Raw genomic sequence first — 56,399 nt, forward strand, 5'->3', positions numbered from 1 at the left:
CCCCTGTCGGCGCGCGGCTTGTTCGGTAAACGCCAAGTTGGCCGGATTGGAATCGCAGGCGCTGACCTCATATCCATGCATGGCGAAGAACAATGCGTGACGACCGAGTGTGCACCCGAAATCCAGCACGCGTCTTACGCTTCTTGACCGCAGCATCGGTATAGACTCCCGGACATCCGGTTCCGGGGTCACCCAATGAATCGTGGTCGGGAACTCCGGCCAGTAGGTATCCGGGTCTCCGCTGCGGGTCAGCAAATCGTATTCAACGCTCATATAGCAACTCGGTGAATGGGTGGTCTGGCGTAAACCGGTAAGGAAGGTTACCCGCAAATTGTGTCAGATCTTCGATGGCGCGCTTCTCTGCTTTCGGGTCGTTAGGCTCTAAGCTGCAATGCTGGCTTTTTTGATATCCTGGCCGGATGACAGAACATCACGAAATTTCCTACCAGGTCAGCTTCTCCAACCCCGGTACGCATGTGTTCGAAGTGTGCTGCACCATTCCCGATCCGGACCCGGACGGGCAGTGTTTTTCCTTGCCGGCGTGGATTCCCGGCAGCTACTTGATCCGGGATTTCGCCCGCCATGTGGTGGATATCCATGCCAAAGGCAGTTCGGGGCAGCACGTTGAGATTGTTAAGATCGACAAACAGACTTGGCAGGCTGAGCCGGTGAGCGGCTCATTGACCGTCTTGGCCGAAATCTTCGCGTTTGATCCGTCGGTGCGCGGTGCGCATCTCGACCACACCCACGCTTTTTTTAATGGCACTTCGCTGTTCCTTCGCGTGCATGGCCGCGACCGACGTGCTTGTCGAGTTCGGCTTTGTGCGCCTGAGAACATTACTGGAAACGGTTGGCATGTCGCCACGGCGATGGCCCCGGAGACCACCGATGCTCAGGGGTTCGGTTGGTATCGGGCCGAGAATTATGAAGCGTTGATTGATCATCCGGTGGAAATCGCTCCTCAGACGGTGGTTGAGTTCAGCGCCTGCGGTGTTCCGCATCGCATGGCCATTCGCGGCCGACACCAAGCGGATACAGAACGGTTGGCGGGTGATCTGAAGCGAATCTGCGAGCATCACATCCGGTTCTTCGGTGAACCGGCGCCTATCGAAAACTATGTCTTCTTGTTGAACGCGGTGGGCAAAGGGTACGGGGGATTGGAACACCGTGCTTCTACTGCGTTGATTAGCCGCCGAGATGCCTTACCCACGCCGGCACAAAACGGCGTCTCTGAGGACTACCGGGAGTTTTTGGCGCTCTGCAGCCATGAGTATTTTCATACTTGGAACGTGAAGCGCATCCGTCCCGAGGTATTCAATCCGCCGGATCTGCACCGTGAGGTTCATACTCGCCTGTTGTGGGTGTTCGAAGGGATGACGTCCTACTACGACGAGCTCTCATTAGTGCGCTGCGGCTTGATTAACCGCGAGAGTTACTTGGAAATGTTGGCCCGGACCATCACCCGCGTCCATCGTACCTCCGGGCGGCTTCGGCAGTCGGTGGCGGAGTCCAGTTTCGATGCCTGGACCAAATTCTATAAGCAGGATGAGAATTCACCGAACGCGATTGTCAGCTACTACAGCAAAGGTGCTCTGGTGGCCTTGTTGCTTGATTTGGAGCTTCGTCGCAACGCCATCTCACCGATGAGTCTGGATACCGTGATGCGTGCGCTATGGCAACGTTACGGGCTCACTGGGCGGGGTGTTCCGGAAAACGGCATCGAAGATCTACTCCGCGATTTGGGCGCACCGGATCTCGACGATTTTTTTGCCCGTTATGTGTATGGAACCGCTGAATTGCCCTTGGCGGAAGCGCTGGCCCATGTCGGAGTTACGCTGGAGTGGACGGTACCTAAGAACGAAAAGGACGTCGGCGGATATGGTGCGCCCAAATCCAATGGCGCAGGATCCCGAGCCGAATGGGGAATGCGCACCGAGGCCACGGAAGGCGGGTTGCGTCTTCGGCATGTGGATCGCGGCGGTGCGGCGGAGCAAGCGGGTTTGGCGCCGGGCGATGTGGTGATCGCCGTTGACGGCCTGCGTATCGATTCCGCCGGTCTGGAGCGACTGATGGCACGGACGGGGCCTGAGACGACGTTGCGCGTACACGCATTCCGTGGCGACGAGTTGTTCGACTGTGATGTTGTTACTCAGCCGCCACGAGCCACCAGCTGTTGGTTGCGCTGTGTGCCGGATGCGGGGCCTGATGTCCAAAGTGCCCGAGACGCTTGGCTGGCGGGACGAGATCCCAGTCGGTAACGGCGCCCTCCGAGACTTTTGATTATTCTCAAGCCGATGTCGTTATCGTTGGCTCGTGCGGTCTGTCTCTATGACTAACTGCGTTATCATGTGCCAGCTTGTTAGATAAGGTGACCGGACTGCTATGGTTCTCGAGATTTTTGCCAAACTGTTATTGAGCTATCTGCTCGGCTCGGTGATGGGCGGTATCGTGCTTGGCTGGTTTCGGGGGATTGATCTCCGAGAGCACGGCAGCAAAAACGTCGGTGCCACCAATGCGCTGCGCGTGCTGGGAAAGCCCTACGGTGTGGGCGTTTTACTCATCGATGGCGGCAAAGGTGTGTTGGCGGTGACATGTATCGCTGCCCTCGTCCTACCCGGCATCGATGCCGTCACGGAGCCCTCGCTTATGCGGGTGCTGTGTGCCGTTGCGGTGGTACTGGGCCACGTTTATCCGGTGTTTTTCGGTTTTAGTGGTGGCAAGGGAGCGGCCACACTGGCCGGGGCGGCATTCGCGGTAATACCCGCGGCTCTGCCGGTGGTACTCACCATATGGGTCATCACGTTGATGCTTACCGGTTATGTGGGTATATCCACGATATTGGGTGCACTATCGGCACCGGTTTACGTCGCGTTTGCGACCCCTGGGGGGCTGGCGACGCCGGTGGGTCTGTTTACCTTGGCGATGGCCGCTCTGGTGTTGTACACGCACCGCAGCAACATTGGCCGCATGTGGCGCGGCGAAGAAAATCGTTTTGAGTCGGTGATGTTGCTGCGCCGATTACGTTCCCGATGAAGGGATTTCCCGCGGTGCCCACGCGATGCGCATGCTGACACCCAGTGCTGAACGGCTCATTCAACGCTTGGCCGACGGCGAGCTCCATTCCGGGGACGCGTTGGCGCGGGAGCTTGGGGTCACCCGCGCTGCGGTTTGGAAGCAACTTCACCAATTGAAGGCACTTGGGCTCTCCCTCGAGTCCGTCAGGGGCCAAGGCTACCGCCTAACAGACCCCATTTCCCTTTTGAATCCGAATGACATCCGCGCTTGCCTTTCTCCGGGAGCCCGTCGGGATCTGGCACATTTAGATATTTTTCCGTTAATCGATTCTACCAACGCGTATTTGCTGGGTTTGCCGCCTTCCGACGACATTGCCCGGGCCCGTGTTTGTTTGGCCGAGTATCAGTCGGCGGGGCGTGGCCGGCGCGGTCGGCGGTGGGCTTCTCCGTTCGGTGCCAATATCTATTTATCTTTGAGTTGGCGCTTCGATGACATGCCCCATGATATTTCGACCCTTTCGCTGGCATGTGGCGTGATGACCGTCCGGGCCTTGCAGCGATGCGGCGCGAGTGAGATTTCTTTGAAGTGGCCCAACGACTTGGTTTGGCACGGACGCAAATTGGCGGGGTTGCTGATTGAAATGCGCGCCGAAGCGGCAGGCCGTTGCGACGTGGTCGTCGGCATTGGCGTGAACGTCACCATGCCGGCCGATGCGGCGAAGGAGATCGAGCAGGATTGGGTAGACTTGAAACAAGTCTTGGGCGGCGCGGCACCGGATAGAAACGTGATCGCGGGTCACATGCTGGATGAACTACTTACCGGGCTCGAATGCTTTTTCGAGCGGGGGTTCGCCCCGTTTCGGGAGCAATGGCAAGCCTTGGATATGCTCAGTGGCCAAGCGGTACGCATCGAGCACAATGGGCAGTGGCGTGACGGGGTGGCGGAAGGGATTGATGCGCAAGGGGCGATCAAGGTTCGCCATGGTACGGAAGTTCGTCATTATCTGTCCGGTGATGTGACTTTGCGAACGCTGACATGAATTTATTGCTGGATATCGGAAACCACTGGCTAAAGTGGGCCACCGTCGATGCGAGCGGTCTTTTCCCCGGTGGACGCCTGCGTCACGAAGAGACGGCGGACGAGCTGCTGGCCGGCATTTGGCCGATGTCCATTCCACCCCAGCGGATTATTGTTTCCAACGTGGCGGGGAACGCCATGGCTGAAAAGCTGAGAGAACAAGCGGGCGGTCGCTGGGGAATCGACGTTGAATTCGTGGTCGCGCAAACGCAGGCACACGGTGTGCGTTGTGCCTACGATAAGCCGGAACGGCTCGGCCCAGACCGTTGGGCGGCCTTGGTGGGGGCACGGCAGCGTTACCCCGGGCGGGTCTGCGTGGTGGATCTGGGTACGGCCATTACAGTGGATGTAATGGACGAAGACGGTCGGCATGTGGGTGGTCTGATCGCGCCCGGAATCGGCCTGATGCGGCGCGCTCTTTTGAGCGAAACACGTGACATTGCCGGTCACAGCGAGAACCCGATGCCATTGTCCGCCGCCGGTTGGTTGGCGCAAGACACCTGTGCCGCGGTCGACCAAGGTGCGATGGAGTGTGCCCTCGGCTTGTGCGACCGGGTAATGTCTCAGCTGCATCGGTTGTGGCCAGACGGGGCCTTCAGCATGGTCTTGACCGGTGGCGATAGCGCAAATGTGGTGGGGCATCTGACCGGAAACGTCATCCATGATCCGGATCTGGTCTTGCATGGCTTGGCTTTCATGGGGCGAGAATGAACGCCAAGTGGCTTTTTTTGGTGTTGGTCCTGGCAAACCTGCTGACGGTCGTCTGGTTTGCGCGCCAACCCGAACCGCTGGCCGAATCGGATTCCCGGCTGCTTCTGCAAGCAGAAATTCCCAAGTTGGAGTCCATCAACCCGGCAGCGGCCCAGTTATACCCTGAGGTTCCGGCTCCGCTGTCACCGCCGAACGCGGAGATCGCCGGTTCGGCCCTGCCCTGGTGTTTACAGCTCGGGCCGTTTGCAGACGATCTGGGAGCGGAGCGGGTGCTGCTGGAATTACAGGCGCAGGGTTTCCAGGTCACCTGGCGAGTACAGGATGAAGACTTCAAGGTTGGGGATTGGATTTTTATTCCACCCGCAGCCGACTTCGAAGCGGCCAAACGGGAGATGAGCCGTCTGCGTGCGCTGGGCTTGCGGGATCTGTATGTGGTCGCGTCGGAACAGTGGCGAAACGCCATTTCGCTGGGTCTTTACAGCAACCCGGGCGGTGTGGAGCGGCGCATGCGCGAATTGAAAGCGCTGGGTGTCGATGCGCGGGTTGAGTCCCGATTCCGCACTCGCCGGAGCTACTGGGTTGACGCGCGAGGTAACGATCCGGCTCCGCCTGTTTCTTTGACCGCCAGCGCGGAAATTAATGTGGTCGATTGCGCCTTGCAAAACGGAGAGGGTTACAACACGCGCGCGCTTAATCAACCCGCCAACGATGACGACGCATTGGGACCCTAAGGGATCACTTGTGGCCCGTTATCAGTCAGATAGTTGCACAATGCCGTCGGCTTCGGCCCATGGCCGTTTCCGCCATTTGGTGCTTATAGATCGGGTCGTCTTGATTGCCAGCGGCGTCTCGGGTTTTTAGAATAGGCCGCTTGCACTTCGTTGTTGCAAGGTTATACACAGGCTGGCGTAGCTCAGTTGGTAGAGCAGCTGATTTGTAATCAGCAGGTCGCGGGTTCGACTCCTGTCGCCAGCTCCAATTTTCATCTTCCCCAAAGGGGTTTGGCCAGCGTGCCAAGGGCCGCTCGCACGACCCTTGGCGGTTGCTAACCTTCGCCTATTTAGCCTTTAACTGAATTGGCCAGTGGTCTATCGTCACAGCTTTCCCGCGTTCAAGAGCCCAATGCCGTTATTTTTAGAGCGTTGACTCGCCCAGCGGATTTTGTCCGCAGATGCTCAGTCAGTTTGGTATTTCTCGCCGTCGAAGGGACTCATCCGGGCGTCAGTCGTTCTGGTGTTCAATCGGCTCCAGGTGCGGGAAACGGTCGCGATGGGTAAGCCCTGTGGGATAAATGGGTTCGCTTTGGGCGTAAGTGACGAGCAGGCGCCAGATGGCTCGAACACTGTCCAAGTGCGTTCTCTCGTAACCATGCGTCGCATCGGTGCCGAAGGTGATCAGGGCATCGCGGACGTCATGTCCGGCCGTGATGGCCGAGTTGGCGTCCGAGTAGTAGTAGCGGAACACATCGACCTGATAGGGGATTTGGTTATCCCGGCATAGTTGGGTGAGTTTGTGCCGCAGGTGATAATCGTATGGCCCGCTGGTGTCTTGAGCACAAATCGTCACCCCGCGCTCTCGTGCATTTTGGCCGGGCGCGACCGGACCGATGTCGATGCCGACAAATTCGCTGACCCGGTCGGAAAGCGATGCCCCGGCCCCCGTGCCGACTTCTTCGGTCACGGTGAAAATGGCGTGGAGATCAATCGCAGGGACGATGGCGTTCGCTTTGATGGTCCTAAGCGCCGTCAGGAGGGCGGCGGCGCCTGCCTTGTTGTCCAGGTGTCGGGCGGTCACAAAGCCGCTGTCGGAGACTTCCGGGTCCGAATCGAAGGCGACGTAGTCACCGATCTGAATGCCCAAATCAGCCAGATCAGCAGCGTCCAACGCCGGCTCGTTGACACGCACCTCGATCTGCTTCCACCCAACCGGTAGCCGATCGACTGCCTCGTTGAAGGCATGGCCCGAGGCCAGCAGCGGAAGGACTTGGCCTCGGTAGGCGCCGCGTTGGGTGAAGATCGTCACGCGGCCACCTTCGGCGAAGCGGCTGGACCAGGTTCCTACCGGCGCCAACTGGAGGCGGCCATTGGGTTTGAGCGCTTTAACCGTGGCGCCGATAGTATCCAGGTGGTTGACGACCGCCCGCGAGTAAGTCGGATCGTGCCCTTGTAAGGTCGCGATGATCGTTCCCCGCCGCGTCAGCTGAAAGGGGATTTCCAGTCTTTCCAGTTCGCTGCACAGATAGCGCGAGAGCTCGTCGGTGAACCCGGTCACGCTCGGAATCGCCAGCATCTCCAGTAACCGGTCCAACAGATAGCGGTCGGCTTTGGCTTGGATCGACGCACTCACCGGTTCTTAATCCTTGTCACGAGATGGGTCGTCGTGCTCGGGGTGGATGACATCCTGGGGTGCGGGAACGCGCGCCGGCATCGGTGGCATATTCTCTTCGGTGATTTGGTGGGAGAACTTATCGACACTGACGATGGGCGTGTCCTGGTCGAACGTGGGTTCGGTGGTGACATAGGCGATCAGCAGCCGGCCGATGTTCAAAAGACTATCGATGTGGGTGCGTTCGGTGCTGTGTGATGCGTCGCCAGCATAGGCGATCACGGCCGTACGGACGTCATGGCCGGCGGCAAGAGCTGAGGCGGTGTCGCTGTGGTAAGCCTCGAGGAGCTTTTTCTGGCAAGGAATTTTTTCCCGCTCGGCGATGCGTTGCAAGTTGGCGATGAAGTGATAATCGTACGGACCGCTGGCATCGCCCGCCGCAATAGTGACGCGGCGCATCGGGCTTTTTTCGTCCGAGGGGACCGAGGCGAAGTCCACCGTGAGCAACTCGCTCACCTCCGGCAAGACCGCGCTGCCGGAGCCGAAACCTACCGTTTCGGTAACCGTGAACAGAAAATACGTATCGCGCCTTGGCCGTTGCTCACTTTCCACCAGCACGCGAAGGGTTTCCAGTACGGCCGCCGCACCGGCTTTGTTGTCCAAATTGCGAGCGATGATAAAGCCGTTATCCAAGACCTCCGGAAGCGCGTCTAGCGCAATGAAATCACCGACTTCAATGCCGAGTGCGCGAACGTCGTCGTCATTGAAAACGGCTTCGTCCAAGCGTAACTCGATGTGATCCCAATCCATCGGGACGCCTTCCACGCCTTTGTCACGGGACACGCCCCACTCGACGGTGGGCAGCAAGGTGCCCCGGAATGCCCGGTGTTCGCTGAACAAGGTGACGCGGGCGCCTTCGGCAAAACGGCTCGACCAATAGCCGATGGGCGCAACCTGGATTCGCCCGTCCGGGCGGATCAGGCGAACCATGGCGCCGATGGTGTCGATATGGTTGACCACTGCCCGGACCGGCCCATTGCCGGTTCCGGGGAGTTTGCACCGGATGGTGCCGCGGCGGGTCAGGTTGTAGTCGATGCCGATTCGTTCCAACTCGCGGCCGACGTAATGGACGATTTCATCGGTGAAACCGCTGGGGCTGGGGATCGCCAATAGTTCCAGCAGTGTTTTCTGTAGACGTTGTGCGTTCACTTTATAAGACCGGCAACCGCTCCTTGGCCTTGTCGACTTTCGACAGGGGGAACAGTAAATCAATGAACCGCTCTGCGGTGGGCTGCGGTTCGTGGTTCGCAAGGCCAACCCGTTCGTTGGCCTCGATGATCACGTAGTCGGGTTGATCTGGTGACTGTACCATGAAGTCGAAACCGACCACGGGGATTTCAAGGCGCTTGGCCGCCTTGACGGCGGCGTCGACCAGCCGGGGATGAAGAATCTCTGTCACGTCGTGCAAGGTGCCGCCCGTGTGCAGATTGGCGGTTTTTCGTACGGCGATACGCTGACCCTCGGCGGGAATGCTGTCGAGCTGAACACCCTGCTCGACCAAGCATTTTTCCGTTTCACTGTCGATAGGGATAGTGCTCTCACCGCCGGTGGCCGCTTCGCGCCGCCGGCTTTGTTTTTCAATCAACGTTCGCGCCGTATTGACTCCATCGCCGATAATTTCCGCCGCCTTGCGCATGGCCGCGGCGACCACATGATAGTTGATCACGACAATTCTGAGATCATGGCCTTCCACCACCTGTTCCAGTAACACCCGCTCGGAGAACTGCCAGGCCGTTTGGATGGCCGCTTCGAGTTCCGCCGCTGATCGAACCCCCACGGTGATGCCTTTACCTTGCTCTCCAATAGTCGGCTTGACGACCACGGTGCCGTGTTTTTGGAGAAATGCTCGATTTTCCGTGTCCGTGCCGGCCAATTGGAAGTCGGGAACCTTCAACCCGTCTTTGCTTAGCCAGCGGCTGGTGACGTATTTGTCCTGGCAGCGACTCATGGCGATGGCGGTGGTGAGATCGCACAAGGATTCCCGGCAGGTCACGCTTTTGCCGCCGCGGGTCAGTCGAAAGTAGCCCTCAGATGGATCCAACAGTTCCACGGCGATGCCTCGCGATCGCGCCTCGTCGACAATGATGCGGGCATAGGGGTTGAGGTTATGGCGAATTTCCGGGCCGATGAATAGCGCTTCGTTGTAGGCGTTTTTGTTCTTGATGCTAAACGTTTGGATGGGTTCGAAGCCGAGTTTCTGATACAGCGCCTTGGCTTGGTGATTGTCGTGGATGACGGAAAGATCCATGTGGCTGCGGCCAAGCTTGCGAAAGTGATGGGCCAGAGCGCGCACCAGGTACTCGCCAACTTTGGGTCGCTTGGCCAGTGGGTCCACCGCCAAGCACCACAGGCTGCAACCTTGGGTTTTATCGCCCAGTACCGCGCGATGGTCGATACCCATCACGGTTCCGAAGACTTCGCCCGTGACCTCGTCCGAGACGACGAAGAACAAGAGTTTCTTGGAGTGCCGGCAATCCCAAAGATACAAAGGGTCGGTGGGCACCATGTCGCGTTTCAGATACAAGTCGTTGATGATTTCCGCATCGTTCGGGCTTTCCAACCGGCGGAACACCAGCCCGGGATAGTTGGGCGGTTCGGCATCGGCCTTGGACAGATCGAGCCGTAACATATCCGACGGATCCAGAAAGAGCTGTTGGGGGGCGTAAGAAAGCACCACGTGAGGATTGGCCACATAGACGGCGATATCCCGTTTGCCCCGATTTTCGTGGACCAGTTCAGCGGCCACGGTTTCGGCGTCTCCACAGTGGTTGGCGAAAATGACACGACCCCATCCGCAATAGACGTGATGGGTGCCGGTTTCGGCTTCCAGAATCTCTTGCTCTGTCATGATGTGGCTCCTGGCGTCAGGTTCCGTGACACAATGGATTTGGCGGTTGATCTGTACTACAGGTCATGGTTTTGTAACCAGAGTTCCAGCAGACCGAGCTGCCAGAGCTTGGAGCCTCTCAGCGGGGTGATGTGATCGTGTGGTTCGGCGAGCAGTCGTGCCACGTAGTCTTCCCGGAATAGCCCCCGCTGACGGGCCCGGTCGTTGGTCAACGCATCCTGCACGTAACCGAGAATCGGTCCGGATAGGTACTTTAAAGCGGGGACCGGGAAATACCCTTTCGGGCGGTCGATGACCGCGGCAGGTATTACTTGGCGGGCCGCTTCCTTGAGGACCAATTTGCCGTCGCCGGCGACTTTGTGTTCCGGCGGGATCCGGGCTGCAAACTCGACCAGTTCGTGATCCAAAAAGGGCACCCGAGCCTCCAGCCCCCAGGCCATGGTCATGTTGTCCACCCGTTTGACGGGGTCGTCGACCAGCATCACCGTCGAGTCCAGTCTTAGCGCTTTGTCCACGGGGTGGTGCGCGCCCGGGGTATCGAAATGCCGCCGGACGAACGCGGCTGCGGCATCGTCCGGTGTGGCGTGGGCGGCTTGTACCGTGGCCAGATATTCATCGAAGTCTCGGTCGAAAAACGCCTGTCGATAGCTGGAGAAGGGGTCGGTGGTGCTCACCAGTGGCGGATACCAATGGTAGCCGCCGAAGACCTCGTCGGCTCCTTGCCCGCTCTGCACCGCGCGGCAGCTTTTGGAGACTTCACGGGAGAGTAAGTAAAACCCGATGCAGTCGTGGCTGACCATCGGTTCGGACATGGCGGCGATGGCGTCCGGCAAATGGGTTAGTAGTTCGTCCGACGCCACACGGATGCGGTGGTGGTCGGTGCCATAAGCTTGGGCGATGATGTCGGAATACTGAAACTCGTCACCGGCTTCGTTGCCGGCGGCTTCGAATCCGACCGAATAGGTCTTGATGCGCTCGGCGCCTGCTTCCGCCATGAGCCCGACCAAGAGGCTGGAGTCTACGCCGCCGGATAATAATACCCCGACATCGACCGCCGCCACCAAGCGCCGTTTCACAGCGGCCCGGAGCTCATCCAGCAGCAGGTCGCGCCACTCGTTCAGCGAGCGGCTTTGGTGGGCCGCATCGTGTGTGTAGGTCAGTTGCCAGTAGGCGTGCTCGGTCATGTGCCCATCTTCGCCGATCCGCATCCAATGGCCGGGCGGCAGTTTGCGGACCCCCTTGAGCAGTGTGTAGGGCGCCGGGACGACGGCGTGAAAATTCAGATAAAAATTCAACGCTTCGGCATCAATAGATGTGTCGACGCCGCCGGCAGCGACCAGGGCCGGCAGAGTGGAAGCGAAACGAAAGTGACTGCGATCGCGGCTGTAGTACAGCGGTTTGATGCCGAGCCGGTCTCGGGCGAGAAAGGTCTCGCCGCTGTCTCGCTCCCAAATGGCGAAGGCGAACATGCCCTTGAATCGCTCAAGACACTCCGCGCCCCAGGCGTGATAGGCTTTTAAGATGACCTCGGTGTCGCCATCGGAGTAGAAGCGATAGCCTTTTGCGGTCAGTTCCTGGCGCAGCTCCGGGTGGTTGTAAATTGCCCCGTTGAACACGATGCCCAGGCCCAGCGACGGATCGAACATGGGCTGTTGGGAGTGAGCGGACAGGTCCATGATCATCAGTCGGCGGTGGCCAAATCCGCGGTTGCCGGCGCAGAATACCCCGCCTTCGTCGGGGCCCCTGGGTTCCATGGTCTGGTTCATGACGGCCAGTACGGACGGATTGACGGCTGTGCCGTCCCAGCGGATTTCTCCGTTAATTCCACACATATAGAACTGTTCCGTGGGTTATCTGCGGATCGTTTGGGCGGGTGATGATGAATAAATCTGTGCGTACGCGTGCGACGTTCCGCTGAGTTGTTTTTCGGTTGCGTTTGATCAGGGCGACGAAGGGGGCTTGAAGAGGATGCTCGCTGGAATACTCGCTTAAGCGCTTTGGCGCCTGCGAGTTCCCGGAAGTATGGGCTACAGCTTGGTAGATAACCGTCAAAATATTGAGCAATCTTAAGGGTTCCTCGGAGGCGAGGCACGAATCTGAATTAAATCCTGCAATCGCCGGATCGATGCATTCCGTTGTGGGTACCCTGACCGTTACCTTAACGTATCGTAGGGGTGCTTGTCAGGGATCGGCTGCGATTGACTCTTTCAAGCACCCTGTGATCGGTTCGGAGAACCGACACCGCCTGTCCGCTCTCGAGCTCGAACAGGCGGTCAGGGGATTCGACGGTGCATCGCAAAGGGCGAATTTTTATGAGGACTGTCCTTGTACGTCGCAGTTAAAGTCGTCGTGACTGCCGTTTTGGTCGTGGCGGTTTCCGAGCTGGCCAAGCGCAGTTCGTTCATGGGCGCGCTGTTGGCGTCGGTGCCGTTGGTGTCTGTCCTGGCCATACTCTGGCTTTATTTTGATACCCAAGATATTTCAAAAGTCAGTGCCTTGGCCTCAAGCATTTTTTGGCTGGTCTTGCCGTCGCTCGCCTTCTTTTTGTTATTGCCGTGGCTACTTAAAACCGGCGTGAACTTCTACCTTAGCTTGGGCTGTTCCATTGCAGTGACGGCAGTCTGCTACGGACTGGTGGTGGCGGTTCTGGGCCGTTTTGGCATCGGGCTATGAAACCGGATATGGGCGCCCGTCCCAGCACATGATCGGGTGGGACTTTGAATGACCACTGAAAAAATCATCAGAAACTTCAAGCAAGTGCTTCCGGTCGTGGACTGGTGGTCTTTGCGTTTGGTATTCGAAAACGAGGAGTCATTGCGGCTTCGGCAGGGGGTGCTGCAACCACCCCATCTGACACACAGCCAAGGTGCTCACATCACGGTGTGTCATCGCGGCGGGATGGCGTATGCTGCCACCTGCGAGCTGACGCCTGCAGGTTTCCGCAGGGCGTTGGCCGAAGCGCTCGAATGGGCGCTTAGCACGCGAGATTGGGGGCTGTTCGATGCGGACCGGTTTGCTCGTCCATCACGCTCGGGGCATTACCGCTCGCCGGTTGAGTCGCCCTGGGACAGCGCGAGTGTGGGCGATAAGATCGATCGCTTGCGAGGTGTCAGCGATGCGCTGAAAGTCAGCGACACCATTGTCGATTGGCAGGTCGAGTTGACCGCGAGCCACGTTCGAACGCTGTTACTGACCAGCGATGATGTGGAAATCGAACAGGATTTTTCCTACCTCTTGCCGGGCTATATGGCGGTTGCCAATAAAGGTGCGCAAACACAGACGCGTTCCGGCGGCGGGTGGGGGAACGTCCGTCAAGGTGGCTTGGAGCAGTTGTCGAACCTTGGGTTTGATCAAGATGCCCAGCGCGTGGCCGAGGAGGCGGCTGCTCTGGTCGACGCTCCGGAGTGTCCCGACGCAAACATGTCGGTGTTGTTGATGCCGAGCCAAATGACCTTGCAAATCCATGAGAGTATCGGGCATCCGCTCGAGCTGGATCGCATCTTGGGCGACGAGCGCAACTACGCCGGGACCAGTTTCGTCACCTTGGATATGTTTGGGAGTTACCGCTATGGTTCACGGCTTTTGAATATCACCTACGACCCCACGTGGGCCAATGAGGCCGCAAGCTACGCTTTTGACGACGAGGGCACACCGGCGGAGCGAGAGTTTTTAATACGCGACGGCATTCTCGAGCGTCCGCTGGGTGGTGCTCTATCACAGTTGCGCGCGGGCACAGCGGGGGTGGCCAACAGCCGCGCGTGCAGTTGGAACCGCCCGCCCATCGATCGTATGGCCAATCTCAACTTGGAGCCGGGTGAACATCCTTTCGATCAGTTGGTGGCCTCGATAGAGCGGGGCGTGTTGATGGATACCAACCGGTCGTGGTCCATCGACGACAGTCGCAACAAGTTTCAGTTCGGTTGTGAGCTGGGCCGACTCATCCAGGACGGCGAGCTCAAAGGCGTTGTGAGAAATCCGAACTACCGGGGCATCTCTGCGAACTTTTGGCGTAACCTCGTCGCCGTGGGGGATGGAGAGACCTTCGAGGTCGGTGGGACGCCCTATTGCGGCAAAGGTGAGCCCAACCAGGCCATTGCCGTCGGGCACGCTTCTCCCGCCTGCGTTTTTCAGCAGGTTGATGTCTTTGGCGGCCTTTGAGATGGAAGTCTATTTTCGTGAGCTTTCGGCGCGGCTTTTTGCCTCTCTGCATGCCGAAGAGGTGATGTTTGCCAGTTATGAGGGCGAAAGATCGGATTTCGTTCGTATCAACCAGAGTCGAATTCGTCAGGCCGGTCGGGTCCGGCAACAATTCCTGGAGCTGAATCTGATCCACGACGGACGGCAGCTTAACGCTAGTCTGTCGTTGACGGGCCAACTGGACGACGATTTGGCCCAAGCGAAGTTCTGCCTGAAGCAACTGCGCGAACGACTGCCATTTCTTCCCCGTGATCCATTTCTGAGCCATGCCACCGAGCGCTTTGAACTGCGAGAGGTCACGGACAATGAGTTACCGCCCTCGCGACAGGCGGTGGAAGCGATCCTGGCCGCTGCCGACGGGCTCGATTTGGTCGGTCTGTGGTCTGGCGGTGAGTTGGTCCGTGGTTTGGCTGGCTCGGTAGGCCAGTACGGTTGGCATCGTCAGAGCAGTTTTAACTTCGATTGGAGCGTTTACCATCAAGCCGACAAGGCCAGCAAGCAGAGCTGCGCGGGGGCACACTGGGATTCGGCGGTTGCGTTACGCCAAATCTCCGCCGCCCGCGAGGATCTGGCGATGCTGGCCAAACCGCCACGGACGATCCAGCCCGGGCGTTATCGTGTGTTCCTTTCGCCGAGCGCGATGTTCGAGATCCTAACGTTACTGAATTGGGGCGGATTTGGCCTGAAAAGCCACCGAACCCAACAAACCCCATTGCTTCGGATGGTGAAAGAGGGCGTAGAGCTCGATGGGCGTATCCACCTCACAGAAGATCACGCCGGCGGGTTGACGCCGCGATTTACGCGTCGCGGGTTTGTCAAACCGGAGCGAGTCGAGTTGATCTCGGCAGGGCGTTACCGCGATTGTCTGGCCAATTCGCGGAGCGCGAAAGAGTATGGCGTTGCCGTGAACTGTGCTATCGAGCACCCCGAGTCGCTCGTGATGCAGGGTGGGCAGCTGCCCCGCATGGATGTCCTGAGGGCGCTCGACACGGGCATTTATGTGAGCAATTTGTGGTATTGCAACTATTCGGATCGCAATCACTGTCGCATCACCGGGATGACACGCTTTGCTTGCTTTTGGGTCGAAGGTGGCAAGCCGGTCGCGCCGATCAACGTGATGCGCTTTGACGAAAGCTTGTTCGACGTGCTGGGAGACAAGCTTGTCGATCTGACGGTTGAACAGGATTACATTGTTGATTTCACGACCTATGGCAAACGTTCTGAAAACAGCGCGAGATTGCCGGGCGCTTTGGTCGACGATTTTCGATTCACTCTCTAGCCGATTGTTCGGCGTCAACCGAACGTTTGCTTGTCTCCGACAAAACGCGGGCGTTTGAACCCGAAGCCTGATCCCGCCGTAGTCTTCTGAAGTTTCTCGAATGGTCGCTTGGCCGTCTTCGCGATGGCTGGTAATTTCCGGCAGACGCGGTAGGATAAAGCAATCGAACAGTCTGTTGAGTCGACGATAGATAGCCGTGTGATTAAAAAACGGTAAAAACAGTCGGCTTCGCTAATTGTCCAACGCGCTGCGTTAGTTCTAACAGCGTGTAAGTATTCGCCGTCTTCGATTGTTTCGATCAAGTCGGGGATTCTCGTTCGGGGGAGCCGGCGTTCACACGCCGGCGGCTAAGGAACTCCAATAATAAGCCGTTATATGGATGTAATGGGCGTGAACTCAGCGTTGCGTGCGCTGTCATCATGGCTGTGATCGTCCGAGTGATCCGGTGTGCGTGTGTAATCCCGGATCCCCTGCTCGATGCGGTTTGCCCGCATCGGAAAATGGACACCGGTGATGTGTCGGTCGCGTCTCCGGTCATTCGCTCGAGCAATAAAGGGTGCGGCGGTGAGTAATACAGCAGAACAGTCGGGTGCATACAACCACGACACGCGATTTCAGGGTACGGATAAGCAGATGGACCGGATGGTGCGGGTGCTCAAAGTGCGGCGCCGCGCGCGGACCAATCTGCTGAGCGGTTTTGTCGACATAAGTAACTTTAAGTACCGTGAGGTTGGCCAGATCGATTTTTTCGATCTATGGGAACGAGAGCAGACCCGCCTCACGCCGTTTTGTCTCGACGATGAAAACCGATGCGTGATTTTCGTCCACACGCCCGTTGAGACGGACCTCACTCAAGTCCACCCGTTTTTTTACGAAGCGCAGCGACGTCACGCCGAAGTTCTCTACGCGGTTCCATACGATCTGTTGAATCAGATCGCCGACGCTGCGTGTGATCCCGCAGCCGATGAGGATGTGATTTTTCTCCACAGCACCGGCCGTTGCGGTTCCACGCTGCTGTGCAAACTTCTTGGCGACCTCCCAGGGGTCCAGTCTGTCTCCGAACCCGATTTTTTCAGCCAGATCGTCAATCTGCGTGAACACGCGACGGATGATCGAGATGCCGAGTTGGCGCGAATCATACGCTCGTGCACACGTTTGCTCTATGCGCATCTCATCGGCCGCCGGCCGGATTGCAAGAAAGTCGTGATCAAACTCCGGGGCGTCTGTATATCGGCCGCGGATGTTTTTGTCGCCGGCTTGCCCGCGGCTAAAAATATGTTTCTCTATCGAAATGCGCTGGAAACCGTCGATTCATTCATCGGCGCAATCTACGGTGTGCCGCTGGTGCGCTGGGCGGGGAAATTCGGGCTGGATGCCAAGCTGCTGCGGCTGATTGCGGCAGTCAGCCCCATGAAAAAGAACCCTCAGGCTCTCGCGCCGTTGTTGAAAGACCCGCACTACGAGAAGAATACGCCGGAGGATCTGGTGGCTTTTCTCACGGTTGCGTGGCTTTCGAAGATGGATAGGGCGTTGAATCTCACGCTATCCCGTGAAGGATTGTTTGAAGCACTGGTCCGATATGAGGACTTGACGGCCGCACCCATGCCGATAGTCGCCCAGCTCTCACGCGCCTTGTGCCTGCCGGCGGTCGATGACCTCAGTCGCGAGAGGATGCAGGTGACGTTGTCCAAGAATTCCCAAGAGGGCACGGCATTGGCCAGCACTGGCAAGACTTGGATGTCTCCCGGGCAAATCCAGCTGATGCGGAAGATGTTGCAGCTGCATAACCAAATTCGTGACGAAAAATATCGTATTCCCGGAACCCTCTCAGCCCGCGAAGCGGTGTTGGAGGAGGGCTCTTCCCGGTGGGGTCGCGTGATCGAGAGTGCTTGGCCGCTTTCGGTTGATGGCGAGGCCCCTCGGGCGTCCAAAGTCGCCGGTTGAATCCAGTTCCGTAAGGGGTTACGGTGGCGGCTCAATGGCCGCCTTGTTTAGTGTCTTCCGCGGCTATGCTCTGTTGCCGCGTCTCACTGCGAGGCCTGTAGGCTGACCTCGATGAACCAAAATCCAGTTGACGAGCCATCGGAATCGGGGCGCTCCCGGTATCTCCATTTTGCCGTTTTCCTGGGCTTGATCGCCCTGTCGTTCGGGCTGTATCGGGCCTTTGGGCTTGGGGAGTATCTGAGCCAGGAGCGCATGGCCGATACACTGCAAGCGGTGCGTGCGTGGGCACAAGCGGCGGGTGCTGGCGGCTTTCTCTTGTTTTGGCTGGGCGGCGTGGTGGCGATTGTCGTCAATATTCCAAGCGTGTTGGTGATTGCTGCGGCTGCTGTCATCTACGGCGCGCTTGGTGCCGTTGCTTTGGGGTTTCTTTGTTTGAACACGGCGGCAGTGATCATTTTCTGGCTGAGTCAGAAGCTCGGTCGGGAATTCGTATCGAGCGTTTTCCGCCATTCCATGCGTCGGCTAGAAGCTCATTTTCGGGATCGCGGCCTGATCACCGTTATCCATATGCGGCTGCTCTTTTTTGCGTTGCCGCCGGTGAACTGGTTTTTGGGTGTGATGAATCTTAGTTTCCGTGATTTTATGCTTGGGACCGCATTGGGAAGTCTACCCAAAATCATCCTGTTCTCGTGGTTGGGCGGCGTCATTTTCGACAAGCTGGCCCGCGCCGATGGAAGCCTGACTTGGCATTCGCCGGAGTTGATCGTGCCCATGGGGGTGGGGGTGATGCTCAGCCTGATGCTGCGTATCGCCGATCGTTTGTGGCTGGCGCCTCGCGGCAGCGTCGCCCGCTGAGGCGAGCTCATTACATCAATATGCCGAAACCGGTGAGTGATGTTTCACCTCAAGAAAGCCGCCGTGAAGGTTAAACACGGCGGCTTTCTTGCGAATGGCGTTTCGTCTGAGACGGGTTTTGCCTCAGGCGACCGCGGGTGTCAGTCCCGACGGGGGCTGAATGAGTTTGTCGCAGATTTGGCTGATGATCTCGTCGGCTTCGGGAACATACCGAAGGCCGCGGTGGTGACCGGGGATGGTTTTTGGCCAGATTTTCGCGTCGAACATTTTGCGCATGGTGCGCCGGCCGGACCAGGAGAGGGTGTCAATCCGGAAAAATAGAAGTTCGACCGGGATCGAGCAGCGCTCACGCAATTGGTCGAAGTCCCGTTTTTCCAGGATGGTACGGAACTCGGGATAGGAATCCCACCACTCCCGCATCCGCACACTGTTGTCGAAAAGGTAGGGGTGTCCGCAGTGGCGGAGCACTTTTTGCCGCATCTTTTCTCGTCGATAGAACGGTCCCAAGGCTTTCCCGAGCAAAGTCACGTGACCGGGAATATACGCGCCGATGAGCAGTATTGCCTTGGCCGCTTGTTGAGATGATTCCCTGCCGGCGGCGACCAGAGCCGCGCTCAGCGCGAAGGTACTGGCACTCAGTCCCACCATCACGGGGTTGGCTGACTCGTTGCGGAGAAGGTTCTTGAGGTCGTCGACCACCAGCGGCATTTCGATATAACCGCACTTGCCTTCATAGCGGTAGTGGGCCTCATAGACAGCGGAGACGCCGACATCCTTGAGCAGTTTGGTAACCAAGCCTTGGCTATAACTGCCCCTCACCGGATCGAAGCCGCCGGGGATGAGAACGACGGGCGGAGAGCTCGGATTCTTGCTCCCACCTTCAAGGGTGTTTTCGATGAGATAGGTGCCTTGCAGCTCGGTGTCGTACCAGTGGGTTAAATAGCGGCTGCGCACACCTTCAATGCTTTGTTGGTGTAAGAATTCGACGTCGCCCATAGGTCTACATTACTCGCTCGTTTACGTGATTGGGTTTCCCGGTGGGTCAATTTACACGTTCATTCACTGCCATTTATCGTCTGATGAGACGAAATGCTGAAGCGCGCGGTGGTTTGCCACGCGTTCCATTGAGTGAAGCGCTTACTATAGATTTGTCGTTTCGATCGCCACCGGCCGAATCAACCGGATGTCGATACCCCCACCCCAAGGTCACGGTTCCAAGTATACCCAAGATGAATCTTTGCGCGATGACAGCTCAATGCAAATCCGGTTTGGAGGCCGATACTCGGGTGCCGCGACGCCCGGTCAATAGTGCCGAGGCCTCGGTCAGTTGGCCGATGCTTGCAAATCCACCGGTTTGTTCAACGAACCGAGAGGCTGCTTCCACTTTCGGGTTCATCGACCCCGCATCGAATTTGTATTGCCGCAACAACTCGGGCGTGATCTCGTCGATAGGTTGATTGCGGGTCGGCCAGTCCGCGTATACGGCGTCGATGTCCGTGAGGAGGAGTAGCCCATCGGCACCTAGATGCGTCGCCAGCAGCGCGCTCGTGAGGTCCTTGTCGATGACAGCTTCTACGCCAGTCCAAGTGTTGCCCGATTGCTTTACAACCGGGATGCCGCCGCCACCGCAGCAGACCACGATAAAGCCGGCATCGGTGAGTGACCGGATGGCCGGCAGTTCCAGTATTTCCAGCGGCTCCGGCGAAGGTAAGGCGCGACGCCATCCGGCTCCGTCCCGGGTGAAGGTCCACGCCCGCCTGGCCGCCAACTCACGCACTTGTGTATCCGAATATATCGGGCCGATGGGCTTGGACGGTTTTTTGAACGCGGGGTCGAGCGGATTGACTCGTGCCTGGGTTAATACCGCGGCCACGCGCGATTCACCGAGGTGGTTTGTGAGCGCTTGGGCGATGAGGTAGCCCAGCATGCCTTGGGTTTGCGCCCCCAATACGTCTAGGGGATAGGGCGCTACGTTCGTGTGGGCCAGGGCCTGCAATGCGAGCAGCCCGATCTGGGGTCCATTGCCATGGGTGATGATCACTTCGTGGCGGCGCGCGATATCCGCGATTGCCGCAGCGCTTTCGGCAATGTGACGGCGTTGAACGTCGTGCTCGGGTGCTGCCTCCCGTGGGAGTAGGGCGTTGCCGCCCAGTGCCATGACGATTCGCATCAGTGGTTTACTTTGAGCCGGTTGCTGAGGAAGTCGTCCAGGATTTGTCGTAATCCAGGGCGGCTGGCGTCCTCGTATTCGTAGCGTACCCGCGCCACCGGTTTGCTCAGCCCGACGGTTTTGGTCAAGTCGACAGGCGTTGCCGATACGATTACGTCGACGTCGGACCGTTGAATGGTCTCCGCCAAATCCCGGCATTGTTGCTTGTCGTAGCCAATCGCGGGAAGTACCGGGCCTATATGAGGATATTGGGCGTAGATTTGCCGAATGCTGGGGGCCGCGAAGGGTCGTGGGTCGACAATGTCAGCGGCCCCGGCCGCCATGGCGGCTGCGTACCCGGCGCCATGGGGCAGGCCGCCGTGGGTTACGGATGGTCCATCCTCGATCACCAGGATTCGCTGACCGCGAATCCGCTCCGGATGTTCTACCGAGACCGTGGAGTGTCCTAAGACAATGGGAATATTCGGGCAGCACGTGCGGATATTGTTTCTGACCGTTTCGATATGGGCTTCCGGGGCGGCGTTGGCTTTGGCAATGATCGCTACATCCGCGGTGCGCAGTACACTTTCTCCGGGGTAGTAAGTGAGCTCATCGCCGGGCCGCAGTGCGTCGGCAAGGACAATATGCAAATCGGGCTGGATAAACGGAAAGTCGTTGTTCCCCCCCTCCCAGAGGATCAGGTCGGATTCCTGTTCAGCCCGCTGAAGGATGTGAGCGTAGTCGATACCAGCGTAGACGATATTTCCGGCTGCGATGTGGGGCGCGTATTCTTCCCGTTCCTCGATCGTACAATGTTGGGTATCCAGATCTGCTTCGCGTTCGAAGCGTTGGACGATCTGTCGTTCGAGATCGCCATACGGCATCGGATGGCGTAGCACGGCACAGCGCAGATGCCGGTTTTTGAGCTGACGGGATATGCAGCGGGCCACCGGCGATTTACCGCATCCGGTTCTTACCGCTGAGACGGCGATCACCGGGAGTGTTGATTTCAGGCTCGTGCGTTCGGGGCCCAGCAGTACGAAATCTGCCCCCAGCGATTGAACGCGTGCCGCCTGGTGCATCACGTGGGCGTGGGGCACGTCGCTGTAGGCAAAGATGACCTGTTGCACATGATACTCTCGGCACAATGTCTCTAGCAGTGATTCGTCCTCAATGGGAATACCCTCAGGGTATTGTTCACCCGCAAGAATTGATGGGTAACGCCGAGCAGTGGTTAAGGGGATTTGGGTGGTCGTGAACGCGACGACTCGGGTCGTCCGATCATCGCGGAAAACCTGGTTGAAGTTATGGAAATCGCGTCCGGCCGCGCCCATAATCACGGTCCGCACGGGGAGGAGGGGCTTGGTCATTTTTGTATGATCGCCGCCGAATGACTGTCAATATTCCACTTAGACGCAGTTTAACACTTCCGATGGTGGTGCTTTATGGGCTGGGCACGACCATCGGTGCCGGTATCTATGCGCTCATCGGGGAAGTGGCGCGAACAGCGGGCATGTTGGCGCCTTTGGCGTTCTTGTTGGCCTCGTTCATGGCGGCGTTTACTGCATTGAGTTTTGCGGAGATGGCTTGTCGCTTTCCTCGGAGTGCGGGCGAGGCGGTGTATGTGACCCAGGGGTTGGGTGTCCGCTGGTTGGGCGTGGTGGTCGGCCTTTTGGTCGTGTCAGCCGGCACTGTTTCGGCAGCTGCGTTGGTTCACGGTTTCGTGGGTTACTTTGGTGATCTGATGCCCATTCCTAAAGTGCCCGTGATGGTTCTGGCGGTGCTGGTTCTGGCGGCAATCGCGGCATGGGGTATCGGGGAGTCGGTGCGGCTGGCGGCGGTTGTCACGCTCGTGGAAACGGGCGGTTTGTTGTTGGTTGTCGCGTTCGGCGCGGACGCCTTGGCCGAACTGCCCAATCGTTGGCGGGAGTTCGAATTGAATGGGGGTGCCTCGCCATGGGCCGGCGTTATGGCCGCTGCCCTACTGGCGTTCTATGCATTCTTGGGTTTTGAGGACATGGTCAACGTCGCTGAGGAAATCAAGGATGTTGAGCGCATACTCCCACGCGCCATCGTGATGACTCTGGTTTTGACCACTTTAGTCTATTTTCTCGTGGCCATCGTTTCGGTGCTGGTTGTGGCGCCTATGGACCTGGCCGATGCCGGCGCGCCCTTAACCCTTGTCTATGAGCGGGCGGGTGGTTATTGGCCGTCGGCGCTAAGTGTGGTCGGTGTGCTGGCCATGATCAATGGCGCCTTGATTCAGCTCATCATGGCCTCGCGCGTGGTTTATGGTCTGGCGCGGCAGGGCACGCTGCCGATGTTTTTGGCCGCGGTACATCCCAAACGGCGAACACCACTGTGCGCGACCGCGCTAATCGGGATGCTGGTTCTCGCGGCCGCGCTATGGTTTCCTTTGGCTGCATTGGCTGAGTGGACGTCCCGGTTCACGCTGACGGTTTTTGCGATGGTTAATTTGGCATTGCTGGTCATCAAGTGGCGTCGCGCTTTTCCAGCCCCTGTCTGGGCCGTGCCGGTATGGGTTCCGGCTATCGGTTTTGTGGTCAGCTTTTCCTTCCTTGGTTGGGGTTTTTGGCGCTGGGTGTAATGCCTCGGGGGCTTGCTTTCCGGGTTTTGAGTTCACTACAATGCGCCGCTGACTGGCCGATCGGTCAATTTAGAAAAGCCTAAGGTTTTCCCATGCGCGATGATTTGACTCCGCCGATCAGTGCGGGCGAGCAAGGTATATTGGACGCCGCCAAGGAATTGTTCTCTGAGCACGGGTTCGATGGGGTCTCGATCAACGCCATCGCGGCGCGCGCGGGCGTTTGTAAGGCGAACGTTTTTCATCATTTCGAGTCCAAAGAAGCACTCTATCGCGCGGTGCTGGAGCGCTCCTGTGAGCGCTTCTCTGGTCTCTTGGGGGATGTGCTGACCCGTAGCACCAGTTTGCATCAGGGGGTTCAGGATTTTGCCGGGGCCCATCTGCGTTTGCTGTTTTCGGACGAGGCTCGATCCCGTTTGGTGGTCCGGGGTTTTTTGGATGACAGCGTCCAGCGTGGTGGTGACTTGGTCGAACAGGTCATGGCGGCGAACTTTGCGCTGTTGGTAAAGCTGTTTTCCGATGCGCGGGATCGTCATGAACTGCGTGCGGATGTGGATCCGGTGCTGCCGGCGTTTCTTCTGCTCGCCGCCAACTCGGTTTTTTTTCAATCGCAAGGAATCTTGCGACGCTTTGCGGAGTTCTCGTTCGCGGACGATGCCGATCGCTATAGCGAGATGCTGTGCGATGTGCTCTTGAACGGCGTTAAAACGCCAACGCCACAATCAACGTAAACAATGGACGTAACAATGAACGTACGGCATGCCTGGATGCTCCTCGGGTTTTCGGCTCTGATCTTGACGGCTTGTGGCGGCGAGCAGGCTGCGGAACAGCCGCAGGCAGAGCGACGCACCCTCATTACGGTCGCTGAAGTTCAAACCCGTGCAGTCGAAGATATCGAGGTGTCGGTAGGGCGCATCGTCAGTAAGAGCGACCCCCAGGTTTCTGCCGAGGTGGCCGGTCGGGTGGTTTCGATCGAAGTTGAGAAAGGCGATGTCGTCGAAAAAGGGCAGCTGCTCGCCCGGCTGGATCCGAAAGACTATCAGTTGGGCCGAGATCGCGCGCGCGCCGAAATTCGCCGTCTCGAAGCCGTGTTTCAACAGCAGAAGCGTTTGGTAGGTCGGTATCAAGAACTGGCGAAGGAAAGCTTCTTCTCTCAAAGTGCCTTGGACGAAGCCAAAACCCAGCTGGAAGCGACATCCGAACAGTTGGTCGCCGCGCGCACGCAACTCGAACAGGCCGAACGAAATCTCGCGCGGACCAATGTGGTGGCGCCGGTCAAGGGTAAGATCGAGCAGCGACTGGTGAGCCAGGGTGATTTTGTGGGCACGGGCTCGCCGTTATTCTTGCTGACCTCGGATGAGATGTTGCGAATCGAGTTGCCCTTCCCGGAAACACTTTCGGAGGATTTGGCCGTCGGGCAGGTGGTTCGTTTGTCTGTCCCGTCTGATCCCAAGAAAATGGTTGGGGCCAGAATCACGGAGCTTCGGCCTGTGATCAGCGCGTTGAGCCGGTCGGTTGAGGTCGTGGCCGAGATTGCCAATCCGGGCGGGTGGCGGCCCGGAGGCAGTGTGACCGGTGAGGTGATTATGGGGCGCCGTGAAGGCGCGCCGGTTGTGCCGCCAGTGGCGTTGGTTCAACGTCCGAGCGGCACTGTCGTTTACCAGGTCGAGGACGGCGTAGCGCGCGAGCGGGTGGTGATCACGGGCGTTCGACGGGCCGATTTCGTCGAGGTGACTTCGGGGCTGCAAGGCGGTGTGACCGTCGCGGTGGATGGGGCTGCATTTCTAACCGATGGTGCGCCGGTTCGGGTCCGCGAAGGAGGTTGATCCATGAATTTGCCGGAACTATCGATTAGGCGGCATGTGCTTGCCTACATGATGAATGCGGTTCTGCTGTTATTCGGGCTTATCGGCTACACATTCTTGGGTGTAGACCGTTTCCCGGATGTCGATATCCCCGTAATCACTATCACAACCATCCAGCCCGGGGCCAACCCGTCCATTATCGACGCCAGTGTGACCAGTATCATCGAGCGTCAGGTGAATAGTGTTCCGGGCATCAAAAACATCCGTTCAAGCTCCACCCCGAGTGTCTCGGTCGTCGCGATCAATTTTGAGTTGGAAAAAGACATTGATGTCGCTTTCAACGAGATCCAGGCCAAGATCAATCAAGTCTTAAGGGAGTTGCCGGACGACGCCGATCCGCCCATCGTGGCGAAGTTGGAGACGGGTTCGCAGCCCATTATGTGGCTTGCGCTTACCGGTGACCGCACCCAGCAGCAGCTCAATACCTACGCCAGCAACGTGCTGCGAAAGCAGTTCGAAAGCATCAACGGCGTTGGTGAGGTTCGAATCGCCGGGCAACGGGAACGGGTGATTCGTGTTGAGCTCGATCCAACCCGCTTGGCCGCCTACAATCTGACTGTCCAGGACCTCGTTCGCGCCTTCAGTACGGAGCATTTTCTGCTTCCCGGCGGATTTCTGGTGTCTGCCGAAACGGAGACGCTGTTGAAGCTCGACCTGGAGTACCACGATCCGTATCGCCTCCAAGATATGGTGGTGGGGTACCAGGAAGGCGCCCCAATCCTGCTCCGTGACGTCGCCGACGTCCGTGACAACATGGAGGACTTTCGTGAGTTGGCGCGCTTCAACGGTGAGCCCACCGTGGGTTTGGGTGTCGTCAAAGTGCCGGGCACGAATTCGGTCGCCATCATTGACGAAGTGAAACGGCGGCTGGAAGAAGAAATCGTTCCGCAGTTGCCGCCGGGGCTGGATGTCGGCATCGCCTCGGATACCTCCGGCTTTATTCTCGAGTTGGTTCATGCGTTGCAAGAGCACTTGGTTGTCGGAACCGTTCTGGCCGGCCTCATCGTCTTGGTGTTTTTGAGGAACTTCCGTTCGACCATCATGATCGCAGCGGCCATCCCGGTATCGCTGTTGGGCGCCGTGGCGGTGATGTATTTCTTTGGTTACACCTTTAATTCGGTCACCTTGCTTGCGCTGCTGCTTCTCATCGGCGTAGTGGTGGACGATGCCATCGTGGTGTTGGAGAACATTTATCGTCATCGTGAAGAAATCGACCCCGACCCGGTGAGTGCGGCCATTAACGGCACCGAAGAGGTGATGTTCGCGGTATTGGCGGCCACCTTATCGTTGGTGTCGATCTTCGTTCCGGTGGTATTTATGGGCGGTATCGTCGGGCGGTTTTTCCAATCGTTCGCCGTGGTGGTGGTGTTTGGTGTTCTGGCCTCCTGGTTTGTCGCGCTGAGTTTGACCCCGATGATGTGTTCTCGCTATTTGGTCGTCAGTGAGCAGCATGGCAAGATTTACGGCTTTTTCGAGCGCGCTTTTCGGTCAATGGAAAGCGGGTATTCTCGACTCCTCGGCTTCTCGCTGCGGCACCGGCCGCTTGTTCTGTTGATCAGCGGTGCTGTCGTGGCTTCTAGTTACTACTTTTTTACCCACGTGGGCGGGGAGTTTGTGCCTCAGGAAGACCAGGGGCGCATGCTGGTTCAATTGAAAACGCCCTTGGGTTCAAGCATTGAATACACCGATGCGAAACTACTCGAAGCGGAGGCTATTCTCAACGAAGAGCCGCTGATCACGAGCTACTTTACGGCCATTGGTTTGGGGCAGCAGGGCCAGGTGAACCAAGCCGTCGGCTTTGTGAATATGGTTCCCCGCGAAGAGCGCGAGATTAGCCAAGGTGAGATGATCTTGGAGATGCGGGAGCGCATGGCGGAGATACCCGGCGCTCAGGTATTCGTCTCCGAAGTCCCTGCGTTTTCAGGTGAGCGGGGCGAGCCGCTTCAATTCGTACTCCGCGGCCGGAGTCTCAACGACGTGGCGCGTTACGCGACCGAGCTGCGCGACCGGCTGGTTGAGACTCCAGGTATGGGTAGCGTGGATTTGACGCTTCAGCTGGACTTGCCCCAACTGGAACTCGAAGTTGATCGGGTGCGTGCCGCCGGTGTGGGCTTGTCCGCCATCGATGTGGCACAGGCAGCCAACGTCCTGGCGGGTGGTTTCGATGTCGCGCGGTACAACGATGATCCGGGTGATGGTGAACGATACGATATTCGATTGAAAGCAGCCGACGGTGTGTTTGAATCACCCGCTGATCTGAACAAGATTTTTCTCCGGAACCGGCAGGGCGAGTTGGTTCGTCTGGATACCGTGGCTGAATTTATTGAGAACGTCGGCCCTGCTGAAATCGGACGCTATGACCTGCGGTATGCTGCGTTCTTCTTCAGTAATCCCACGATGCCGCTTGCCGAAGCTGTGGCGACCTTGAATGAGGTTTCTGGCGAAGTGCTTCCGGCGGGGTATTCCGTTCAGTTGTTCGGGCAGGCGGCAGAGTTGGGAGATACCGTCGGCTATGTTGTATTCGCGCTCGTTATTTCGTTGGTGCTGCTCTATATGGTGCTCGCGAGTCAGTTCGACTCGTTCTTGCAGCCGCTGATCATCATGGTAGCGCAGCCTTTGGCAGCCATTGGTGGGGTGGCTGCGCTGTGGCTGCTCGGCTATACCATGAACATGTTCTCCATGATCGGTATGCTGCTATTAGTGGGGTTGGTTGCCAAAAACTCGATACTTTTGGTTGACCTCACCAATCAGCGTCGAGCCCAAGGCATGGATATTGGAGATGCGCTTCGAGATGCCTGCCCGACGCGTCTGCGGCCGGTGTTGATGACCTCGCTCACTGTGATCTTCGCACTACTGCCGGCCGCGCTTGGCTATGGTGCGGGTGCCGATACCAATGGTCCGTTGTCCGCCGCCGTTATCGGCGGGATGTTTACATCCACGGCATTGACTTTGGTGGTGGTGCCGGTGGTGTATTCACTGGTCGAAGGACTCAAAGCCCGTTTAGGTTTTAAAATCGCCACCGCAGAGGGAGCGGCGAATACCCATGCTCACTGAAATTAAGGCAATCAAGGTTATCGGGGCGTTTTGTTTATCCGCCGTGACGGGCGTCGTTCATGCGGAAGGTTTGATGGACGTCTACCGTCTTGCCGAGCAGCGGGATCCGGTTTATGCCGCCGCGCAGCATGAGCGTGAAGCGGTTTATACATTAAATCGTCAGGCGCTTGGTGTGTTGTTGCCCTCCATCGATTTTGATGCGAGCGCGACCTACCTCGATCAAGAAATCGAGAGTGATCCCGTCGAGTTTCCCGCGCCAAGCTATTTGCCCTCGTTTCTCACCGGCGGCAGCTCCCAGATTGAGCAAGGTGGTGAAGTCGAAGATACGGACTGGAGTTACGGCGTGAAGTTGCGTCAGCCCATCTTCGTGGCTGAAGCGATCGCGCGTTACGGTCAGGCGAAACGGCAGGTGTCGCTGGCTGACGTTCAGTTCTCACTGGCGCAGCAGAATTTGATTTTGAGGGTTGCGGGCGCCTACTTCGACGTGCTCTTGGCAGACCGGCAGCTCGGTACCGCGCAAGCCGAAAAGCGCGCGATCGAGCAGCAACTCGCCTTCGCGCGGCGTAGCTTTGAAGTGGGTACCGCGTCGGTAAACGACATCAATGAGGCGCAGGCCCGATTCGATCTGGCGACCGCCAATGTTCTCCAGAGAATCAATGATTTGGCTATTGCTGAACGCGAATTGACGCGTATCACCGGGGAGCCAGTTGGTTTCTTGGCGCGCTTCGCCGAGGAATTGCCTCTAGTGGGCCCGGAGCCCAACGATTTGGAAGTCTGGCTGGAGCGGGGGAGGGTAGGCAGTCTTCTGCGTACTGCCCAAGAGTTGGGCGTTGAAGTCGCGGAAAAAGAAATCGACGCGCGCCAAGGGGCTCGGCTGCCGACGTTGTTTTTCGTTGCCGGTTACGATGTTCGTCGCAACAATCGCCCGAGCCTGGGTGGTGATGTGACCAGTACTGACACCGACACCGCGAGCATCGGTGTGCAGCTTAGCGTCCCGCTGTTTCGCGGCGGTTTGTTGTCCGCGCAGGTGGACGAAGCAGCCGCCCGATACAGCCAGGCTAAGAGTCAGTTGGTAGATGCGACTCGCCAAGCTGAACTGCTCACCAGCCAAGCGTTTCTGGAGTTAAATAACAGTATTGCCCGGGTGCAAGCGCTTCAGCAGGCATTGAAGTCCAGTCAAACCGCGCTGGAATCGACCCAGATCGGCCGCGATGTTGGCATCCGAACCAATGTGGATGTTTTGAATGCGTTGCAGCAAGTTTTTTCTTCGCAGCGAGATCTCGACTCTGCTCGCTACGGCTATGTGCTGAGCCGGTTAAATTTGCAGGCTGCCGTTGGAACGCTCGGTGTTCAGGACCTGCAAGCAGTGGATGTCTTGTTAACCGAAACCGCGCCTGGCGATTCTGATTTGCTCAATTTGTCCGAATAAATCCCAGTGACATTCCGTTCTGTTGGTATTGGTGGTTGACAGCGAGGAGTCGCTTTCCCAAAATACCACGCTTGCTTTTTTCGGAGGGGTGCCCGAGCGGCCAAAGGGAGCAGACTGTAAATCTGCCGGCTACGCCTACGTAGGTTCGAATCCTACCCCCTCCACCAGACTTGTTTGAGTAGCCTCCGGTCCGCGATTTGGCGGGGGCGATTGTTGCCCAAAGCCTGGGTAGGTTGAGCGCGAGTTCGGGCTTGTTGGGAAGGCGTGATAAGTGCCAGCGGCGTGATGGCTGATTGGCTTTTTATCCGGTTTCGTCGTTGGTTCGAGCCTCGGCATGCGGGTGTAGTTCAATGGTAGAACCTCAGCCTTCCAAGCTGATGATGTGGGTTCGATTCCCATCACCCGCTCCATTAATAAAGAGCGTGGCTTGTTTGATGGCTGGCCGCCATGGTGAGATCGCACCATGGGTGCCTGTCGGTGGTAGGCGTTGTTTGCGGCCCATATAGCTCAGGCGGTAGAGCACTTCCTTGGTAAGGAAGAGGTCACCGGTTCAAGTCCGGTTATGGGCTCCATATTTGTCCTCAGCCGGCGAATGTGGCTGAGGCTGTGATCAAGAAGGCCTCGTGATTCGTTAAGAGTTGTCAGTATTTGAATGAGGTGTAGCCGTGTCGAAGGGAAAATTTGAGCGTACCAAGCCGCATGTAAATGTGGGGACGATTGGTCACGTGGACCATGGTAAGACGACGTTGACGGCGGCGCTGACGAAGGTGCTGGCTGAGCAGCACGGTGGTGAGTTCAAGGCGTACGATCAGATTGACAATGCGCCGGAAGAGCGGGCTCGTGGTATTACGATTGCGACGGCGCACGTGGAATACGAATCGGATGCGCGGCACTACGCGCACGTCGACTGCCCGGGTCACGCGGATTATGTGAAGAACATGATCACGGGTGCGGCGCAGATGGACGGAGCGATTTTGGTGGTTTCGGCGGCTGACGGTCCGATGCCGCAAACGCGAGAGCACATTTTGCTGTCGCGTCAGGTGGGTGTTCCCTACATTGTCGTGTTTTTGAACAAGGCTGACATGGTGGACGACGCGGAACTTCTGGAGCTGGTTGAGATGGAAGTTCGCGAGCTCTTGGATACCTATGAGTTTCCGGGTGACGACACCCCCATTGTAGTGGGTAGTGCGCTGAAGGCGCTGGAAGGCGACAGCTCGGATATCGGTGTTCCGGCCATATTGAAATTGGTTGCGGCCATGGATGATTACATCCCCACGCCGGAGCGTGCGGTGGATGGTGATTTCCTGATGCCGGTGGAAGATGTCTTTTCCATTTCCGGGCGTGGCACCGTGGTGACGGGTCGTGTGGAGCGGGGCATTGTCAAGGTCGGCGATGAAGTCGAGATTGTGGGTATCCGCGACACCACCAAGACCACCGTGACGGGGGTGGAGATGTTTCGGAAGTTGCTGGATCAGGGACAGGCGGGCGACAACGTGGGTGTGTTGCTGCGTGGTACCAAGCGCGACGATGTGGAGCGTGGGCAGGTGCTGTGTAAGCCGGGTTCGATCAAGCCGCATACGGGTTTTGAAGCGGAAGTGTACGTACTGACCAAAGAAGAAGGTGGTCGTCACACGCCGTTTTTCAATGGTTATCGTCCGCAGTTTTATTTTCGGACGACGGACGTGACGGGGGCGGTGACGTTGCCTGAAGGCACCGAGATGGTGATGCCAGGGGACAACGTCAAAGTGGAAGTGAAGTTGATAGCCCCGATTGCGATGGAAGAAGGTTTACGGTTTGCGATTCGCGAAGGCGGCCGCACCGTAGGCGCCGGCGTCGTCTCCAAAATCATCGAGTAAGTAGTGAGTGCATGCTGTGGCGGCTGATGTAAGTGATCGATCAAGCCGCCACGGTTGACGATTTTAGGCCAGTAGCTCAATTGGCAGAGCAGCGGTCTCCAAAACCGCAGGTTGGGGGTTCAAGTCCCTCCTGGCCTGCCATTTTTTTTGAATGTTGCGCGGGTAGTCAATGAACGCAAAAACAGAAACGCCGGCTGGATGGATGGATGTCCTCAAGTGGGTGTTGGCGGTCGCGGTCGTCGTGGCCGGTGTGGTCGCGTTCTACTACTTCGCGGATCAGCTTTTTATCTATCGGGTCCTGATGGTCGTCGCTGCGACGGCTGTCGGTCTGGCGATTGCAAGCCAAACTGATCTCGGTCGCAGTGTCTTGGGTTTGGCTCATGAGTCCACGCGCGAAACGCGCAAGGTCGTCTGGCCGGGTCGGCAGGAAACCGTGCAGACGTCGTTGGCGGTCACGATGATGGTGTTGATCGTCGGCGTTTTTCTATGGGTGACCGATTTGTTATTGAGTGTGGGTCTTCGCCTACTGACGGGGATCGGGAGTTAAGTATGGCGAAGCGCTGGTATGTGGTCCAAGCGTATTCCGGATTTGAGCACCAAGTGAAGCGCTCGCTTGAAGATCGGGTTCGTCGTAGCGGCTTGGAAGATCGCTTTGGTGAGATTTTGGTGCCGACCGAAGAAGTCGTGGAAATGCGCGAAGGCCAGAAGCGTCGGAGTGAGCGCAAGTTCTTTCCGGGCTATGTCTTGGTCCAGATGGACATGGACGATGATACCTGGCATCTGGTTAAGGAGGTTCCCAAGGTGCTGGGTTTTATTGGTGGCACCAAGGATCATCCCACGCCGATTACGGATCGAGAGGCGGATACCATTCTCAATCGCATCAAGGAAGGTGCCGAAAAGCCGCGGCCCAAAGTGTTGTTTGAGCCTGGTCAAATGGTCCGAGTCATCGACGGCCCTTTCAACGACTTCAATGGGGTTGTTGAAGAGGTTAACTACGAGAAGAGTCGTTTGCGTGTCGGCGTGAGTATCTTCGGCCGCTCGACCCCTGTCGATCTTGAGTTCAGTCAGGTTGAAAAGGCCTGATTGTTTAAAGCCCGCTTGGCGGAATTGATTTTTAACGGGGAGCCTTAAGTCGTAGGCGTTCGTACCCGAGAGAGTTGTTATGGCAAAGAAGATTGAAGCTTATATCAAGCTCCAGGTGCCTGCTGGGAAAGCGAACCCCAGTCCTCCTGTTGGTCCAGCGTTGGGTCAACATGGCGTCAATATCATGGAGTTCTGCAAGGCGTTCAACGCGCAAACGCAGAGCATGGAAGCCGGTATGCCGGTTCCGGTTGTGATCACCGTCTACAGTGATCGTAGTTTTACGTTCATTACCAAAACGCCGCCGGCGAGTGTCTTGCTCAAAAAGGCCGCTGGTGTTCCTAAGGGTAGCGGTGTGCCCCACACTCAGAAGGTTGGTAAGGTTACGCGTGAACAACTTGAAGAGATTGCCAAGACGAAAATGCCTGACTTGAGTGCGGCCGACTTAGATGCGGCAGTACGCACCATCGCAGGTAGCGCCCGCAGCATGGGCTTGGATGTGGAGGGCGTTTGACAATGGCGCAATTAGGAAAGCGAATGCGGGCTATTCGCGAGAAAGTCGAGCCCGGAAAACAATACGCGGTCGATGAGGCGTTTTCGATCTTAAAAGAGTGCGCGCGCGCTAAATTCACTGAGTCTGTCGACGTCAGTGTGAACCTGGGGGTTGATCCTCGTAAGTCCGATCAAGTGGTCCGCGGGGCTACGGTGTTGCCGAACGGTACTGGTAAAACCATGCGTGTGGCCGTGTTTGCTCAGGGCGCTAACGCGGACACTGCTAAAGAGGCCGGTGCCGACATCGTCGGTTTTGAGGATCTGGCTGAGCAGGTCAAAGGCGGCAATTTGGATTTTGATGTGGTTATTGCCACACCGGATGCCATGCGTGTCGTCGGTCAGTTGGGCCCGATTTTGGGTCCCCGCGGACTCATGCCTAATCCCAAGGTGGGGACTGTGACGCCTGATGTTGCTACTGCCGTGAAAAACGCAAAGGGTGGTCAGGTTCGTTACCGCACCGATAAGGCGGGGATCATTCACTGCAGTATCGGAAACGTGAGTTTTGAAGTGCCGAAGTTGAAAGAGAATCTTGCGACTTTGTTGGCGGACCTCAGAAAGGCCAAGCCCAGCGCTGCAAAGGGTGTCTACATGAAAAAAGTCACCGTGTCTTCGACCATGGGGCCGGGCGTGGTGGTTGATCAGGCATCACTGGCGGACTCATAGCGCGTTCGGCCTATCAAGTTTACTTAGACGTTTTTAAAGGCTTTGGGGCCATCGATGAGATGGACGTCAAAGACCGCAGGTGATTCGATGGGCGTTTGGTCAACGAATCTTAATGGCCGCTGGCTGGCCTGCGCAGACGGTGACCCAACATCAGGTTTTAACCTGGCGCGGGGCATCGTGTTAAAAGGGGCCGGATGTCATTGCGAATATCCGGTGATCCTTTGGGTGCTCGGGGCGGTTCAAGCCGGCCCGGCCAGGAGATAAATCATGCCACTAGCACTAGAAAGTAAGAAGGCGTTAGTCGCCGAAGTCAGCCAAGTCGTGGCCGGCGCGCATTCCGCCATCGCAGCGGAATACCGTGGTCTTACGGTTGCTGAAATGGATGAGCTTCGCAAGAAGGCGCGCAACGAGGGTGTTTACCTACGGGTGGTAAAGAACACGCTCGCTCGTCGTGCTTTGGTGGGGAGTGACTTCGAGTCGCTGGGTGAGCGTTTGGTGGGGCCGTTGGTTCTCGGCTTTTCCTTGGAAGACCCAGGTGCCGCCGCTCGCCTTTTTAAGGACTTCGGTAAGTCTCACGACGCGCTTAAGGTCAAGGCTCTTGCCCTGGGTGGGCAAGTGCTTGAGGCCTCGGACATCGATCGTGTTGCCAATCTGCCGACCCGTGATCAGGCCATCAGCACGCTCATGGCGGTGATGAAGGCGCCGGTCGAGAAGTTCGTCCGTACGCTTAATGAGCCCACGGCGAAGATGGTTCGCACCTTCGGTGCCGTTCGGGATCAAAAACAAGCGGCGTGACATCGCTGACGCATTGCGATTAACCGATTATTCGAACTTTGCTAATCGAACTGAATTTTTCGGAGTAAATTATCATGGCTGTTTCCAAAGAAGATATTCTGGAGACCATTTCCAACATGACCGTTATGGAAGTTGTGGATTTGGTCGCCGCAATGGAAGAGAAGTTTGGCGTTTCGGCCGCCGCCGCTGTCGCGGCAATGCCGCCAGCAGCAGCTGGCGGTGCCGGCGCGGCTGAAGCGGCAGAAGAGCAGAGCGAGTTTGATGTCGTGATGACCAGCTTTGGTAGCAACAAGGTGGCTGTCATCAAAACGGTTCGCGGTATTACCGGTCTTGGTTTGAAAGAAGCCAAAGATATGGTAGAAGGCGCGCCGGCTACTGTTAAAGAAGGTGCCTCGAAAGAAGAGGCCGAAGATATTAAAAAGCAGCTTGAGGAAGCCGGTGCTTCCGTCGAGGTCAAGTAAGCTCATTGATAGTTGCTAACGAAGCGGCTAACGCAATACAGGGCTGGTGGCCGGTCGTGCCGCCGGCCTCGTTCTGTTTTTCCGGCGTATTATTTCGTTCTCAATACGGATTGCGCCGGCGATTGCTGTTTTCCGATTCCACGGGTTTTGGATCGCCGAGGAACGCCTAATGCCATACTCCTTTACTGAAAAGAAGCGGTTTCGTAAGGATTTCGCCAAGTTACCTACTGTTAGGGTGGTGCCGTATCTGTTGGCAATCCAGTTGGACTCTTATCGGGAGTTTCTTCAGTTGGGCGTCGCGCCTGACCAGAGGCGGGAAGCCGGCCTGCACGGCGCGCTGAAGTCCGTCTTTCCGATTACAAGCTATTCCGGATACGCGGTCCTGGAGTATGTGGATTATCGACTGGGCGAGCCACCGTTTGATATCCGTGAATGTCAGCAGCGGGGGATGACCTATGCTGCTCCGCTTCGGGTCAAGGTCCGTTTGGTGATCTATGACAAAGAAGCCGGCGAGGCTGGGCAGGTTGTCAAAGATGTGCGAGAGCAAGAAGTCTATATGGGGGAATTGCCCCTGATGACCGATACCGGTACGTTCGTCGTGAATGGTACCGAGCGGGTGATCGTCTCCCAGCTACACCGCTCTCCTGGCGTTTTCTTCGATCATGACCGCGGGAAAACGCACTCTTCCGGAAAAGTGCTCTATTCTGCTCGCGTTATTCCTTACCGTGGGTCATGGCTCGACTTTGAATTCGACCCCAAAGACCATTTGTTCGTCCGAATAGATCGTCGTCGCAAGCTGCCAGTATCCATTCTGTTGCGGGCTTTGGGCTTCGAACCGGAGCAGATGCTCGAGATATTCTTTGAGCATAATGTGTTCCGGATTAAAAAAGGCGTGGTCGCCTTGGACTTGGTTCCCGAGCGCCTGCGTGGTGAAGTTGCCAGCTTCGATATTAAAGCCGGCAAGAAAGTGGTGGTCGAGGAAGGGCGTCGAATTACGGCACGGCATATCCGCGAGTTGGATTCTGCGGGGGTCAGTTCGTTGGAAGTGCCGTCTGGCTATCTGGTCGGCAAGGTCGCCGCTCACGCCGTGGCGGATGAGTCCACCGGAGAGTTACTTGTAGATGCCAACGACGAGTTAACGGAAGAACAGGTCGGCGCGCTGCTGGATGCGGGCGTGGAAGAACTCCGTACGCTCTATGTCAATGATCTCGACCGTGGCCCGTATATCTCAAATACATTGCGAGTCGATTCCACCACCAACGCTTTAGAGGCGCTGGTGGAAATCTACCGGATGATGCGACCGGGCGAGCCGCCTACGAAAGAAGCGGCACAAAGTCTCTTCCAGAATCTGTTCTTTACTCCGGAGCGATATGACCTTTCGCCGGTTGGCCGTATGAAATTCAATCGCCGGCTGGGACGTGGGGACGTTACGGGGCCCGGCATTTTAGATAACAGCGACATTTTGGACGTTATCAAGGCGTTAATCGACATCCGAAACGGCAATGGTCAGGTGGATGACATCGACCACTTGGGTAACCGACGGGTTCGTAGCGTGGGTGAAATGACCGAGAACGTCTTCCGCATCGGGCTCGTTCGTGTGGAGCGCGCGGTTAAAGAGCGGCTGAGCTTGGCGGAAAGTGAAGGGTTGATGCCGCAGGAGCTCATCAATGCCAAGCCGGTGGCTGCCGCAATCAAAGAGTTCTTCGGGTCCAGCCAGCTCTCGCAGTTTATGGATCAGAACAATCCGCTGTCGGAGGTGACGCACAAACGACGTGTTTCTGCGTTGGGTCCCGGTGGGTTGACCCGGGAGCGGGCCGGGTTTGAGGTTCGTGATGTTCATCCCACGCACTATGGTCGCGTCTGTCCTATTGAAACGCCGGAAGGGCCGAACATCGGCTTGATCAACTCGCTGGCGGTCTATGCGCGGACCAATGCCTACGGTTTCTTGGAAACACCGTACCGGAAAGTCGTTGATGGCGTCGTGAGCGATGATGTGGAGTATCTCTCTGCCATTGAGGAGGGGCGTTATGTTGTTGCCCAGGCGAATGCCCGTATCGATGACAGCAAGAGCCTTGTCGATGAGTTTGTCTCCTGTCGGTATCAGAACGAATTCACGTTGATGCCGGCGTCGCGTGTGGACTACATGGATGTCTCTCCGCGCCAGATCGTTTCGGTCGCCGCCAGTTTGATTCCCTTCCTCGAGCACGACGATGCCAACCGTGCCTTGATGGGTTCAAACATGCAGCGCCAGGCCGTACCGACATTGCGGGCTGAAAAGCCTTTGGTCGGAACCGGTATTGAAAGAGCGGTTGCTATCGATTCCGGTGTGACGGTCGTGGCTAAGCGTGGCGGCAGCGTCGAGAAAGTCGATGCGTCGCGTATCGTGGTGCGGGTCAGTGATGACGAAACCATGCCTGGCGAGCCCGGGGTGGATATCTACAATCTGACCAAGTACACCCGGTCCAACCAGAATACCTGCATCAACCAACGGCCCTTAGTGAAAGTTGGAGACCGAATCGCCAAAGGCGATGCGCTCGCCGATGGCCCGAGTACCGATATGGGTGAGTTGGCTCTTGGGCAGAATTGTCTGGTCGCATTCATGCCCTGGAATGGATATAACTTCGAAGACTCCATTCTCATCTCAGAGCGTTTGGCGCAGGAAGATCGGTTTACAACGATTCACATCGAAGAGTTGTCATGCGTCGCGCGTGACACCAAGCTGGGGCCGGAGGAAATCACTTCGGATATCCCGAACGTCGGGGAAGCTGCGCTTTCCAAGTTGGATGAGGCTGGCATCGCTTACATCGGCGCCGAGGTGAAAGCCGGGGATATTTTGGTCGGCAAGGTCACGCCCAAAGGCGAAACTCAGTTGACGCCCGAGGAAAAACTGCTGCGTGCAATTTTCGGTGAAAAAGCCTCCGACGTAAAAGATACCTCGCTGCGCGTGCCGCCAGGAATGGATGGGCATGTGATTGATGTTCAAGTGTTCACCCGCGACGGCATTGAGAAGGACAGTCGGGCTATCTCTATCGAGAAGGCTGAGCTTCAAAGAGTCCGTAAAGACCTGAACGATCAGATGCGGATCCTGGAAGATGATACCTACCAGCGTATCGAGCGGTTGATTGTGGGCAGTGTGGCCGATGGCGGCCCCAATGGGCTGAAGGCGGGAACCAAAATCACCAAGAAGTATCTCGGTGATCTGGATCGTGAGAAGTGGTTCGAGATCCGGCTGCACAAGGAAGAAGTTAACGAGCAGCTCGAGCGCATGGCGGCTCAGTTGAAAGACCAGCGCGAAGAGTTCGACCGTCGCTTCGACGAGAAAAAGCGCAAGATCACCGCCGGTGACGATCTGGCACCTGGTGTGCTCAAGATGGTTAAAGTCTACTTGGCGGTGAAACGGCGAATTCAGCCTGGCGATAAGATGGCCGGGCGTCACGGTAACAAGGGTGTGATTTCGCAGATCGTGCCGGTGGAGGATATGCCCTATGCCGCTGACGGTACGCCTGTTGATATCGTGTTGAACCCGCTCGGTGTTCCGTCCCGAATGAACGTTGGCCAAGTACTGGAAACCCACCTCGGTTTTGCTGCCAAAGGGCTGGGGCTGAAGATTGGGGCGATGTTGGATGAGCAGCGAAACGTGGCCGAGCTCAGGGACTTCCTGGATCAAATCTACAATCAGGTTGGTCGCGATCACCAGCAGCACATCGAATTATCGGAATTGAATGATGACGAAGTGATGGAGTTGGCTGGCAATCTTCGCGGCGGCGTCCCCATGGCTACGCCTGTGTTCGACGGTGCCGCAGAGTCGGAAATCAAGGATATGTTGGAGATTGCCGGACTGCCCGTCAGTGGCCAGCTTCAATTATTCGACGGACGCACCGGCGATTCTTTCGATCGCGAAGTGACCGTTGGCTACATGTACATGTTGAAGTTGAACCACTTGGTCGACGACAAGGTTCACGCTCGATCAACGGGTCCGTATAGTTTGGTGACCCAGCAGCCTTTGGGTGGGAAAGCCCAGTTCGGAGGGCAGCGTTTCGGAGAGATGGAAGTGTGGGCGTTAGAGGCCTATGGGGCTTCTTATACCTTGCAGGAAATGCTGACCGTCAAATCGGATGACGTACAAGGGCGCACCCGCATGTATAAGAACGTGGTCGATGGAGATCACAGTATGCAAGCCGGGATGCCGGAATCGTTCAATGTTTTGATCAAGGAAATTCGTTCCTTGGGTATCAACGTTGAATTGGACCAGGACTGAAAGCAAGGCGTGCGGCAAACCTTCTGTGGGTTTGCCGCGTATTGACTTGCAGGAGATACGATGAAAGACCTACTCAAGTTTTTCCGGCAGCAGGACCAAATTGAAGACTTCGATGCGATTCGTATCGGTCTCGCGTCTCCCGATATGATCCGTTCTTGGTCCTTTGGTGAAGTTAAAAAACCGGAGACGATTAACTACCGGACCTTCAAGCCGGAGCGGGACGGGCTGTTCTGCGCCAAGATTTTCGGTCCAGTTAAGGACTATGAGTGCCTCTGCGGTAAGTACAAACGATTGAAGCACCGCGGCGTAGTTTGTGAGAAGTGCGGCGTTGAGGTGACCTTGGCCAAGGTGCGCCGAGAACGTATGGGGCACATTGAGCTGGCCAGTCCGGTCGCTCATATCTGGTTTTTGAAATCTTTGCCTTCTCGAATCGGCTTGATACTGGATATCACGCTTCGTGAAATTGAGCGGGTACTGTATTTCGAAGCCTATATCGTCATCGATCCCGGTATGACGCCGCTGGAGCGTGGCCAAGTATTGTCGGAAGAGGCTTACCTGGATGCGATCGAGGAGTACGGCGACGAATTCGATGCCCGTATGGGCGCCGAAGCAATCGACGAGATGCTGCGGACTATGGATCTGCAGAAAGTCGCGTCCGGCTTGCGTGATGAAATCGCCGGTACGAGTTCCGACACCAAGATTAAGCGTTTGGCGAAGCGGTTGAAATTGATCGACTCGTTCATCGATTCCGGCAACCGGCCTGAATGGATGATTCTTAAAGTCTTGCCCGTGCTGCCACCCGATTTGCGTCCTTTGGTGCCGTTGGATGGCGGTCGATTCGCCACCTCGGATCTCAACGATCTCTATCGCCGTGTGATCAATCGCAATAATCGCTTGAAGCGCTTGTTGGATCTTTCTGCGCCTGAAATCATCGTTCGTAACGAAAAGCGGATGTTGCAGGAAGCCGTCGATGCCTTGTTGGACAATGGTCGGCGTGGCCGGGCCATTACAGGCAGCAACAAGCGGCCGCTGAAGTCGCTTGCCGATATGATCAAGGGTAAGCAGGGTCGCTTCCGGCAAAACCTTTTGGGTAAGCGGGTCGATTATTCCGGTCGTTCGGTGATCGTGGTCGGTCCCACATTGCGGCTGCATCAATGCGGTCTTCCGAAGAAAATGGCGCTTGAGTTGTTCAAGCCGTTCATTTTTTCCAAGCTTCAGCGTTTGGGTTTGGCGACGACCATTAAAGCAGCCAAAAAGATGGTTGAGCGCGAAGAGCCGCAGGTCTGGGATATCCTTGAAGACGTGATTCGCGAGCATCCGGTGATGCTCAACCGGGCGCCCACGCTTCATCGTCTCGGTATCCAAGCGTTTGAGCCGGTACTCATCGAGGGTAAGGCGATTCAGCTCCACCCGTTGGTGTGTACGGCCTTCAATGCCGACTTTGACGGCGACCAGATGGCCGTTCATGTTCCGTTGTCGCTTGAGGCGCAGCTGGAAGCGCGCGCCTTAATGATGTCGACCAACAACATTCTCTCGCCGGCCAGTGGTGAGCCCATCATTGTGCCGTCGCAGGACGTGGTTTTGGGGCTCTACTGGATGACTCGCGAGCGGGTCAACGCGCCAGGCGAAGGCATGTGCTTTTCGGATGTGACCGAAGTTCAGCGAGCCTATCGAACCGGCGCGGCTCATCTCCAAGCGCGAGTCAAAGTTCGATTGGCCGACTCGGTGGAAAATGAAGACGGGGAAATTGAGGAACGCATCCGCTTGGTCGAAACCACTGTGGGGCGAGCGCTGCTATCGGAGATTCTGCCCAAAGGCCTGAGCTTCGAAGCGATTAATCGCGACATGAACAAAAAGGCGATTTCGGCGGCTCTCAACGCTTGTTATCGGCGTGTTGGGCTTAAAGAAACGGTGATTTTTGCTGACCAACTCATGTACACGGGGTTTCGGCAGGCCACCATGGCCGGGGTTTCGATCGGTGTCAACGATATGGTCGTCCCCGAAGAGAAGGTCTCGATTTTGGGTCGCGCGGATGCCGAAGTGAAAGAAATCGAGCAGCAATACGCCTCTGGTCTCGTGACCAATGGCGAGCGCTACAACAAGGTTGTCGACATTTGGTCGCACACCAACGATCAGGTGGCCAAGGCGATGATGGAGAAGCTCGGTACTGAAGAGGTGGCGAATGCGGAAGGCGAGTTGGTTAAGCAGCCATCCTTCAACTCCATTTACATGATGGCGGACTCCGGGGCGCGAGGCAGTGCCGCGCAGATTCGTCAGCTCGCAGGTATGCGGGGTTTGATGGCAAAACCCGACGGTTCAATCATCGAGACACCTATTACGGCCAACTTCCGAGAGGGGTTGAATGTTCTTCAGTACTTCATCTCCACCCATGGTGCACGCAAAGGGCTGGCCGATACCGCACTCAAAACGGCCAACTCCGGTTACCTGACCCGCCGCTTGGTTGATGTTTCGCAGGACGTCGTGGTCGTGGAAGACGATTGTGGGACCGTACGAGGCTTGCCGTTGGCGCCTATCGTGGAGGGCGGTGACGTATTGGAGCCCCTCAGTGAGCGTGTCTTGGGTCGGGTGCTGGCGCAACCGGTGTATTTGCCCAATTCCGACGAAATCGCGATCGAGCAGGGGACGCTCCTCGACGAAGATCTAGTCGAGAGGCTAGAGCAGATTGGTGCCGATCAGGTCACTGTCCGCTCCGCCATCACCTGTGAGGCCCGCTATGGTGTTTGCGCGGCTTGCTATGGTCGCGACTTGGCTCGTGGTCATCGCGTCAACATGGGTGAGTCGGTGGGTGTGATCGCTGCCCAGTCGATCGGCGAGCCTGGCACACAGCTCACCATGCGTACGTTCCATATTGGTGGCGCGGCTTCGCGATCCGTTGCAATCAACAACGTGCAGGTCAAGCACAAAGGCTCTCTACGTTTGCACAACGTCAAGACGGTGCAAAATCAGGCGAGCAACCTGATCGCGGTTTCCCGCTCTGGCGAAATCGGCGTTGTCGACGACTACGGGCGTGAGCGCGAGCGTTACAAGATTCCTTACGGCGCAGTGTTGACGGTGGGTGATGGCGACGCCGTGGAAGCGGGGCAAGTCGTGGCTAATTGGGATCCGCATACGCACCCGGTGGTCACGGAGATCGCCGGTCGATTGCGTTTCGTCGAGATGAATGAGGGCGTTACCGTCGCCCAACAGGTTGACGATATCACAGGCCTGTCCAGTGTGGTCGTGATGGATCCGAAGCAGCGCACAGCTGCCGGTAAGGATCTTCGGCCCATGATCAAGATGGTTGACGAAAACGGCGATGATTTGCATTTTCCTGGGACGACCATTCCCGCGGCGTATTTCTTGCCCGCAGGTGCTGTGGTTAACGTACAAGACGGCGGCGAGGTCAATGTCGGTGACATCTTGGCTCGTATTCCACAGGAGTCCAGTAAGACCCGTGATATCACCGGTGGTCTGCCACGCGTGGCAGATTTGTTCGAAGCCCGAAAACCCAAAGATCAAGCTATCCTGGCAGAGCAATCGGGAACGATTTCCTTCGGTAAGGATACGAAGGGCAAGCAAAGACTCGTGATCACCGACGAACACGGTGAGCCTAATGAAACCTTGGTGCCTAAGTGGCGAAACGTCACGGTGTTCGAAGGTGAGCACGTGGATCGTGGGGATGTTGTCGTAGATGGCGAGCCCAATCCACAAGATATCCTTCGATTGCTTGGTGTTGAGGCATTGGCCGAATACCTTGTCAAAGAGATTCAAGACGTCTACCGATTGCAGGGCGTTAAAATCAACGACAAGCATATTGAAGTTATCATTCGTCAGATGCTTCGAAAGGTCGAAATCGCCAATGCCGGCGATACCCGGTTCCTGCAAGGTGAGCAGGTGGATAGGGCGCGTGTGCTGGAAGAAAATGAGCGCGTTATCGCCGAAGATAAACAACCTGCACGCTGGGAACCGCTGTTGTTGGGCATCACTAAGGCTTCCCTGGCGACCGAATCGTTTATCTCTGCGGCCTCATTCCAGGAAACCACTCGGGTGTTAACGGAAGCGGCTGTCAGGGGAATGCGTGACAGCTTGAGAGGCCTAAAAGAGAACGTTATCGTCGGACGCCTGATTCCGGCCGGTACCGGCTTGGCGTATCACGAGCAACGGCGCAAAGATCGCGATGCCGGTTATTCGCTTGATGCGTCGGTTGTTGCAAGTGCGGCCGGCGGGGGGCGTGTAGAACGTCCAGAGGACGTTTTCGAGGATCGATAAGCCTCAATAGATGCCGGCCTGGGTCGGGCCATTACTCGATGGGCAGCACTGCGTCTGGTAGCTCAGGCGCGCGCTGCCCATTCATTTTTTCAAGCCTTCTTTGCCCCTTTGGCCGAAGGTTCCTGCGCCAGCGCAAATCGCGAATGACAATCCACGGCGGCTGATGTGAAAGAGATGCGGTAGGGTGGAAAATCCCGTCCTTGACAGGTGCTGTCCCGTGTCTCTAGAATTGCGCCTCTTCACGACAGGTGGGTGCTCCTGCCTGTTTTTGTTTTTTGGACGGATCAATCGAATACCCATGGCAACCATCAACCAGCTCGTTCGTAAGCCGCGCCGCCAAAAGCCTATGAAAAGCGACGTTCCGGCTTTGGAGAAATGCCCGCAAAAGCGTGGTGTGTGTACTCGTGTTTATACGACCACGCCGAAGAAGCCGAACTCCGCGCTTCGGAAAGTTGCGCGCGTTAGGTTGACCAATGGTTACGAGGTCACGAGCTACATTGGTGGTGAAGGTCATAACCTTCAAGAGCACTCCGTTGTGTTGATTCGCGGCGGGCGTGTGAAGGATTTGCCGGGTGTTCGATATCACGTCGTGCGCGGCAGTTTGGATACCGCTGGGGTCAATGAAAGGCGTCAGGGGCGTTCCAAGTATGGCGCGAAGCGTCCAAAAGGATAAGTGGGTGCGCGTCGCGCACACATGCTGATTGAGTAGCAAATTATGGCCAGAAGAAGAGTTGCGGCAAAGCGGACAATCCTTCCAGACCCCAAGTATGGAAGTGAGCAGCTTGCCAAGTTCGTCAATATGCTGATGATCGACGGCAAGAAGTCCGTGGCTGAAAATATCGTCTATGGGGCGCTGGACGACATTGCTGAAAAGCGCGGTGGTGACCCGCTTGAGGTTCTGGATGCCGCACTTGAAGCCGTTCGGCCGGTGGTCGAGGTGAAGTCCCGGCGCGTGGGTGGTGCCACCTATCAGGTGCCGGTGGAGGTTCGCCCGACGCGACGCAACACGCTGGCTATGCGTTGGATCATCGATGCTGCTAGATCTCGTGGTGAGATGTCCATGGTTCGTCGGTTGGCCGGTGAGCTGTTGGATGCGTCCGAGAGTCGTGGTTCCGCAGTGAGAAAACGAGAAGACACCCATCGTATGGCTGAGGCCAACAAGGCGTTTTCGCATTTCCGCTGGTAATGAATGAAATTTCTTTTAGGGGTTGACGACGGTGTCACGCACAACGCCGATTGAGCGCTACCGAAACATAGGCATCATGGCTCACATCGATGCCGGAAAGACGACGACTACTGAGCGTATCCTTTTCTATACGGGTATTTCCCACAAGATTGGGGAAGTTCACGACGGCGCTGCCGTGATGGATTGGATGGAGCAGGAGCAAGAACGGGGTATCACGATTACCTCTGCGGCGACCACCTGCTTTTGGTCCGGGATGGCCAAGCAGTTTCCAGAGCATCGAATCAATATTATCGATACGCCTGGTCACGTCGACTTTACGATCGAGGTTGAGCGCTCCTTGCGTGTGCTTGATGGTGCCGTGGCCGTGTTTTGTGCGGTGGGTGGTGTTGAGCCGCAATCGGAAACAGTTTGGCGTCAAGCTAACAAGTATTCCGTGCCTCGCATGGCTTTTGTTAACAAGATGGACCGCGTTGGTGCCGATTTCCTGCGGGTCGTTGGTCAGGTGGGCAGTCGTTTGGGCGCGAATGCCGTCCCGCTGCAGTTGCCGATCGGTGCTGAAGAGGATTTTAAGGGTGTTGTCGATCTCGTAACCCAGAAGGCGATTTATTGGGACGACGAAACCATGGGGGTCAGCTTCTCCGAAGAAGAGCCGCCAGTCGAGATGGCCGATCAAGTCGCCGAGTATCGTGAAGCGCTTCTTGAGGCGGCAGCCGAAGCCAATGACGAGTTCATGGAAAAGTACCTTGAGCACGGGGAGTTGTCAGAAGACGAGATTCGGGAAGGTATTCGCGCCCGAACCCTGGCAAACGAGCTTGTTCCGGTTTTGTGTGGGACCGCCTTTAAGAATAAGGGCGTTCAAGCCATGTTAGATGCGGTCATTCGTTATATGCCGTCTCCAGTCGACGTTCCTCCGGTCAAGGGCTTGGAGCCTGACGGTGATGTCGAGCTTGAGCGTCGTCCGATGGACGATGAGCCGTTTTCGGCGCTGGCGTTTAAGATCGCTACCGATCCTTTTGTTGGCACGCTGACCTTTGTGCGTGTCTACTCCGGGGTTCTCGCGTCTGGGGATTCCGTGATGAACCCCAATAAAGGTAAGCGTGAGCGAATCGGTCGTTTGTTGCAAATGCACGCCAACACCCGTCAGGAAATCAAGGAAGTGCGCGCCGGCGATATCGCCGCTGTGGTCGGGTTAAAGCAGGTCGTCACCGGGGAAACTCTGTGCGACATGGGGTCGCCTGTTGTTCTGGAGCGTATGGAGTTTCCGGATCCTGTTATTTCGGTTGCGGTTGAGCCGAAAACGAAGGCTGACCAGGAAAAAATGGGTTTGGCGCTGCAGAAGCTGGCCCAGGAAGACCCGTCCTTCCGAGTGCGTACAGACGAAGAGTCGGGTCAGACGATCATCTCCGGTATGGGTGAGCTTCACCTTGAGATTATCGTTGATCGTATGCGCCGTGAATTTAAGGTGGAGGCCAACGTTGGTAACCCGCAGGTTGCTTACCGTGAGGCGATTCGCGCTGCCGTTGAGCAAGAAGGTAAGTTTGTTCGTCAGAGTGGTGGTCGGGGTCAGTACGGTCATGTTTGGCTTCGCTTGGAGCCCCTGGAGCGCGGTTCGGGTTATGAGTTTGTCAATGAGATCGTCGGCGGGGTTATTCCTAAGGAGTATATCCCCGCTGTAGATAAGGGTGTTCAGGAGCAGCTCGGCAATGGGGTTATCGCCGGATTTCCCTTGGTCGACGTCAAGGTTACGTTGTACGACGGTTCCTTCCATGATGTCGACTCCTCTGAGATGGCGTTCAAAATCGCTGGTTCCATGGCCCTCAAAGAGGGCGTAAAGAAGGCGCAGCCCGCGCTTCTCGAACCGATTATGAAGGTCGAGGTGGTCACGCCAGAGGACTACATGGGTGACGTGATGGGCGACTTGAATCGTCGTCGCGGGCTGGTGCAGGGAATGGAGGACGGTCCGTCCGGTAAGGTTATACGCGCCGACGTACCCCTGTCCGAGATGTTCGGTTATGCGACTGATTTGCGTTCTCAGACGCAAGGAAGAGCAAATTATTCAATGGAGTTCGCCAAGTACGCCGAGGCACCGGCGAATGTGGCTGAGGCTGTGATCAAGAAGGCCTCGTGATTCGTTAAGAGTTGTCAGTATTTGAATGAGGTGTAGCCGTGTCGAAGGGAAAATTTGAGCGTACCAAGCCGCATGTAAATGTGGGGACGATTGGTCACGTGGACCATGGTAAGACGACGTTGACGGCGGCGCTGACGAAGGTGCTGGCTGAGCAGCACGGTGGTGAGTTCAAGGCGTACGATCAGATTGACAATGCGCCGGAAGAGCGGGCTCGTGGTATTACGATTGCGACGGCGCACGTGGAATACGAATCGGATGCGCGGCACTACGCGCACGTCGACTGCCCGGGTCACGCGGATTATGTGAAGAACATGATCACGGGTGCGGCGCAGATGGACGGAGCGATTTTGGTGGTTTCGGCGGCTGACGGTCCGATGCCGCAAACGCGAGAGCACATTTTGCTGTCGCGTCAGGTGGGTGTTCCCTACATTGTCGTGTTTTTGAACAAGGCTGACATGGTGGACGACGCGGAACTTCTGGAGCTGGTTGAGATGGAAGTTCGCGAGCTCTTGGATACCTATGAGTTTCCGGGTGACGACACCCCCATTGTAGTGGGTAGTGCGCTGAAGGCGCTGGAAGGCGACAGCTCGGATATCGGTGTTCCGGCCATATTGAAATTGGTTGCGGCCATGGATGATTACATCCCCACGCCGGAGCGTGCGGTGGATGGTGATTTCCTGATGCCGGTGGAAGATGTCTTTTCCATTTCCGGGCGTGGCACCGTGGTGACGGGTCGTGTGGAGCGGGGCATTGTCAAGGTCGGCGATGAAGTCGAGATTGTGGGTATCCGCGACACCACCAAGACCACCGTGACGGGGGTGGAGATGTTTCGGAAGTTGCTGGATCAGGGACAGGCGGGCGACAACGTGGGTGTGTTGCTGCGTGGTACCAAGCGCGACGATGTGGAGCGTGGGCAGGTGCTGTGTAAGCCGGGTTCGATCAAGCCGCATACGGGTTTTGAAGCGGAAGTGTACGTACTGACCAAAGAAGAAGGTGGTCGTCACACGCCGTTTTTCAATGGTTATCGTCCGCAGTTTTATTTTCGGACGACGGACGTGACGGGGGCGGTGACGTTGCCTGAAGGCACCGAGATGGTGATGCCAGGGGACAACGTCAAAGTGGAAGTGAAGTTGATAGCCCCGATTGCGATGGAAGAAGGTTTACGGTTTGCGATTCGCGAAGGCGGCCGCACCGTAGGCGCCGGCGTCGTCTCCAAAATCATCGAGTAAGTGATGGCAAATCAACGTATTCGTATTCGTTTGAAAAGTTTCGATCATAGGTTGATCGATAAGTCTACGCTGGAGATCGTCGAAACGGCGAAGCGGACCGGGGCGCAGGTCAAGGGGCCGATTCCGCTCCCGACTCGCAAAGAGCGCTTTACGGTTTTGATTTCCCCACACGTCAACAAGGACGCGCGGGATCAGTATGAAATCCGAACGCACAAGCGCTTGATGGAAATTATTGACCCTACCGACAAAACGGTGGACGCGTTGATGCGCCTTGATTTGGCGGCAGGTGTCGACGTCCAATTGAAACTTTATTGATCGCGGGTATGTCGGGTGATTCGGTGGCGGTGTCGTTACCGCGGCTGAGCCCGGCTTATCTCGTTAGGCTTTACGCATCTCCGTAGGTCGAAAGGCCTTGGATTGGTTTGATTAATTGTGTCTGGGGTCGCACTCCTAGGCAAAAGAACTCAAGGTTGCGAGACGATGGCGCTCGGATTAGTTGGTCGGAAACGCGGAATGACTCGGGTGTTCACGCCAGAAGGTGAGTCCATTCCGGTCAGTGTAATCGAGGTTACCCCGAACCGTGTGACAGATGTTCGCACGGAGGATAAAGACGGTTATTCGGCAGTGCAGGTTACGGCCGGATCTCGCCGGGCCAGTCGCATCAGCCGCCCGGTCGCGGGTCAGTTTGCCAAAGCTGGCGTCGAAGCGGGCAGAGGCTTTTGGGAGTTTCGGCTTTCGCAAGAGCAGGGCACCGATTTGGCCCCAGGCTCTGAAATAACCGTTGATATCTTTTCTGAAGGTGACGACGTGGATGTGACCGGGACGTCGATCGGAAAAGGCTTCGCCGGGGTCGTCAAGCGCCATAATTTTCGGACGCAAGACGCTTCTCATGGTAACTCGCTGTCCCATCGGGCGCCTGGGTCGATCGGTCAGAACCAAACGCCGGGGCGGGTCTTTAAAGGCAAGCGGATGGCGGGGCACTTAGGTGCCGTGAGAACGACTACTAAGAACTTAAAAGTCGTTCGCGTCGATGTTGAGAAGAACATCCTGTTGGTAAAAGGCGCGATTCCTGGTGCGAAAGGTGGTGACGTGATTGTGCGTCCTGCGGTCAATAAGAGTAAGGGTTGAACGATGGAGCTCAAAGCGCTTGATGGTGACGTATCCATCCAGGTGGCGGATTCGGTGTTCGACGTTGTGCTCAAGGAGCCGCTCATTCACCAAGTTGTGGTGGCTTACTTGGCGGGCGGCCGAGCCGGGACTCGCGCACAGAAAAATCGTGCAGCGGTTCGAGGCGGTGGAGCCAAGCCTTGGAGGCAGAAGGGTACTGGTCGCGCGCGCGCCGGGACGATTCGTAGCCCGTTATGGCGCTCTGGCGGCGTTACGTTTGCGGCTCAACCGCGGGATCACGGTCAAAAAGTCAACCGTAAGATGTACCGGGGCGCGATGCGCTCCATCCTCGCGGAACTTGTTCGTCAGGAGCGCCTCGATGTCGTTGAGCGCTTGGGTGTTAGCGAAGCCAAGACCAAAGCGCTGGATTCAAAGCTCAAAGAGCTTGGTTTCCGTGGCGGCCTTATTGTGGTCGGTCCCGAGGATGAGCAGCTGGCGCTGGCGGCGCGTAATTTGAAAGGTGTCGATTTGATGCTGGCTGCTCAGTTGAACCCGGCGGCATTGGTCGGCGCGGAGAAAGTTCTGATGACAGTTGACGCCGTTCGTGTCATTGAGGAGTGGTTGGGATGAGCGAAGAAAGATTGCTTCAGGTACTCCTTGGGCCGCACGTCTCCGAGAAGAGTACAAACGTGGGCGACGCTCATAACCAAGTGGTGTTTAAGGTGCGTACCGATGCCACCAAGTCCGAGATTAAGCAGGCGGTTGAAACGCTGTTTAAAGTGACGGTTACAGGTGTCACTGTTGCCAATGTGAAAGGTAAACGTAAACGGTTCGGCCGCATGGCGGGCGTACGGAAGGGCTGGAAGAAAGCGTATGTTCGAGTCGCTCAAGGCGGCGAGATCGATTTTCTTTCGGTTTCTTAAGAGTTTGGTCCGGTTGCGCCTCCAATAGGAAATAGACTTAGGTAATTTCAGTATGGCAGTCGTCAAGGCAAAACCCACATCCGCGGGCCGGCGTTTCGTCGTCAAGGTTCGTACGGACGGCCTTCACAAAGGTGGGCCCTACCAACCGCTGGTCGACAAGCAGTCGCGTAGCGGTGGTCGTAACAATCAGGGGCGTATCACCTGTCGACACAAAGGCGGCGGGCACAAGCAACGCTACCGCATTGTTGACTTTAGACGGAACAAAGATGGGGTGCCGGGCGTCGTAGAGAGGCTGGAGTACGATCCGAACAGAAACGCGCATATCGCCTTAGTGCTGTACGCTGATGGTGAGCGTCGATACATTTTGGCGCCTAAGAATGTCGCTTCCGGGTCCTCCATTGTTTCAGGTCAAGATGCACCGATTCAGCCAGGTAACGCGTTACCCCTGAGAAACATTCCGGTCGGTACAGTCGTTCATGCGGTTGAGCTGAAGCCGCGCAAGGGAGCGCAGTTGGCTCGCAGCGCGGGCACTTATGCGCAAATCGTGGCGCGAGAAGGTGCCTACGCAACGTTGCGGTTGCGTTCCGGGGAAATGCGAAAGGTGCTCTTGGAATGTCGCGCCACCGTCGGGGAAGTCGGGAATGCTGAGCACAACCTTCGCTCTCTGGGTAAAGCGGGTGCGAAGCGATGGTTAGGCGTCCGGCCGACGGTCCGAGGTGTCGCGATGAACCCGGTTGATCATCCACATGGTGGTGGTGAGGGGCGTACGTCCGGTGGACGGCATCCCGTGACCCCGTGGGGTGTGCCGACCAAAGGGTACAAAACGCGGAAAACCAAGCGTACGGACAGCATGATCGTGCGTCGTCGGAAGGCCAGGTAATTTAGAGGATAAGAAATGCCGCGTTCAATTCGAAAGGGTCCTTTCGTTGACCATCATTTGGCAAAGAAGGTGCACGAGACCCAGGAGTCGCGGACCAAACGTCCGATCAAAACGTGGTCTCGCAGGTCGATGGTCACACCGGAGATGGTGGGCCTGACCATTGCGGTTCATAACGGTCGTCAGCATGTCCCGGTTTTGATATCCGAGAATATGGTTGGCCACAAACTGGGCGAGTTTGCTCCCACGCGCACCTTCAAAGGGCACGTTGCGGACAAGAAATCGCGCTGAGAGGGTTTCAATAATGCAAGTTGCCGCCAAGTTGAAGCACGCGCGTATTTCACCACAGAAATGTCGGTTGGTCGCGAATGAGATTCGGGGGTTGCCGGTGGACAGGGCTTTGCAGACGCTCAGCTTCAGTCCAAAGAAGGCTGCTCGAATCATGAAGAAGGTTGTTGAGTCTGCTATCGCAAACGCGGAACACAATGAAGGCGCGGATATTGATGAGCTTAAGGTGGCTCGTGTCTGCGTCGACGAAGGTCCGACGATGAAGCGGTTCCACGCCCGCGCCAGAGGTCGTGGTTCTCGAATTCTAAAGCGTACCAGTCACATTACTGTGACGGTTGCAGACGAGTAACGGTTAGCGAGATTGTTATGGGACAGAAAGTCAACCCGATAGGTATTCGACTCGGAATTGTTCGCGACTGGGCATCCACCTGGTATGCGGAGGGGCGTGAGTTTGCGAACTATCTCAATCAAGATATGGAAGTTCGCGATTTTATCCGCAAAAGGTTGTCGAATGCGTCGGTAAGCCAAATTAAGATCGAACGTCCTGCGCGTACGGCTCAAATCACGATTCATACCGCGCGGCCCGGTATTGTGATCGGGAAAAAAGGTGAGGACATCGACCGGCTTCGTCGCGACGTAGCGGAGTTAATGGGTGTGCCTACGCAGATCAACGTCGAAGAGGTTCGTAAGCCCGAGCTTGACGCTCAGTTGGTTGCGGAAAGTGTCGCGCAGCAGCTTGAGAAAAGAATCATGTTCCGGCGGGCCATGAAACGGGCGGTTGGTAACGCCATGCGCTTGGGTGCCCAAGGGATCAAGATCCAGGTATCCGGCCGTTTGAATGGTGCGGAAATTGCGCGAACCGAGTGGTATCGGGAAGGCCGCGTGCCGCTTCATACGCTTCGGGCGGATGTCGACTATGCGATTGCGGAGGCGCGCACCACCTACGGTGTCATTGGGGTTAAGGTTTGGGTGTTCAAGGGTGAGGTTTTTCACTCTGACGGTGCTGCAGCCGGTTCGACAAAAGAACAGGCTAAGGCAAAGGAGGCCTAAGCGATGTTGCAGCCGAAGCGTACGAAGTACCGAAAGCAACAGAAAGGACGCAATCGCGGGTTGGCGACACGAGGTAGTCGCGTCAATTTTGGCGAGTATGGTCTCAAGACCGTAGAGCGTGGCCGCGTGACGGCACGTCAGATTGAGGCGGCCCGTCGCGCGATCAATCGCCACGTCAAACGAGGCGGAAAAGTTTGGATTCGCATTTTCCCAGACGTGCCTGTCACCACGAAGCCAATCGAGGTTCGGATGGGTAAAGGAAAGGGCAACGTTGATTATTGGGTGGCGAAAGTGCAGCCGGGTCGGGTGCTCTACGAAATGGAAGGTGTCAGCGAAGAGTTGGCCCGCGAAGCGTTTCGTTTGGCTGCTGCCAAGCTGCCCGTTAAGTGTGTGTTCGTCAGTCGGACGGTAGCGTAATGAGAGCGAGCGAGTTGAGAGAGAAAACGATCGCTGAGCTTCGCGATGAATTGCTGAAGCTGCGACGGGAGCAGTTTACTTTGCGGATGCAATCGGCAACGGGGCAACTTAATCAAGTTCACGAGTTCTCGCGAGTTCGAAAAGGCATTGCCCGGGTCAAGACCGTCATGACCGAAAAACATGCCAAAGGTGAGGCGAAATGAGCGAACAACCGAAGAGCAAGCGCACGCTGATTGGCCGCGTCGTCAGCAACAAGATGGATAAAACCATCACGGTTCAGATAGAAAGGCGTGTTAAGCATCCTATTTACGGGAAATACGTGCGCCGGTCCACAAAATTGCGCGCTCATGATGCAGAGAATATTTGTGGGACGGGCGATTTGGTTCGCGTCGTGGAGTGTCGTCCGATCTCCAAGTCCAAGACTTGGGCGTTGGTTGATATTGTGGAAAAACGCGATAGTGCCGGTTGATATCCTCCGTCGATATCGTCTTTTGTGAACCGCTGATTACGGGTTACGACAATGATTCAGATGCAAACAGAACTCGGTGCGGCCGATAACAGCGGCGCACGGCGCCTTATGTGCATCAAAGTACTGGGCGGTTCTCGCCGACGGTATGCAAATATTGGCGACGTCATTAAGGTGACAGTTAAAGACGCGATCCCGCGTGGTCGGGTCAAAAAGGGTGAAGTTTACAATGCCGTCGTCGTGCGCACCCGTAAGGGGGTGCGGCGTCCTGACGGTTCGTTAATTCGATTCGATGGCAACGCAGCGGTCCTTTTGAATAACCAGCTTCAGCCTGTGGGCACCCGAATTTTCGGGCCGGTAACACGTGAGCTTCGCTCTGAGCGATTTATGAAAATAGTTTCGCTCGCACCTGAAGTGCTCTGAATAACGATTTCGGGAGCGAAACATGAACAAAATCAAACGTGGTGACGACGTCATCGTGACAACTGGAAAGGACGCGGGGCGCCGAGGCCGTGTTCTGCGGGTATTACCGAACGATCGCGTTGTCGTTGAGAACGTGAATCTGGTCAAGAAGCACGTTCGACCTAACCCGAATCAAGGTGTCGCGGGTGGAATTGTGGAGCAAGAGCGGTCGATTCATGTCTCGAATGTGATGCTGTTCAACCCTTCCACTAAGAAAGGCGACCGGGTGGGTATCCGTACGTTGGCTGATGGACGTCGAGTTCGCTATTTCAAGTCCGACGGCGAAGTCGTGGACGTATAAGGTGAGTCGAGCTATGCCTAGATTGCAAGAACTGTACGCCGACACAATAGCTGCCCAACTCAAAGAGCGTTTGGCGCTAGAGAACTCTATGGAGATTCCTCGGCTGGCCAAAATTACGCTCAATATGGGTCTTGGTGAGGCCGTTTCGGATAAGAAGGTTATCGAGCATGCGCTCGGCGACATGGCGCAGATTTCGGGGCAGAAGCCCGTCGTCACGCGCGCCCGGCAGTCTATTGCCGGCTTTAAGATTCGAGACGGCTGGCCCATCGGCTGCAAAGTGACTCTGCGTCGTGATCGCATGTACGAATTTTTGGACCGGCTTATTTCCATCGCGATTCCCCGAATTCGGGATTTTCGTGGATGTAATCCTCGTGCGTTCGATGGGCGAGGTAACTATTCGTTCGGGGTAAATGAGCAGATCATTTTCCCGGAGATCGATTACGACAAGATCGATACCTTGCGGGGCATGGATATTACCGTGACGACTACGGCCCGTAACGATGAGCAGGGTCGGGCATTATTGGAAGCTTTTGGCTTCCCATTCCGGAACTGAGGCGCGATATGGCAAAGGCAAGTATGGTGGCGCGTGAGCGCAAGAGAGAGCGCTTGGTGGCTAAGTACGCTACTCGGCGGGAACAGCTCAAGCGGGTAATCAAGAGCCCGAATACGACCGATGAAGAGCGATTGGACGCAGTGATGAGCTTGTCTAAATTGCCTCGCAATTCCAGTGCGGTCCGCCAGCGCAATCGTTGCGAAAGAACCGGGCGGCCGAAGGGGTACTATCGCAAATTCGGTCTGGGTCGGAATAAGCTTCGCGAAGCGGCAATGTCCGGCGATATCCCGGGTTTGGTGAAAGCCAGTTGGTAGCGCCTCCGGGCGTTCCAGTTAAAAGCGCATAGATTAAGGTTACGCGTATGAGTATGACGGATCCCATCGCAGATATGCTGACGCGCATTCGGAATGGGCAAAATGCGTCCAAAACGCAAGTTGCGATGCCGAGTTCTCGGTTGAAGATTGCGATTGCAAAGCTACTGCAAGAAGAAGGCTACGTGAGTGATGTTCGCTGTCACGGCGAGGAAGGGAAGCCTGTTCTTTCCGTATCGCTGAAGTATCACGACGGTCGTCCGGTGATCGAGCGAATCGAGCGTACGAGTCGCCCGGGCCTGCGGGTTTATAGATCGAAGGATGAGTTGCCTTCCGTTCTTGGTGGGCTCGGCATTGCAATCGTGTCGACGTCTAAAGGTTTGATGACCGACCGGGCTGCGCGCCAACAAGGCCTGGGTGGCGAGATCCTCTGCACGGTCTATTGAGGCGGAAACGGATATGTCGAGAATTGCAAAAGAGCCGGTTGTGGTGCCAAAGGGTGTTGAGATCACTCTCGATGGTAGCCGGCTACAGGTAAAGGGTAAAAATGGTGCCCTGGATTTGCAGGTCCACGAGGACGTGAATGTCCAAGAGGAGGGCGGGCGGCTGCAATTTTCCGCGCAGCGAGATAGCCGCAAAAGCAGATCGTTAGCCGCGACCATGCGCACGCTTGCCAACAATATGGTGCGAGGTGTCAGTGAAGGCTTCGAGCGCCGGCTTCAGCTGGTTGGGGTTGGGTACAGGGCCCAGGTACAAGGAAAGACGCTGAATCTGTCGTTGGGCTTTTCTCATCCTGTTGAGTACCCGATACCCGAGGGTTTAACTATTGAGACACCTAGCCAGACGGAGATTGTCGTCAAGGGTTCCGATAAGCAGCTGGTCGGTCAAGTCGCAGCAGAAATTCGTGAGTTTCGGCCGCCCGAGCCTTATAAAGGCAAAGGTGTTCGCTACGCGGGTGAACGCGTGGTGATGAAAGAAGCCAAGAAAAAGTAAGTAGGTTGTTTCGATGGATAAAAAGACTAGCCGTTTGCGAAGAGCACGCCGCGGTCGCGCCAAAATGCGTGAGCTGGGCGTCAATCGGTTGTGCGTCCATCGCACGCCGCGCCATATCTATGCACAGGTTGTTGCGCCCGATGGAGCACATGTGCTGGCCGCTGCATCGTCCTTGAGTAAGGAGATTCGTCAGCAGGTTAAATCCACGGGGAACGTTGATTCGGCGGCGCTCGTTGGAAAAACGATTGCCGAGCAGGCGAAGGCGGCGGGCGTGACCAAGGTTGCTTTTGATCGCTCGGGGTTCCGCTATCACGGGCGTGTAAAAGCGCTCGCAGACGCGGCGCGTGAAAACGGCCTCGAGTTTTAGAGGGTTTAGGAAATGATGGATGTCGGCACACAAGCCAACAAAGACGGCTTGCTTGAGAAGTTGGTCGCGGTTAATCGTGTGGCTAAGGTCGTCAAAGGCGGTCGTCAGTTCGGGTTTACCGCATTGACAGTTGTGGGCGACGGCAATGGCCGAGTCGGCTTTGGCTACGGCAAGGCACGCGAAGTTCCATTGGCGATCGAGAAGGCCATGGAAAAAGCGCGAAAGAGCATGCGTCAAGTTCACTTGGCTGAGGGTACGCTCCAGCATCAATTGGTTGCTTCCCATGGTGCGACCCGCGTGTTTATGAAACCTGCGACGCAAGGTACCGGTATCATCGCAGGTGGTGCCATGCGCGCTGTTTTTGAAGTGGCGGGTGTGCACAACGTTCGTGCCA

At 56.8% G+C, this 56,399-nt stretch carries 55 protein-coding genes and 5 tRNA genes (1 of these 60 running past the window's edge); 52 read left to right on the forward strand and 8 right to left on the reverse strand.

Going from position 1 to position 56,399, the window contains the following annotated elements; genetic code table 11:
• Nucleotides 1–273: hypothetical protein (locus SVU69_09160; protein MDY6943168.1), on the reverse strand; the 273-nt coding region annotated here is incomplete at its 3' end.
• A gap of 146 nt (nucleotides 274–419) precedes the next feature.
• Between SVU69_09160 and SVU69_09165 the strand changes: the two genes are divergently transcribed.
• The 6 genes from SVU69_09165 to SVU69_09190 all read left to right on the forward strand — a co-directional run bounded on the left by SVU69_09165 (nucleotide 420) and on the right by SVU69_09190 (nucleotide 5,781).
• Nucleotides 420–2,258: a PDZ domain-containing protein gene (locus tag SVU69_09165; GenBank protein ID MDY6943169.1), complete on the forward strand. Its 1,839-nt coding sequence runs from the start codon at nucleotides 420–422 to the stop codon at nucleotides 2,256–2,258.
• A gap of 124 nt (nucleotides 2,259–2,382) precedes the next feature.
• Nucleotides 2,383–3,033: a glycerol-3-phosphate 1-O-acyltransferase PlsY gene (gene plsY / locus SVU69_09170; protein ID MDY6943170.1), complete on the forward strand. Its 651-nt coding sequence runs from the start codon at nucleotides 2,383–2,385 to the stop codon at nucleotides 3,031–3,033.
• A gap of 31 nt (nucleotides 3,034–3,064) precedes the next feature.
• Nucleotides 3,065–4,054: a bifunctional biotin--[acetyl-CoA-carboxylase] ligase/biotin operon repressor BirA gene (gene birA / locus SVU69_09175; GenBank protein MDY6943171.1), complete on the forward strand. Its 990-nt coding sequence runs from the start codon at nucleotides 3,065–3,067 to the stop codon at nucleotides 4,052–4,054.
• A complete protein-coding gene (locus SVU69_09180; protein MDY6943172.1) occupies nucleotides 4,051–4,803 on the forward strand; it encodes a type III pantothenate kinase in 753 nt (250 codons plus the stop codon). The genes birA and SVU69_09180 overlap by 4 nt, the downstream gene beginning before the upstream one ends.
• Nucleotides 4,800–5,534 carry an SPOR domain-containing protein gene (locus SVU69_09185; protein ID MDY6943173.1) on the forward strand — a complete coding sequence of 245 codons (735 nt, stop codon included), beginning with the start codon at nucleotides 4,800–4,802 and terminating at the stop codon, nucleotides 5,532–5,534. The genes SVU69_09180 and SVU69_09185 overlap by 4 nt, the downstream gene beginning before the upstream one ends.
• Before the next feature lie 171 nt (nucleotides 5,535–5,705).
• Nucleotides 5,706–5,781, forward strand: a tRNA-Thr gene (locus tag SVU69_09190).
• A gap of 243 nt (nucleotides 5,782–6,024) precedes the next feature.
• Here the strand turns inward: SVU69_09190 and SVU69_09195 are convergent.
• From SVU69_09195 to SVU69_09210, 4 genes are read right to left on the reverse strand one after another with little or no spacing between them, the layout of a single operon-like run.
• A complete protein-coding gene (locus SVU69_09195; GenBank protein MDY6943174.1) occupies nucleotides 6,025–7,149 on the reverse strand; it encodes an osmoprotectant NAGGN system M42 family peptidase in 1,125 nt (374 codons plus the stop codon).
• A gap of 6 nt (nucleotides 7,150–7,155) precedes the next feature.
• Nucleotides 7,156–8,337 (reverse strand): osmoprotectant NAGGN system M42 family peptidase, encoded by a 1,182-nt coding sequence (locus SVU69_09200; protein MDY6943175.1) that lies wholly within the window; start codon nucleotides 8,335–8,337, stop codon nucleotides 7,156–7,158.
• Nucleotide 8,338: 1 nt separating this feature from the next.
• Nucleotides 8,339–10,036, reverse strand: coding sequence for an N-acetylglutaminylglutamine synthetase (gene ngg, locus SVU69_09205; protein MDY6943176.1), 1,698 nt, complete (start codon nucleotides 10,034–10,036; stop codon nucleotides 8,339–8,341).
• A 56-nt stretch (nucleotides 10,037–10,092) separates the two neighbouring features.
• Nucleotides 10,093–11,868, reverse strand: coding sequence for an N-acetylglutaminylglutamine amidotransferase (locus SVU69_09210; protein MDY6943177.1), 1,776 nt, complete (start codon nucleotides 11,866–11,868; stop codon nucleotides 10,093–10,095).
• A gap of 493 nt (nucleotides 11,869–12,361) precedes the next feature.
• Between SVU69_09210 and SVU69_09215 the strand changes: the two genes are divergently transcribed.
• From SVU69_09215 to SVU69_09235, 5 genes are all read left to right on the forward strand, one after another.
• The gene (locus SVU69_09215; GenBank protein MDY6943178.1) at nucleotides 12,362–12,709 is read left to right on the forward strand and encodes a DUF3147 family protein; all 348 of its coding nucleotides are present in this window, start codon (nucleotides 12,362–12,364) and stop codon (nucleotides 12,707–12,709) included.
• Between the two features lie 48 nt (nucleotides 12,710–12,757).
• A complete protein-coding gene (locus tag SVU69_09220) occupies nucleotides 12,758–14,194 on the forward strand; it encodes a TldD/PmbA family protein (GenBank protein ID MDY6943179.1) in 1,437 nt (478 codons plus the stop codon).
• The gene (locus SVU69_09225; GenBank protein MDY6943180.1) at nucleotides 14,175–15,512 is read left to right on the forward strand and encodes a metallopeptidase TldD-related protein; all 1,338 of its coding nucleotides are present in this window, start codon (nucleotides 14,175–14,177) and stop codon (nucleotides 15,510–15,512) included. The genes SVU69_09220 and SVU69_09225 overlap by 20 nt, the downstream gene beginning before the upstream one ends.
• A 564-nt stretch (nucleotides 15,513–16,076) precedes the next feature.
• Nucleotides 16,077–17,456, forward strand: a complete 1,380-nt coding sequence (locus SVU69_09230; protein MDY6943181.1) for a hypothetical protein — start codon at nucleotides 16,077–16,079, stop codon at nucleotides 17,454–17,456.
• 111 nt (nucleotides 17,457–17,567) lie between these two features.
• Nucleotides 17,568–18,311 (forward strand): VTT domain-containing protein, encoded by a 744-nt coding sequence (locus SVU69_09235; protein ID MDY6943182.1) that lies wholly within the window; start codon nucleotides 17,568–17,570, stop codon nucleotides 18,309–18,311.
• A gap of 123 nt (nucleotides 18,312–18,434) precedes the next feature.
• On the opposite strand, the gene SVU69_09240 is transcribed toward SVU69_09235, so the two are convergent.
• The 3 genes from SVU69_09240 to SVU69_09250 form a co-directional block, all read right to left on the reverse strand.
• Nucleotides 18,435–19,307, reverse strand: a complete 873-nt coding sequence (locus SVU69_09240) for a hypothetical protein (GenBank protein MDY6943183.1) — start codon at nucleotides 19,305–19,307, stop codon at nucleotides 18,435–18,437.
• A 256-nt stretch (nucleotides 19,308–19,563) separates the two neighbouring features.
• Complete coding sequence (locus tag SVU69_09245) at nucleotides 19,564–20,481, reverse strand: carbamate kinase (GenBank protein MDY6943184.1); 918 nt, start codon at nucleotides 20,479–20,481, stop codon at nucleotides 19,564–19,566.
• Complete coding sequence (locus SVU69_09250; protein MDY6943185.1) at nucleotides 20,481–21,830, reverse strand: cyclic 2,3-diphosphoglycerate synthase; 1,350 nt, start codon at nucleotides 21,828–21,830, stop codon at nucleotides 20,481–20,483. The genes SVU69_09245 and SVU69_09250 overlap by 1 nt, the downstream gene beginning before the upstream one ends.
• 20 nt (nucleotides 21,831–21,850) lie before the next feature.
• Here SVU69_09250 and SVU69_09255 point away from each other — a divergent pair, with 20 nt between their 5' ends.
• The 41 genes from SVU69_09255 to rpsE all read left to right on the forward strand — a co-directional run.
• Nucleotides 21,851–23,068 carry an amino acid permease gene (locus SVU69_09255; protein MDY6943186.1) on the forward strand — a complete coding sequence of 406 codons (1,218 nt, stop codon included), beginning with the start codon at nucleotides 21,851–21,853 and terminating at the stop codon, nucleotides 23,066–23,068.
• 92 nt (nucleotides 23,069–23,160) lie between these two features.
• The gene (locus tag SVU69_09260; protein ID MDY6943187.1) at nucleotides 23,161–23,796 is read left to right on the forward strand and encodes a TetR/AcrR family transcriptional regulator; all 636 of its coding nucleotides are present in this window, start codon (nucleotides 23,161–23,163) and stop codon (nucleotides 23,794–23,796) included.
• Nucleotides 23,797–23,811: 15 nt separating this feature from the next.
• Complete coding sequence (locus SVU69_09265) at nucleotides 23,812–24,891, forward strand: efflux RND transporter periplasmic adaptor subunit (GenBank protein MDY6943188.1); 1,080 nt, start codon at nucleotides 23,812–23,814, stop codon at nucleotides 24,889–24,891.
• Between the two features lie 3 nt (nucleotides 24,892–24,894).
• The gene (locus SVU69_09270) at nucleotides 24,895–27,984 is read left to right on the forward strand and encodes an efflux RND transporter permease subunit (protein MDY6943189.1); all 3,090 of its coding nucleotides are present in this window, start codon (nucleotides 24,895–24,897) and stop codon (nucleotides 27,982–27,984) included.
• A complete protein-coding gene (locus tag SVU69_09275) occupies nucleotides 27,974–29,413 on the forward strand; it encodes a TolC family outer membrane protein (GenBank protein MDY6943190.1) in 1,440 nt (479 codons plus the stop codon). Before SVU69_09270 ends, SVU69_09275 begins: the two co-directional genes overlap by 11 nt.
• 82 nt (nucleotides 29,414–29,495) lie before the next feature.
• A tRNA-Tyr gene (locus SVU69_09280) sits at nucleotides 29,496–29,580 on the forward strand.
• Nucleotides 29,581–29,749: 169 nt separating this feature from the next.
• Nucleotides 29,750–29,823, forward strand: a tRNA-Gly gene (locus tag SVU69_09285).
• An 86-nt stretch (nucleotides 29,824–29,909) separates the two neighbouring features.
• Nucleotides 29,910–29,985, forward strand: a tRNA-Thr gene (locus SVU69_09290).
• 93 nt (nucleotides 29,986–30,078) lie between these two features.
• The gene (gene tuf / locus SVU69_09295; protein ID MDY6943191.1) at nucleotides 30,079–31,269 is read left to right on the forward strand and encodes an elongation factor Tu; all 1,191 of its coding nucleotides are present in this window, start codon (nucleotides 30,079–30,081) and stop codon (nucleotides 31,267–31,269) included.
• A 65-nt stretch (nucleotides 31,270–31,334) separates the two neighbouring features.
• Nucleotides 31,335–31,410, forward strand: a tRNA-Trp gene (locus SVU69_09300).
• A gap of 28 nt (nucleotides 31,411–31,438) precedes the next feature.
• Entirely contained in the window at nucleotides 31,439–31,816 is a 378-nt protein-coding gene (secE, locus tag SVU69_09305) for a preprotein translocase subunit SecE (GenBank protein ID MDY6943192.1), read from the forward strand.
• A 2-nt stretch (nucleotides 31,817–31,818) separates the two neighbouring features.
• A complete protein-coding gene (gene nusG, locus SVU69_09310) occupies nucleotides 31,819–32,352 on the forward strand; it encodes a transcription termination/antitermination protein NusG (protein MDY6943193.1) in 534 nt (177 codons plus the stop codon).
• Nucleotides 32,353–32,431: 79 nt separating this feature from the next.
• Nucleotides 32,432–32,863: a 50S ribosomal protein L11 gene (gene rplK / locus SVU69_09315; protein MDY6943194.1), complete on the forward strand. Its 432-nt coding sequence runs from the start codon at nucleotides 32,432–32,434 to the stop codon at nucleotides 32,861–32,863.
• A 2-nt stretch (nucleotides 32,864–32,865) separates the two neighbouring features.
• A complete protein-coding gene (gene rplA / locus SVU69_09320; protein MDY6943195.1) occupies nucleotides 32,866–33,564 on the forward strand; it encodes a 50S ribosomal protein L1 in 699 nt (232 codons plus the stop codon).
• 267 nt (nucleotides 33,565–33,831) lie between these two features.
• Nucleotides 33,832–34,359, forward strand: coding sequence for a 50S ribosomal protein L10 (gene rplJ / locus SVU69_09325; GenBank protein ID MDY6943196.1), 528 nt, complete (start codon nucleotides 33,832–33,834; stop codon nucleotides 34,357–34,359).
• A 74-nt stretch (nucleotides 34,360–34,433) separates the two neighbouring features.
• On the forward strand, nucleotides 34,434–34,820 hold the full coding sequence (gene rplL, locus SVU69_09330; protein ID MDY6943197.1) for a 50S ribosomal protein L7/L12: 387 nt from the start codon (nucleotides 34,434–34,436) through the stop codon (nucleotides 34,818–34,820).
• A gap of 169 nt (nucleotides 34,821–34,989) precedes the next feature.
• Complete coding sequence (gene rpoB / locus SVU69_09335) at nucleotides 34,990–39,078, forward strand: DNA-directed RNA polymerase subunit beta (GenBank protein MDY6943198.1); 4,089 nt, start codon at nucleotides 34,990–34,992, stop codon at nucleotides 39,076–39,078.
• Nucleotides 39,079–39,138: 60 nt separating this feature from the next.
• Nucleotides 39,139–43,347 carry a DNA-directed RNA polymerase subunit beta' gene (gene rpoC, locus SVU69_09340; protein ID MDY6943199.1) on the forward strand — a complete coding sequence of 1,403 codons (4,209 nt, stop codon included), beginning with the start codon at nucleotides 39,139–39,141 and terminating at the stop codon, nucleotides 43,345–43,347.
• A gap of 298 nt (nucleotides 43,348–43,645) precedes the next feature.
• Nucleotides 43,646–44,020 (forward strand): 30S ribosomal protein S12, encoded by a 375-nt coding sequence (gene rpsL / locus SVU69_09345; GenBank protein ID MDY6943200.1) that lies wholly within the window; start codon nucleotides 43,646–43,648, stop codon nucleotides 44,018–44,020.
• Between the two features lie 42 nt (nucleotides 44,021–44,062).
• Nucleotides 44,063–44,533, forward strand: a complete 471-nt coding sequence (rpsG, locus tag SVU69_09350) for a 30S ribosomal protein S7 (GenBank protein ID MDY6943201.1) — start codon at nucleotides 44,063–44,065, stop codon at nucleotides 44,531–44,533.
• Nucleotides 44,534–44,564: 31 nt separating this feature from the next.
• Complete coding sequence (gene fusA / locus SVU69_09355) at nucleotides 44,565–46,661, forward strand: elongation factor G (protein ID MDY6943202.1); 2,097 nt, start codon at nucleotides 44,565–44,567, stop codon at nucleotides 46,659–46,661.
• Nucleotides 46,662–46,699: 38 nt separating this feature from the next.
• Entirely contained in the window at nucleotides 46,700–47,890 is a 1,191-nt protein-coding gene (tuf, locus tag SVU69_09360) for an elongation factor Tu (GenBank protein MDY6943203.1), read from the forward strand.
• A 3-nt stretch (nucleotides 47,891–47,893) separates the two neighbouring features.
• Complete coding sequence (gene rpsJ, locus SVU69_09365; protein MDY6943204.1) at nucleotides 47,894–48,205, forward strand: 30S ribosomal protein S10; 312 nt, start codon at nucleotides 47,894–47,896, stop codon at nucleotides 48,203–48,205.
• 165 nt (nucleotides 48,206–48,370) lie between these two features.
• The gene (gene rplC, locus SVU69_09370) at nucleotides 48,371–49,018 is read left to right on the forward strand and encodes a 50S ribosomal protein L3 (protein MDY6943205.1); all 648 of its coding nucleotides are present in this window, start codon (nucleotides 48,371–48,373) and stop codon (nucleotides 49,016–49,018) included.
• A gap of 3 nt (nucleotides 49,019–49,021) precedes the next feature.
• Nucleotides 49,022–49,627: a 50S ribosomal protein L4 gene (rplD, locus tag SVU69_09375; GenBank protein ID MDY6943206.1), complete on the forward strand. Its 606-nt coding sequence runs from the start codon at nucleotides 49,022–49,024 to the stop codon at nucleotides 49,625–49,627.
• Nucleotides 49,624–49,920: a 50S ribosomal protein L23 gene (gene rplW, locus SVU69_09380; protein MDY6943207.1), complete on the forward strand. Its 297-nt coding sequence runs from the start codon at nucleotides 49,624–49,626 to the stop codon at nucleotides 49,918–49,920. Before rplD ends, rplW begins: the two co-directional genes overlap by 4 nt.
• A 52-nt stretch (nucleotides 49,921–49,972) precedes the next feature.
• The gene (gene rplB, locus SVU69_09385; protein MDY6943208.1) at nucleotides 49,973–50,800 is read left to right on the forward strand and encodes a 50S ribosomal protein L2; all 828 of its coding nucleotides are present in this window, start codon (nucleotides 49,973–49,975) and stop codon (nucleotides 50,798–50,800) included.
• 15 nt (nucleotides 50,801–50,815) lie between these two features.
• Entirely contained in the window at nucleotides 50,816–51,088 is a 273-nt protein-coding gene (gene rpsS / locus SVU69_09390; GenBank protein MDY6943209.1) for a 30S ribosomal protein S19, read from the forward strand.
• A 13-nt stretch (nucleotides 51,089–51,101) separates the two neighbouring features.
• On the forward strand, nucleotides 51,102–51,434 hold the full coding sequence (gene rplV, locus SVU69_09395; protein ID MDY6943210.1) for a 50S ribosomal protein L22: 333 nt from the start codon (nucleotides 51,102–51,104) through the stop codon (nucleotides 51,432–51,434).
• Nucleotides 51,435–51,451: 17 nt separating this feature from the next.
• A complete protein-coding gene (gene rpsC / locus SVU69_09400) occupies nucleotides 51,452–52,135 on the forward strand; it encodes a 30S ribosomal protein S3 (GenBank protein MDY6943211.1) in 684 nt (227 codons plus the stop codon).
• 3 nt (nucleotides 52,136–52,138) lie between these two features.
• Entirely contained in the window at nucleotides 52,139–52,552 is a 414-nt protein-coding gene (rplP, locus tag SVU69_09405) for a 50S ribosomal protein L16 (protein MDY6943212.1), read from the forward strand.
• On the forward strand, nucleotides 52,552–52,755 hold the full coding sequence (gene rpmC / locus SVU69_09410) for a 50S ribosomal protein L29 (GenBank protein ID MDY6943213.1): 204 nt from the start codon (nucleotides 52,552–52,554) through the stop codon (nucleotides 52,753–52,755). The genes rplP and rpmC overlap by 1 nt, the downstream gene beginning before the upstream one ends.
• On the forward strand, nucleotides 52,752–53,021 hold the full coding sequence (gene rpsQ, locus SVU69_09415; GenBank protein MDY6943214.1) for a 30S ribosomal protein S17: 270 nt from the start codon (nucleotides 52,752–52,754) through the stop codon (nucleotides 53,019–53,021). Before rpmC ends, rpsQ begins: the two co-directional genes overlap by 4 nt.
• A gap of 51 nt (nucleotides 53,022–53,072) precedes the next feature.
• On the forward strand, nucleotides 53,073–53,441 hold the full coding sequence (rplN, locus tag SVU69_09420) for a 50S ribosomal protein L14 (GenBank protein MDY6943215.1): 369 nt from the start codon (nucleotides 53,073–53,075) through the stop codon (nucleotides 53,439–53,441).
• A gap of 22 nt (nucleotides 53,442–53,463) precedes the next feature.
• Nucleotides 53,464–53,781: a 50S ribosomal protein L24 gene (gene rplX / locus SVU69_09425; protein MDY6943216.1), complete on the forward strand. Its 318-nt coding sequence runs from the start codon at nucleotides 53,464–53,466 to the stop codon at nucleotides 53,779–53,781.
• Between the two features lie 13 nt (nucleotides 53,782–53,794).
• Nucleotides 53,795–54,334 carry a 50S ribosomal protein L5 gene (gene rplE / locus SVU69_09430; GenBank protein ID MDY6943217.1) on the forward strand — a complete coding sequence of 180 codons (540 nt, stop codon included), beginning with the start codon at nucleotides 53,795–53,797 and terminating at the stop codon, nucleotides 54,332–54,334.
• 8 nt (nucleotides 54,335–54,342) lie between these two features.
• A complete protein-coding gene (gene rpsN, locus SVU69_09435) occupies nucleotides 54,343–54,648 on the forward strand; it encodes a 30S ribosomal protein S14 (GenBank protein ID MDY6943218.1) in 306 nt (101 codons plus the stop codon).
• A gap of 47 nt (nucleotides 54,649–54,695) precedes the next feature.
• Complete coding sequence (gene rpsH, locus SVU69_09440) at nucleotides 54,696–55,091, forward strand: 30S ribosomal protein S8 (protein ID MDY6943219.1); 396 nt, start codon at nucleotides 54,696–54,698, stop codon at nucleotides 55,089–55,091.
• Between the two features lie 13 nt (nucleotides 55,092–55,104).
• Nucleotides 55,105–55,638 (forward strand): 50S ribosomal protein L6, encoded by a 534-nt coding sequence (gene rplF / locus SVU69_09445; protein ID MDY6943220.1) that lies wholly within the window; start codon nucleotides 55,105–55,107, stop codon nucleotides 55,636–55,638.
• A 13-nt stretch (nucleotides 55,639–55,651) separates the two neighbouring features.
• Nucleotides 55,652–56,005, forward strand: a complete 354-nt coding sequence (gene rplR, locus SVU69_09450; protein MDY6943221.1) for a 50S ribosomal protein L18 — start codon at nucleotides 55,652–55,654, stop codon at nucleotides 56,003–56,005.
• Between the two features lie 12 nt (nucleotides 56,006–56,017).
• A protein-coding gene (gene rpsE / locus SVU69_09455) for a 30S ribosomal protein S5 (protein ID MDY6943222.1) crosses the window boundary here: on the forward strand, nucleotides 56,018–56,399 show its 5' portion. 125 nt of this gene lie beyond the right edge of the window; only the first 382 of its 507 coding nucleotides appear in the window; its start codon is at nucleotides 56,018–56,020; the stop codon falls past the right edge of the window.

It is taken from the genome of Pseudomonadota bacterium, from assembly GCA_034189865.1.
Lineage (GTDB): Bacteria > Pseudomonadota > Gammaproteobacteria > UBA5335 > UBA5335 > JAXHTV01.

What these genes read in the sequence shown, in the direction of transcription:
- SVU69_09165 (MDY6943169.1), top strand. Translation starts at nt 420, where the DNA reads ATGACAGAACATCACGAAATTTCCTACCAGGTCAGCTTCTCCAACCCC.
- plsY (MDY6943170.1), top strand. Translation starts at nt 2,383, where the DNA reads ATGGTTCTCGAGATTTTTGCCAAACTGTTATTGAGCTATCTGCTCGGC.
- birA (MDY6943171.1), top strand. Translation starts at nt 3,065, where the DNA reads ATGCTGACACCCAGTGCTGAACGGCTCATTCAACGCTTGGCCGACGGC.
- SVU69_09180 (MDY6943172.1), top strand. Translation starts at nt 4,051, where the DNA reads ATGAATTTATTGCTGGATATCGGAAACCACTGGCTAAAGTGGGCCACC.
- SVU69_09185 (MDY6943173.1), top strand. Translation starts at nt 4,800, where the DNA reads ATGAACGCCAAGTGGCTTTTTTTGGTGTTGGTCCTGGCAAACCTGCTG.
- ngg (MDY6943176.1), bottom strand. Translation starts at nt 10,036, where the DNA reads ATGACAGAGCAAGAGATTCTGGAAGCCGAAACCGGCACCCATCACGTC.
- SVU69_09210 (MDY6943177.1), bottom strand. Translation starts at nt 11,868, where the DNA reads ATGTGTGGAATTAACGGAGAAATCCGCTGGGACGGCACAGCCGTCAAT.
- SVU69_09220 (MDY6943179.1), top strand. Translation starts at nt 12,758, where the DNA reads ATGACCACTGAAAAAATCATCAGAAACTTCAAGCAAGTGCTTCCGGTC.
- SVU69_09225 (MDY6943180.1), top strand. Translation starts at nt 14,175, where the DNA reads ATGTCTTTGGCGGCCTTTGAGATGGAAGTCTATTTTCGTGAGCTTTCG.
- SVU69_09235 (MDY6943182.1), top strand. Translation starts at nt 17,568, where the DNA reads ATGAACCAAAATCCAGTTGACGAGCCATCGGAATCGGGGCGCTCCCGG.
- SVU69_09240 (MDY6943183.1), bottom strand. Translation starts at nt 19,307, where the DNA reads ATGGGCGACGTCGAATTCTTACACCAACAAAGCATTGAAGGTGTGCGC.
- SVU69_09245 (MDY6943184.1), bottom strand. Translation starts at nt 20,481, where the DNA reads ATGCGAATCGTCATGGCACTGGGCGGCAACGCCCTACTCCCACGGGAG.
- SVU69_09250 (MDY6943185.1), bottom strand. Translation starts at nt 21,830, where the DNA reads ATGACCAAGCCCCTCCTCCCCGTGCGGACCGTGATTATGGGCGCGGCC.
- SVU69_09255 (MDY6943186.1), top strand. Translation starts at nt 21,851, where the DNA reads ATGACTGTCAATATTCCACTTAGACGCAGTTTAACACTTCCGATGGTG.
- SVU69_09260 (MDY6943187.1), top strand. Translation starts at nt 23,161, where the DNA reads ATGCGCGATGATTTGACTCCGCCGATCAGTGCGGGCGAGCAAGGTATA.
- SVU69_09265 (MDY6943188.1), top strand. Translation starts at nt 23,812, where the DNA reads ATGAACGTACGGCATGCCTGGATGCTCCTCGGGTTTTCGGCTCTGATC.
- SVU69_09270 (MDY6943189.1), top strand. Translation starts at nt 24,895, where the DNA reads ATGAATTTGCCGGAACTATCGATTAGGCGGCATGTGCTTGCCTACATG.
- SVU69_09275 (MDY6943190.1), top strand. Translation starts at nt 27,974, where the DNA reads ATGCTCACTGAAATTAAGGCAATCAAGGTTATCGGGGCGTTTTGTTTA.
- secE (MDY6943192.1), top strand. Translation starts at nt 31,439, where the DNA reads ATGAACGCAAAAACAGAAACGCCGGCTGGATGGATGGATGTCCTCAAG.
- nusG (MDY6943193.1), top strand. Translation starts at nt 31,819, where the DNA reads ATGGCGAAGCGCTGGTATGTGGTCCAAGCGTATTCCGGATTTGAGCAC.
- rplK (MDY6943194.1), top strand. Translation starts at nt 32,432, where the DNA reads ATGGCAAAGAAGATTGAAGCTTATATCAAGCTCCAGGTGCCTGCTGGG.
- rplA (MDY6943195.1), top strand. Translation starts at nt 32,866, where the DNA reads ATGGCGCAATTAGGAAAGCGAATGCGGGCTATTCGCGAGAAAGTCGAG.
- rplJ (MDY6943196.1), top strand. Translation starts at nt 33,832, where the DNA reads ATGCCACTAGCACTAGAAAGTAAGAAGGCGTTAGTCGCCGAAGTCAGC.
- rplL (MDY6943197.1), top strand. Translation starts at nt 34,434, where the DNA reads ATGGCTGTTTCCAAAGAAGATATTCTGGAGACCATTTCCAACATGACC.
- rpoB (MDY6943198.1), top strand. Translation starts at nt 34,990, where the DNA reads ATGCCATACTCCTTTACTGAAAAGAAGCGGTTTCGTAAGGATTTCGCC.
- rpoC (MDY6943199.1), top strand. Translation starts at nt 39,139, where the DNA reads ATGAAAGACCTACTCAAGTTTTTCCGGCAGCAGGACCAAATTGAAGAC.
- rpsL (MDY6943200.1), top strand. Translation starts at nt 43,646, where the DNA reads ATGGCAACCATCAACCAGCTCGTTCGTAAGCCGCGCCGCCAAAAGCCT.
- rpsG (MDY6943201.1), top strand. Translation starts at nt 44,063, where the DNA reads ATGGCCAGAAGAAGAGTTGCGGCAAAGCGGACAATCCTTCCAGACCCC.
- rpsJ (MDY6943204.1), top strand. Translation starts at nt 47,894, where the DNA reads ATGGCAAATCAACGTATTCGTATTCGTTTGAAAAGTTTCGATCATAGG.
- rplC (MDY6943205.1), top strand. Translation starts at nt 48,371, where the DNA reads ATGGCGCTCGGATTAGTTGGTCGGAAACGCGGAATGACTCGGGTGTTC.
- rplD (MDY6943206.1), top strand. Translation starts at nt 49,022, where the DNA reads ATGGAGCTCAAAGCGCTTGATGGTGACGTATCCATCCAGGTGGCGGAT.
- rplW (MDY6943207.1), top strand. Translation starts at nt 49,624, where the DNA reads ATGAGCGAAGAAAGATTGCTTCAGGTACTCCTTGGGCCGCACGTCTCC.
- rplB (MDY6943208.1), top strand. Translation starts at nt 49,973, where the DNA reads ATGGCAGTCGTCAAGGCAAAACCCACATCCGCGGGCCGGCGTTTCGTC.
- rpsS (MDY6943209.1), top strand. Translation starts at nt 50,816, where the DNA reads ATGCCGCGTTCAATTCGAAAGGGTCCTTTCGTTGACCATCATTTGGCA.
- rplV (MDY6943210.1), top strand. Translation starts at nt 51,102, where the DNA reads ATGCAAGTTGCCGCCAAGTTGAAGCACGCGCGTATTTCACCACAGAAA.
- rpsC (MDY6943211.1), top strand. Translation starts at nt 51,452, where the DNA reads ATGGGACAGAAAGTCAACCCGATAGGTATTCGACTCGGAATTGTTCGC.
- rplP (MDY6943212.1), top strand. Translation starts at nt 52,139, where the DNA reads ATGTTGCAGCCGAAGCGTACGAAGTACCGAAAGCAACAGAAAGGACGC.
- rpmC (MDY6943213.1), top strand. Translation starts at nt 52,552, where the DNA reads ATGAGAGCGAGCGAGTTGAGAGAGAAAACGATCGCTGAGCTTCGCGAT.
- rpsQ (MDY6943214.1), top strand. Translation starts at nt 52,752, where the DNA reads ATGAGCGAACAACCGAAGAGCAAGCGCACGCTGATTGGCCGCGTCGTC.
- rplN (MDY6943215.1), top strand. Translation starts at nt 53,073, where the DNA reads ATGATTCAGATGCAAACAGAACTCGGTGCGGCCGATAACAGCGGCGCA.
- rplX (MDY6943216.1), top strand. Translation starts at nt 53,464, where the DNA reads ATGAACAAAATCAAACGTGGTGACGACGTCATCGTGACAACTGGAAAG.
- rplE (MDY6943217.1), top strand. Translation starts at nt 53,795, where the DNA reads ATGCCTAGATTGCAAGAACTGTACGCCGACACAATAGCTGCCCAACTC.
- rpsN (MDY6943218.1), top strand. Translation starts at nt 54,343, where the DNA reads ATGGCAAAGGCAAGTATGGTGGCGCGTGAGCGCAAGAGAGAGCGCTTG.
- rpsH (MDY6943219.1), top strand. Translation starts at nt 54,696, where the DNA reads ATGAGTATGACGGATCCCATCGCAGATATGCTGACGCGCATTCGGAAT.
- rplF (MDY6943220.1), top strand. Translation starts at nt 55,105, where the DNA reads ATGTCGAGAATTGCAAAAGAGCCGGTTGTGGTGCCAAAGGGTGTTGAG.
- rplR (MDY6943221.1), top strand. Translation starts at nt 55,652, where the DNA reads ATGGATAAAAAGACTAGCCGTTTGCGAAGAGCACGCCGCGGTCGCGCC.